This window comes from Ileibacterium valens (assembly GCF_001945525.1).
GTDB lineage: Bacteria > Bacillota_I > Bacilli_A > Erysipelotrichales > Erysipelotrichaceae > Ileibacterium > Ileibacterium valens.
This window is the reverse complement of the sequence record NZ_MPJW01000108.1, coordinates 1-41,332: the sequence shown is the minus strand read 5'-3', so window position 1 is coordinate 41,332 and position 41,332 is coordinate 1. Positions and strand designations below refer to the sequence as shown.

Here is a 41,332-nt window from a genome sequence, read left to right as displayed (position 1 = left end):
TTCATGATTGCGTTTGATTTTAGCCATGATTTCATTTCCTCTTTTCTTAATAAAAGCACAAATCGCAAAAAAAATCTGTGCAGGCCGAGCCGTACGCTCTCGACTTACACAGATAAAATTACACTCTCGTTATTTATGATTATGTTTAATTCTTTTATTTCGATGTCGAAGAATTTATCCGTCGATTTCTTATTCTAACCTTACAAGAAGCTGATTGTCACAACGTTTTTAGTCTTCTTCTTTAGGTGTGGTGCAGGTAAAACTTTTCGCTAAAGAAACGACCGTATCGATACATGCATCAATACCCAATCGTCCGGAATCCAGGCAGACATCATAATAAAAAGCACGTCCCCATTTTCTTCCGGTGTAATACTGATAATGCGCTTTACGTTTGCGGTCCTTATCTTTTAAACGCTTATCAATGGAGACTTCAGTTTCTCCGTATTCATGAATGATCCGCTGTTTCTTGGCTTCTCCTTCAGCATAAATAAAACAATTCAGAACATCCGTTCTCGTTCTTAGCAGATAGTCAGCACAGCGTCCAACAATGACGCAGCTTCCTTTTTCAGCCAGCTGCCAGATCACATTTCGCTGAGCTGCAAAAAGCTGATCGGACAGATCTCCACCAACATTCTGAGCTCTGAACAGCCATGGCAGTGCGCTGCTGGCATCTTCACAGTTTTCTTCTACAAATTCTGGAGCAAATCCGCTTTCCGCTGCAATTTTTGAAACCAGGTTCCAGTCGTAAAAATCATATCCAAGCGCTTCGGCCACTTTTTTACCGATCGTACGCCCCCCAGATCCAAATTCTCTTGTAATTGTAATAATCTTGGCACTCATATTCTTATTCTCTCAGGCAAAATCTGAAGGATCTTTTAAATCATTAATAACAATTCATCCTATTTTGCCCTTCTCCTTCTATAAGAATAAGTCAAAGCAGAATTTTTGTCATTTTCTTTCAGAGCGCTTTCAGAAACGTTTCCTGTAATTCAGGATTCAGACAAGAATCAGAATTACTGAATTTTCTTTTTAAGATTCATCAATTCAATCCAGCAGCTTGCTACCACGACAAAAACGATTCCAGTACATACCGTTGTGATCACCTTTGAATCCCATGAGTGACCAAAGACCCATGTGTATATGCATAAAAGTATCATGAAACCTAAAACGAAACTGACTGGAATCAGTCTGCTTTTCAGAATCCGCATGATCATTTCGTTTTTTGATTCAGGCGAAGAGAAGATCTCCAGATCTGAATTGGAAAAGTCTTTTGCCTGTTTGCAAAAGAGAACAAAGTCATTCATCTGAGTAATATATTTCCAGCCATAATCCTCAAACAGATTGATCGAATCATCCTGCTGTCTGACACAGGGCAGAAAATCAAATCGATATACAATGTCCTGCGGCTTCTCTTTCTGAAAGAAATAAAAGCATGGCAGAACACTCTTTTGAATAATCCATCCCTGAGCGGCCATTTCATGAAGCCATTGTTCTTCCTGTGGATATTGTCCTAAATTATAAAATCGAATTCTAAGCATCTTCATCGTCTCCTTTTTTAAAGACCTGCCCTTTGCTGTTGAGATACAGCCGGTGGATTCGGTCAATTTCACGCTGCAGTACTTCGTTTCCTAATGTTGTGTTCTGGTATATCTTTCGTTTTCCATCCTGTCTGACAAACTCGATCAATCCATCCTTCTCCATTTTCGATAAGGATCCATACATGGTTCCTGGTGAAATGCTGACCTGATTGTCACTGATTTTCGCAGTCTGCAAAGAGATGGAATAGCCATGGTCAGGATTCTGCAGAAAATAGAGAATGTAAAACGCCGTCTCCGTCATCGGGGAATAGGTTCTCATTATTCGATCATTCATCAAATTACCCCTCTTCTCGAATTTATATATCACCACTATATATAGCAGTTCGATGTATTTGACTACGATCTATTTATATCTCACTTCGATAGTTTATGCAAAGAAAAAAGAAATCTTTTCTCCGGATTCTGAAAAAAAGATTTCTTTTAGCCTTATTTATTCATTATGAAATAGTCAATTTTTATTTCTTTGCGCCATATTGCTCATAGTATTTGGCAATACGCCCTGCAAGCTCATCGTCGATGACATTCTTTTCTGTAAGATACTCAACCACTTCATCCATAGCGACAATTGCGGCTGTATCAAATCCGTAAAGATCTTTGATTTCATCCAGCGCACTCTGCTCTGACTTTCCTTTTTCCTGTCGGTTTAAGGACACCATTAATCCCTTAATTTCAACATCTGCCGCACCACGGACCTTAGGTACCGTTTCTTCCATTGATTTGCCAGAAGTCGTCACGTCTTCAATCATGATGACTCGATCACCATCCTGCAGCTTAGAGCCAAGGAAACTTCCCTTATCAGCACCATGATCCTTTTCTTCCTTTCGATCGGAACAATAGCGAACTTCTTTATTGTAAAGATCTGAATAGGCTGCCGCAGTCACTACGGCAATCGGAATTCCTTTATAAGCCGGACCGAAAAGCACGTCAAAGTCATCACCATATTTATCGTGAATTGCTCTGGCATAAAACTCTCCGAGCCTGCGCAGCTGACTTCCAGTCACGTAAGCACCAGCATTCATGAAAAATGGAGACTTCCGTCCTGATTTCAGAGTAAAATCTCCAAATTTTAAAGCCTGTGATTCAAGCATGAAATCCACAAATTCTTTTTTATAACTATCCATCATAAAATATATTCCTTCCTGATTCCGGATGATCCACTCAGTTTCCGGTTGTCAAATTCAGTCTATCAGACTTTCAGGAGTGAAAAACATCTTTTTTCCAACCAATCAAACCAAAAGAAAAAGGACTCGAAGATTTTTCCATGGTCAGGTTACTACCATTTGACCAGAGGAAATCGAATCCTTTTATGCCTCTGATTCTTAGCTTTGCATCACAGCTTCAATTTCATTGAAGATTTCAACAGGATTTTCTGCTTTGGTGATTGAACGTCCAACAACGATGTAGTCGCTTCCCCGCTCTTTTGCCAGTTCTGGTGTGGCTACCCGTTTCTGATCATCCACACTGTTGCTTGCTAAACGAATTCCAGGCGTTACACATAGAAACTCTGGCCCGCAGGCTTTCTTAATCGCTTCTACTTCATGAACTGAGCAGACAACCCCATCAAGACCCGCTTCTTTGGCATTTTTTGCATATCGGACAACCGAATCAATGACTTCACCAGGAATACCCTGTTCTTCATTCATGGCTTCCTTCGAAGTTGAGGTCAGCTGCGTAACCGCGATCAGGAGTGGTTTTTTATTGTCTGCAGCCCCTTCATCAAGACCCGTTTTAGCCGCTTTCATCATTTCAATACCACCAGCAGCATGACAGTTGAGAATCGAAGCCCCTAAAGATGCCAGGTTCTTCATTCCGCCCTTGACGGTATTTGGGATATCATGAAGTTTCAGATCCACAAACACCTCATGACCTGCCTCCACGATTTCGCGGATCATATCAAGGCCTTCGGCATAGGTGAGTTCCATCCCGATCTTGACGCTGACTGGTTCTTTAAACTGTCTGAGGAAATCCATGACTTCCTGACGGCTTGAGAAATCTAAAGCTATGATTGTTTTGCTCATGTCTATTTAAAACTCCTTCCAACTGCTTCCTGAACAGAATTATATCTATATTTTTCAAGAACAGATGGAAGTTCGTCAATGATTTTTTTGCAGATCCATGGATCATGGAAGTTTGCAGCCCCGATTTCTACGGCACTTGCTCCTGCATTTAAGAATTCAAGAACATCTTCTGCACTCATAATACCGCCCACTCCAATGATTGGAATGTTCACATTCTGAGCGACCTGATAAATCATGGCTAATGCTACTGGTTTAATGGCTGGTCCGGACAGTCCGCCAGTTCCATTGGCCAGTAAAGGTTTTCCGGTTTTCAGGTTAATCGAAAGACCTTTAAGCGTATTAATTAAAACCAGTCCATCGGCACCAGCCGCTTCGCAGGCCTGAGCGATGGCGACAATATCGGTTACATTTGGGGAAAGTTTTACGTAAACCGGTTTTTCAGCCACATCCTTACACATGCGGGTGATTTTACCAGCCAGTTCAGGTGTCGTGCCAAGTCCCATGCCGCCATGAGCCACATTCGGACAGGAAATATTCAGTTCATACGCCTTAATGACAGGAGAGTCATTCAGCTTACGAATAACTTCAAGATATTCATCTTCAGAAGCGCCAGCCACATTCGCAATGACTTCTGTATCGAATTTAGCCAGGAAAGGCAGCTCACGCTGTTTTACAAAATCTACACCTTTATTTTGCAGACCGATCGCATTGAGCATTCCGCATGGAGTTTCGGCAATGCGAGGAGTTGGATTTCCTAAACGTGGATCGTTTGTTACTGACTTAATGCATAATCCGCCAAGAATCGACAGATCATACAGACGGCTGAATTCACGTCCATAAGCAAAGCATCCGCTTGCTGGAATAATCGGGTTCTTCAGGTTAAGACCTGGAAGTTTTACTGAGAGATCCATCAGAGTACCACCTTTCCAATTGGGAATACAGGACCATTCTTGCATACGCGCAGCAGCTCTCCGCCGTTATCTGTTACAACACAGCCCATACATACGCCAATTCCACAGCCCATTCTCGATTCAAGAGAAATATAACCTTTTGAATAAGCATTCTGTACTGCACGCAGCATTGGGAGCGGTCCGCATGCCTGTACAAATTCAGTGTCAATATTGCATTCCTTAATGGCATCAAGCACTGTTCCCTTCGTGCCCATGCTTCCATCCATTGTTGCGATATGCGCATCAATTCCTAACTGAGCAAACAGATCCAGTCCGAATACGTCGTTTTTCGTATTGAAACCTAAAACGACATCCACCTTTTTGCCTTTTTCCAGCCAGGCCTTTGCGGTTTTCACCAGAGGTGGAGTTCCTACACCGCCTCCAATTAAAAGAACGGCATCAACCGATCCAACAACCGGAAATCCCTGTCCCAAAGGTCCAACCAGATTTAATGACTCTCCAGGCTTCAGGGTAGTCATCAGATCCGTTCCCTTACCCATAACCTTGTAGATCATAGTCAGAACGCCGTCATTTGTGTCACAGACGGAAATTGGTCGTCTTAAAAAATAACCAGGGAGCTCAACCATCACAAACTGTCCGGGTTTAACTTCAGCAGCCTGCGGTGTTTCCAGATCAATCTTCCAGATGTCTTTCGCGATCTCGACATTGGAGAGGATTTGCGCTTGGTTTTCTGTTTCCATTACGTGTTACCTTCTTCTTTCATTTTGATCAAAATACCTGTCCAACAAAGAACAGGTCATTAACGATTCTATTATCCCTGTTTTTTGTTCAGTTTGTTTTTTTTCTGCTTTCAAGATTTTTCGTTTTGAGACATTCCTGAAGCCGTCTAAATACAAACCTTCAAAAAGAATAATATCTTTTATAATATAAACAATCTAATTTGCGATAGTTTAAATCTATCGTGTGTTTTATCCGTTTTGTTTTAGATGATGAATTGAGCGTTTACAGTTATCGGGCCTGAGTACAGAGTGTTAGCTTGTAAAAACGTAAAATGAAAGTATGAACAGACAATCAATTAAAAAAAGCAATCGACGCTATCACAGAGCGCAGCGAATCAAGAAAATTCGCAAGCACCTAGAAGATGACGGCCGATTTCTTCAGCTGAAAAACTTTAACCATCATGGTGCCACCTCTGTTCATACGCATGTTGTGAACGTTGCCTGGTGGGCTCATCGATTAGCGGATCTTCTGCCAGCTAAAACTGACCGGGAATCCTTAGTCAGAGGGGCTTTGCTTCATGACTATTTTCTCTATGACTGGCATGATAATCATGGCCATTCTCCACATGGTTTTACCCATCCAAGAACCGCTTTAAATAATGCCAAAGATGATTTTGATCTGAATGAAAAAGAATCCGATATCATTCTTTCTCACATGTGGCCATTAACCATACGCCCTCCAAAATACAGGGAAAGCTGGCTCGTAACCATTGCGGATAAGATCGCAACCTTTGAAGAAACACTCGGAAAGCGTAAAAGCAAAAAGTATCGTCATCCAAAAACCTCTGGAAAATAAACATCCGACTTTCCTGCGTATACGTGAGCGCAAACCATAAAGATTAAAGTCATTGGACATATAAAAACAGGCTAAAAGTGAAAACAGGCAGAAATTCCGAATCGAATTTCTGCCTGTTTTTGGCATGTCTTTCCATCAGGAAATATTCAATTGATATCCATCTTCATAAGATCGAACTGAAGGACTCACAGCAATCTTCCTGGATGCTTTAAGCTGTACGCCATTCTTGATTTGCCGCTTCCTGCATTGGTCTGATCTGCTTTTTAATGACATGAATCAAAAAGAAGGTAATGACAACTCCGCTGACGATTTCAGCCATTGGAAAGGACAGCCAGACCAGATCAAGCTGGCCTAGTCTAGACAACAGCCAGGCAAAAGGGACCAGGGCTACAAGCTGACGGATCACTGAAGACCACATCGATAACATCCCATGACCCAGAGCCTGCAGCAGTGATCCGGTCTGAATACCATACCCGGCTAACAGGAAGGACCAGGAGATGATACGGAGGGCCGGAACGCCAATACACAGCATTTCTTCACTGGGTTTAAACAGTCCTAAAAGTTCAGCAGGAACAAACTGGAACAGTAAAAAGCCAACAAGCATAAACAACTCGGCTGTAATGACTCCCGCTTTAAATACGCCCATGATTCGATCCGGTTTATGAGCCCCATAGTTATAGGCTGCAATTGGAACCAGGCCATTGTTCAGACCAAAAACCGGCATGAAGATAAAACTTTGAAGCTTGAAGTAGATTCCAAAAACCGCAGTAGCTGTTGTGCTGAATCCGATCAGAATCAGGTTCATCGCGTAGGTCATGACCGAGCCAATCGACTGCATGATGATGGATGGCAAACCTACGGAGTATATGGCTTTTACAATTTTGTTATCCCATTTGAAATTTTTATACGAAATCTGAATTTCCGGATTGTACTGAAAATTCAAAAAAAGACCAAGCGCGGCTCCAACCCATTGTCCGATGACTGTAGCCACGGCGGCCCCGGTGACTCCCATTGCCGGAAAGCCAAATAGTCCAAAGATCATGATCGGATCAAGAATGATGTTGGTGATCGCACCAGCAGCCTGCACATACATAGTCAGAGTCGTTCTTCCTGTAGCTGATAAGAGTTTTTCACAGGTACAGGCAATAAAAACCCCAAAACAGAACATCGAAATGACGCTCATGTACTCATCGCCGTAAACGACAATTTCTTCAACACTCGTCTGCGACGAGAAGAACAGATGCGAACACATCGTTCCAACCACCGCGAAAACAATGGCTGATAAGAGCGCTAAAATCAGAGAATGATCTGCACAGCTTTTGACAAGCATGTTTTCTCCCGCTCCAAGCCACCTTGAAAGCATGGCGTTTACACCGACTCCGGTACCAACCGCAACGGCAATCATCAGGTTTTGCCAGGGGAAAGCCAACGAAACGGCAGTCAGTGCATTTTCACTGATCTGGGCAACAAACATTGAGTCGACAATGTTATAAAGCGCCTGGACGAGCATGCTGATCATCATTGGAATCGACATTTTAATCAGCAATGAAGTCACAGGTTGAGTTCCCATTTTATTTTCTGTCTGCATAATCAATCTTCCTTTCTTTTGCCTTCTGATATGAGTTTTGTTTTTGGCAAACTAAAAAAAACAAAACGAAAGAAAATGTTCAGGACGTTACCAAACTTAACAGAATCAAATTTTTCAGGCAATAACAGATCCAAAAACTTCTAACTAGGTCCAGGCTAATGCCAGTATCCATAGCATCCAAGCGAGTTGTTAATATTTTTGAATGGACTGGATGCACCTTTGAAGATGGATGAAACACTCAGATGAACAAAGATTCAGAACTGAATCAAATGCTCCTTCAGAACATTTTCTAATACCATTTTTTAGAATTTTCTGTGCTTTGATAGGGCTGTTTTCACATGAAAAACCAACTTTGGAAACATTTGATCCAATTGCCTGAAACCTCTTGTCAACCGAATTTACAACTTTTAGAATCACCTGAGAATTCCTTTTCTGATCGCATCTTCTGATCGTATCCCTCCTCGCTCTGAGTGGATTGGATCAAGCGATAAAGACGATTCTATGTACCCATAAGGATAAGATTAAAAATTGAAGAGACAAAAAAAACGAAACAAACCAGTGAAATGAAAGAATGAAAAACCAAAAACTATAGAAATCACTGAATTGGAGATATTACAAATATGACAAATGAACAGTTAAATCAGGCAGAATTTGAGCTGCAGACCAAAAACAGCTCCTGGCAGTTCAAACAGGATCCTTATCAGATTTTACAGCATGTCTGGTATGGTCCAAAAACCGGCATGGATATGAGCTACCTGCAGGAATGGCACGATACCGGCTTTTCCGGGCAGATCAGCGATGCCGGAAACGACAGAACCTATTCTCTGGATACAAGGATGCAGGAAATCCCGGTGGAAGGAACTGGAGACTACCGAATCAATTCATTGGCCATTCGCCAGGCCGATGGATCCATTGCCAGCGATCTTCGTTTCAAGAGTGCCGACCATCAGGCAAAACAGCCTTTAAAAGGACTTCCGCATTCATTTTCTGAAAGCGAAAACCTCAATATTACTCTGATGGATGAAACGAGCCAGCTCGAAGTCGTTTTACATTACAGCACTTTTGAAGAGTGCGATGTCATTGCCCGCTCGATGACGATCACAAACAAGGGGGATCAGCCGGTATTCATTGAAACGGCTGATTCGGCCAGTCTGGATTTTGGCCTGCAGGATCTTGAAATGATTCATTTCTACGGTCGGCATAACATGGAACGCGAATATCAATGTGTTCCAGTCACGAATGGCATCACAGAAATCTCAAGCAAGCGGACCTCGAGCTCTCACCAGCATAACCCGGCTGTGATTTTCAAAAATCCGACCACCACTGAAACAAGTGGGAATTGCTGGGGAATTATGCTGATGTATTCTGGCAGCTTTGCGATTCGTACTGAAAAGGACCAGCACAACCAGATCCGGGTAAGTGCAGGAATCAATCCGGATACCTTTGAATGGAAACTTGAACCTGGCCAGAGCTTTCAGACACCTGAAGCCATCTTCTCCTTTTCCAATCAGGGGTTAAGCCGCCTTTCTAAAAACTTTCATCAGTTTATCCGTGATCATGTCATGAGAAGTCCTCTGGCCAAGAAGAATAAGCCAGTCCTTCTGAATAACTGGGAAGCCACCTACTTTACCTTCACAAAGGAAAAACTGCTTGAAATCGCAAAATCAGCAGCCGAAATGGGCATTGATCTGTTCGTACTTGATGATGGCTGGTTTGGCAAGCGCGACAGTGATATGGAAGGTTTAGGCGACTGGGATGTCAACAAGGAAAAGATCGGTGATCTTGGTGAACTGATCGATGGAATTAAGAAACTTGGAATGCAGTTTGGATTGTGGATTGAACCGGAAATGGTCAGTGAAGATTCTGACCTTTACCGCAATCATCCAGATTGGGTCATTCAAATGCCAAACCGCAGCCCGATCCGCAACCGCTATCAGCTTGTTCTTGATTTTTCAAATCCAGAAGTTGTCGATTACATTTATGAAAAGATCTCAGCGATTTTACGAGCTCACGATATCTCCTATGTCAAATGGGATATGAACCGCTCGCTCTCAGATCTTTATACAAAAACGCTTCCAGCCGATCGTCAGAAGGAAATGGCCCACCGCTATGTACTTGGGGTTTATGATCTCGCAAACCGGCTTACTGAAGAATTCCCGGAAATCCTTTTTGAAGCCTGCTCCGGCGGCGGAGGACGCTTTGATGCGGGTATGCTCTACTATATGCCTCAGATCTGGACTTCCGATGATACGGATGCCAAGGAGCGCACCAAGATTCAGTTTGGAACCAGCTTCTTCTATCCTGTCTCTTCTATGGGCGCCCATGTCTCTGCTGTGCCAAACCATCAGACGGGACGCATCACCAGCCTTCAGACCAGAGCAACCGCAGCTATGGCTGGAACATTTGGTTATGAGCTCGATCCGACTTCTTTTGATCAGGAAGAAAAGGACTTAATCAAAGAACAGATCGCTCATTTCCATGACATTCAGAATACAATCCTGAATGGTGAATACGATCGTTTAAGCCATCCGTATAAGGATTCCTATTCGGCCTGGCAGTTTAATGATGGAAAGCGCGTCATCGTTCACGGCATTCGTTATGAAAAGAGGCCAAACTCCCTGCGTCAGCCTATCGAACTGCGCAATCTGAATGAAGATCAGATGTATAAAGAAACTAAATCCGGAATGGTTTTCTCTGGAAAAGCGTTAATGAACGGAGGAATTCTGCTGCCAGGAGAGCTTGGCGATAATTATCCATTCGAGTTTATCTTTGAAGCACTTCCTGAAAAAAACAATCAGAATTAGTCCGATCAGGATTTCTTCAGTCTTTTAATTTCTGCTTTAAATTCTAAATGAAATACTTCAGGTTGATTCATCCAGGGCAATGATCCGGCGATGAATCAGCCTTTTATTTTCCTATTTGTATCCTTGTTTGTATCCTTGAGATCTTCAGACCTGTTTATGCTGTGAAAAGTGCTCATGCCAATGTAAATCAGAGGGCAGACTGGATTTGTAAGTACATCCTCCTTAAATCAAAGAAGCAGGATAACCAGGAAACAACGCAAAAAAGCTTTCGGTTTATCGTCACTACGATTTGACCGGAAGCTTTTCAACTTTTTTGATTAATGATTAATTTGAGTGTCTTTATCTGAAAACGAAACGATTGGCTTATTTGCCCATTTCGTTCATCGAAATCATTGAAAACGAGAGGGATTCCAGAACTTTAAGTAAAGCATCCGCGGTATCCAAAGCAGTCATGCAGGAGATGTTGTTTTCCGCTGCGACTCTTCGAATGATAAAGCCATCGTCTTCGTTCTTTCTGTCATTTCTTGACATGGTATTGATAACGAAATTGACTTCTCCATTACGGATGATATCGACAACCGTTGCCGCATCGCTTTCTTCTTCGATCTTGGCTGCGTCGTGAACAAACAGACCATTCTCACGCAGGAATTTAGCTGTTCCACGGGTCGCATAAATACCATAACCGATTTCCGCAAAACGCTTAGCCATCGGCAGGATGTCTTCCTTATCCTGATCCGCGATCGTTAACAGGACGTTACCATGGACGCTGACTTTAATACCAGAAGCAGTTAATGCCTTATACAGCGCTTTTTCAAGATTGATGTCGCTTCCCATGGCTTCACCGGTCGATTTCATTTCTGGGCCAAGCACGGTATCTACCGAACGCAGTTTGGCAAAGGAGAATACAGGCGCCTTAACAAAGACTCGGTGTTCGTCTTCCTTGTGATAACCAGGCTCATATCCCTGTTCTCTTAGGGATTTTCCAAGCACAGCCTGAGTAGCAATGTAGGACATTGGCACTCCAGTTACCTTGGAAAGGAATGGAACGGTTCTCGAACTTCGTGGGTTAACTTCCAGAACATATACTTTATCGTTATGGTCCACGATGAACTGGATGTTATAAAGACCCACAAATTCAAATCCTTCTCCAATTCGTCTTGCATAATCGATGATTGTGTCCTTCACTTCCTGAGAAATCGTCTGGGCTGGATAAACCGAAATCGAGTCTCCGGAGTGAACTCCGGCTCTTTCGATGTGTTCCATCACACCAGGAATGTAAACTTCTCTGCCATCGGCAATCGCATCAATTTCAAGCTCCTTACCAACGACATACTTATCAACCAGAACTGGTGCGTCATGACTGATTTCCTTGACCGCACCAGCCATATAAGTCTTTAATTCTTCATCGTCATGAACGATCTGCATCGCTCTTCCGCCAAGGACATAGGAAGGGCGAACCAGAACCGGATAACCAATCTTATTGGCAATTACCAATGCTTCTTCAACAGTTACCGCAGTTTCCCCTGTAGGCTGAGGAATATCGAGTTTATGAAGCATCGCTTCAAATTCATGGCGGTCTTCCGCCTTATCGATTGAATCTAAAGAAGTACCAAGAATCTTAACACCGCGTTCAACCAGAGATTCAGCCAGGTTGATCGCAGTCTGACCACCAAACTGAACAATGGTGCCCAGCGGTTTTTCAAGATCAATGACTGCCATGACATCTTCAGTTGTCAGTGGTTCGAAATACAGTTTGTCAGAAATCGTAAAGTCAGTGGATACGGTTTCCGGGTTGTTATTGATGATAATGGCTTCATAGCCCATATCCCGAAGCGTTTCAACGCAATGCACCGTTGCATAGTCAAATTCAACACCCTGTCCGATACGGATAGGACCTGATCCTAATACGACGATTTTTTCTCTGTCGCTTGGAATGCTTTCGTTTTCCTGTTCATAGCTTGAATAGAAGTATGGAGTCGCACTGGTGAACTCTCCAGCACAGGTATCGACCATCTTATAAACCGGAATGATGCCGTTGGCTTTTCTGAATTCATACAACTCGGTTTCAGGAATATTCCAGCTGCGGGCAATGTAGGAATCCGAGAATCCATTTTTCTTGAGTTCACGAAGAACAGAAGCATCCATCGGATTTTTCATCATTTCATCTTCGAGATCGATGATGTGCTGAATATGCCACAGGAAGAAAGGATCCATTTTTGTTCTCTGAGCGATGGTTTCCACTTCCCCACCATTGCGAAAATATTGAGCAATCGCAAAAATTCGTACATCGTCCTGCCGGTCAATGATTTCAAGCAGTTCTTCCTGAGACAGGCCATCGAGATCCTTCATGTACAGATGGTCCACTTTCATTTCCAGAGAGCGGATGCCCTTGAGCATGGATTCTTCCAGAGTCCGGCCAATTGACATGACTTCTCCAGTCGCCTTCATCTGTGTTCCTAAATGACGGTCTGCCTTAGGGAACTTATCAAATGGGAAACGGGCGAATTTGCTGACGACATAGTCGATGGATGGTTCAAAGCAGGCATAGCTTGTCTTCGTAATCGGGTTGAGAATTTCATCGAGAGTCAGTCCGACCGCCAGTTTGGCCGAAATACGGGCAATTGGATAACCCGTCGCCTTACTGGCCAGAGCTGAAGAGCGGGAAACACGTGGATTGACTTCAATGACATAATACTTAAAGCTTTTTGGATCAAGAGCAAGCTGTACGTTGCATCCGCCGCAGATTTCCAGAGCCCGGATAATCTTTAAGCTGGCTGTGCGCAGCATCTGGTTTTCATGGTCGGTCAGAGTCTGAACCGGAGCTACGACAATCGAATCTCCAGTATGAATTCCAACAGGATCGACGTTTTCCATGTTGCATACGACAATCGCATTGTTATTGGAATCGCGCATTACTTCATACTCGATTTCCTTAAAGCCTGCAATGGAGCGCTCGATCAGGCATTGATGCACTGGAGATATTTTTAATCCGGCTTCACAGATGGAGCGAAGTTCTGTTTCATTATCGGCAAAGCCGCCACCCGTTCCGCCAAGCGTATAGGCCGGTCTTACAACAACCGGATAACCCAGGCCGCTTGCAAATTCAACGGCTTCTTCAACGGTATGAACGATAGTGCTTTCTGGAACGGGTTCATTGATTTCATTCATCAGGGAACGAAACAGTTCCCTGTCTTCTGCCTTGTTGATAGCATGCAGATCCGTTCCAAGCACTTCAACGCCGTATTCATCAAGAATGCCATCTTCAGCCAGTTCAACAACCAGATTCAATCCGGTCTGTCCGCCCAGCGATCCCAAAATGGCATCCGGTCTTTCCTTGTAAATGACGCGTTTTGCAAAATCTAGAGAGATTGGTTCGATATAAACACGGTCTGCAACGACTGAATCCGTCATGATCGTTGCCGGGTTGGAGTTGATCAGAATGACTTCATAGCCTTCTTCCCGTAAAGATTGGCAGGCCTGGGTTCCGGCATAGTCAAATTCCGCTGCCTGACCGATCACGATCGGACCGCTTCCGATCACAAGAATTTTTTTAATATCCTCGCGTTTAGGCATATGCATTCTCCTTCTTATTTTTTTCTTCTTCCATCATTGAAATGAACTGGTCAAACAGATCTTTTGAATCTTCAGGTCCGGCATTGGCTTCCGGATGGAACTGAACGCTGAATACCGGATATTTAGTATGGCGAACACCTTCGCATGATTTATCGTTTAAGGCCTGATGCGTCATAACCAGATCCGTATCCTTTAAGGAATCGGCATCCACGGCGTATCCATGGTTCTGTGAGGTAATTTCAACATGACCATCATCGAGGAAAACGACAGGATGGTTTCCACCGCGATGACCAAATTTGAGTTTATATGTCTTTGCATCGTTGGCTAAGGCAATCAGCTGATGACCCAGGCAGATTCCAAAGACAACGGTTTTGCCCATCAGCTGCCGGATGGTTTCAATGGCTTCCGGAACATCTTCCGGATTTCCTGGTCCATTGGTTAACATGACTCCATCCGGTCTGAAGTTCATGATGGTTTCATAAGGAGTGTCATAAGGAACAACGACAATATCACAGCCTCTTGAAGAAAGTTCGCGAACAATTCCGAGCTTGGCTCCGAAGTCCATTAATACGACTTTAAGTCCACGGCTTGGTACGGAATAAAGCTTGTGAGTCGATACGCGTTCTACCTGATCATGAATAACTGGAGTTTCATTGATTTCCTTTACGATTTCTTCAACATTTGCATCGGCATCCGCCAGTTTCGCCCGCATGGTCCCTTTATCACGGATTTTACGAGTTAAAGCGCGGGTATCGACATCGTAAATGCCGGGGATGTTTTCTTTTGCCAGAAATTCATCCAGGCTTTCCTGACTTCTCCAGTTGGAGGGATGTTCGCAGTAATCCTTAATGACAAAGCCAAATACTGCCGGTTCAATGCTTTCAGAATCATCCCGGTTAATTCCATAGTTTCCAATCAGAGGATAGGTCATCATAACGATCTGTCCGCAATAGGAGTTATCGGTTAGAATTTCCTGATATCCGGTCATCGATGTATTGAAAACGAGTTCTCCAACCTGGAAGTTGTCCGAACCGATGGCCTTTCCGGGATAAACACTCCCATCTTCAAGAACTAAAATTCTTTCTTTATTCATGTTTGGCTTTCCTTTCTTTGGATTGATACACAGTTTTTCCATTGCAGAGTGTTTCTTCAATCACGCAATCCGTAATCCATCCGCCAAAGGGCGTATTTTTGCCTTTCGATAAAAACTGATCCGGATCAATGACTTCCTGCTTATCAAAATTGACCAGAACAAAATCCGGTCTATATCCTTCCTTGATTTCTCCCGTCCTTTCAAGCCCAAAGCGCCTGGCCGGAGCGGCTGACATCCAGTTGACCAGCTGTCCTAAACTCCATCTTTTCTGACGGGATACAAATTCGGTATATAACAAAGGAAAAGCGGTTTCTAAAGCGACAATTCCAAAAGGCGCTTTTTCCATTCCTCTTTCCTTTTCTTCTTTGGCATGAGGCGCATGGTCGTTGGCAATAAAATCCAGATCTCCATTTTCAAGGCCTTCAATCAGAGCCATGCGGTCTTCATGAGAGCGCAAAGGCGGATTCATTTTCCAGTTTGGACCTCTGACATCGTGATCTTCGAGCAGCAGGTGATGAACAGTGACTTCGGCTGAAACATCAGCCCCTTCCTGTTTGGCCTGATGCAATGCTTCAACGCTTTCCTTAGCCGATATATGATCTGCATGATATTTCAGACCAATTTCCCTAGCCAGCTTCAGATCCCGAATGAGCTGCTCACTTTCAGTCTGTGATGGAATTCCGATCCATCCATTCTGATCAGCCCACTTTGAGGTATGAACCGAGGCGGCAGGTCTGCGAAAGTTCATATCTTCGGTATGACAGCTGAACATCACATCTGCAGCCTTCGCCTGCTTCATCGCTTCTTCCATGACATCACTGCTCGCTACACCAACTCCATCATCTGAAAACCAGGAAATCCCCAGTTCCTTAATCGCTGCATAATCCGTTGGCTTCTGCCCCGCTTCATTGACAGTAATCGTCGCAAAAGGAATCACACGTACCAAAGCTTCCTGATCCACGCGCTCAAGCATTGTTTTTACAGCCTCTGGTGTGGAAGGAAATGGCTTAGTATTTGGCATGGCAAAGATCGTAGTAAAGCCGCCATGAGCTGCTGCCGCACTGCCTGTAGCCAGCGTTTCCTTATGGGTATATCCAGGATCACGCAAATGAACATGGGTATCGACAAGTCCTGGCAGAATGCCAAGTCCACTTGCGTCAATCACTTTTGTATTTTCATCTTCAGCTATGATGTTTTCGTCAATTTTCAGGATCTGTTCTTCATCAAAAAGAATATCCGCTTTCTGTAAAGTGTCATTTTGCAGGATTTTTCCATTTTTAAGAATTGCTTTCAATGAAAGTCCTCCTTTCCTTGCTCTGTATTACTCCTGTTTCCTAACTTCTGATTTTAAAGCTGATTCGTTATTTTGGTTTGCTATTTATTCTGACCATCTGCTTTTTTCTGATTAAATCTGGATCATGGTCAGATCATTTCAATCTGCTGAATCTAATAAACTGAATCAGAAAGCATTGCAAATCCCTTTATTTCGTTTTATTTTGATTGTCTATTTCTTTAAGCAGGAAGCTGTTTTTGAATTGTCATCACAGGGTTTTGACTTTCTTGCCTGCCTTTTCTTTTTCCGCTTCCAGTTCTTGTTCTTGTTCTAGTTTATGCAGCTTATCAAGCTCATCCTTGAGATCGAGTTTTTCAAACGGTTCCTGAGAAGTCAGCTTTTCGAATGGCTTCAACCCAAAAGCCCGTTTTAAAACCGCTTTGCGCACTAAAACGCCATTGCTCATCTGTTCAAAAATTCGGCTTTTCTCTGATTCAACCAGATCGGAGTCGATTTCAACTCCACGGTTTACCGGAGCCGGATGCATGATGATCGCATGATCCTGCATTCGGTTATAGCGTTCCTTATTCAGACCATACTGGTTCAGATAGTCTTCTTCCCCCTCTGAAAGGGTCGCTCCGCGTTCACGCTGAATTCTTAAAAGCATGACAACATCCGCCCAGCCGATATTTTCATCCATATCGACAAATGGATACCCTTCGCGCTCCCATTCTTTTGGTCCGGCAAAGCGAACCGTTGCGCCCAGGCGCTCAAGCGCTTCCCGGTTGCTGGCAGCTACGCGCGAATGGGCCACGTCGCCGCAGATCAGAACCTTGATTCCGTCAAATTTTCCAAACTCATTGTAAATGGTCAGCAGGTCAAGCAGACACTGCGTCGGGTGGTTTCCTTTTCCATCTCCGGCATTAATAATCGGGATCTGTATATCTTCAAGCTCTGTAAAATATTCATCCTGTGGATGGCGAATGACCACCGCATCATAACCAATGGCTTCAAAGGTCTTTACGGTGTCATAAAGCGATTCGCCTTTGGTAATGCTTGACTGATCGGCTGTGAAATCTACAGGCTGGGCTCCTAATTGATATTCTGCGGACTCAAAAGAATAGTGAGTCCGGGTCGAGGGCTCAAAAAAAAGATTAGCAACCAACGCCTTACGCATTGGTAATTGCCAATCTTTAGTGGAAATATAAAAAGCTCTCGCATCATTGAGAATGTTCAGAATATCGTCTACGGATAAATCCTTCATGGTTAAAAGAGAATTCTTGTTCATCAAAATCCCTCCAATGATCGATTGCGTCTGTTTTGATATCTGCATTATTGTATCATTGTCCAATTGCATTTCAAGATCCATTTTCAAAATGTCAAATTCCATGAACGGGTCATTTTAATCCGGTCTTTTAAGTCATCAATACAGATAAGTTTTTATCCTTTTTATGTTTTCAGAAGATTTTCTTTTTTCTTCCATTTATTCAGGATTCAGGCATTCCATTCATTTTCCGCTTTTTACCGGTTCTTGTGCAGAATTTTGTTTTGAAGGATTTGATCATGACCAGCAGACCGCCTTTCTAAACGATTACAAAACAATCCCGATAGGTTAATCGCTTTCATAGTTTAGAATTCTTAATATATTCTTAACCATTTCCCATAATGATATGACAAATTAAAGCCGTTTATTGCGTATACTGAAGTCAGTCAGGGGATAAAGAAATGATTAATGACAACGTTTTTTTCTTTCTAAAATTTAAGAATGATGTCCGCTTTTTCTATGATAGCCTCCCTTTATCACAGGCGCTAAAGCTGATGAAAAAGCATGGGTATTCTGCAGTTCCTGTAGTCAGCCGTTCCGGTGTTTATTTAGGCAGCGTTTCTGAAGGGGATTTTCTCTGGTTTTTGCTCGAACATGGAAACGATGAAAAAGCATTGGAAAACCACACCATCTCTGAATTAATTCGAGAAGGTTTTATGCCTGCTGCTCCCAATACAATCAGTTTTGAAGATCTGCTTGCCATCTCTCTGAACCAGAACTATGTTCCTATTGTCGATGACCGCAATATTTTTATTGGAATTGTGACCCGACAGGCGATTCTGAATTATTTTCTGGAATCAAGACGATCGCTTTCTCTTTCTCCAAAGATGATTGAGCTCGAACGCTATGAAAAATCACTTGCTGCCAAATCACTGCATGTTTGAACCATTCAGAACTCAAAACGCCGCCTTCTGGCGTTTTGAGTTCTTTTATTCTTTTTGATCTCTTCAATGCAGTGGAATCCTTAATATACTGATTGCTGTAGTTCTGCAGCTGCCAGTTTTTCGCTTCGCAGGTCTGCCAGTGATCTTTGACTTTCGTGTGCCTTACCAACGGCAACAGTCAATGACGTATAATTGAATTGAAATACTTTAAAATAAGCTAAAAAAATAAAATAAACTTTGCTTTAAGGAGAACAACTCATGGATTCTGTTTCATCAATCTGTATTGCCCTGATCTTTTTAGGTCTTGAGTTTCTGGCTGCAGCGGCCTACACCGACCAAAGTGATGGAATGCTGCATCTAAAACGTCGAAGAAATCTGCTGTTCTGGATGTCTCTTGGCGGATTTTTTGGAATCGGATTCTTCCTGTTATTTCTTGATTCATTAAAACTGTCTTTTATGGCTTCATCCCTTTATCTGTTTTTATGCGTTTTCGCTTTGCTTATTCTCAACAGCTTTGCGGTATTTTTGATCATGTCCAAAGCGAGCAACAGCGCCAATAAAAAAGACTGGCTGACTTCCTGCTCAATCACCTTCATGAAGATTTCTGGATGGTTGTTTAGCTGGATTCCGCTTCGCATTGAAGATGTGAAAAATGAACGTCAGGAGGAGTTATCAGAAGCGTTAAAGGAAGAAGAAAATACGATCGATGTGGCTGAAAATGCGCTTGATCTGTATGAAAAAACTCTGGATGAAATCTGCACCCACCGTTCCGATGTAATCAGCATTGATGTCAATGAAGATCCTGAACAGTGGCGCAAGACAATCATGGAAAACCGTCATACCTTCTATCCAGTCTATAACGAAGGCGAAGAAGATATCGTCGGTATTCTTGATACCCGCGATTACTTCAGACTCAAGGATGGCCATTCAAAAAAGAGCATTCTGGATCACACTCTTGATCAGCCTTTCTTCGTGGCCGAAAATACAACCGCCGATGAACTGCTTCATCAGATGAAAAAGAAAAAAACCTATTTTGCGGTTGTGCTCGATGAATATGGAGGGATGACTGGAATTGTCACCCTGCATGATATCCTTGAAGAATTACTCGGAGAAATTACAGAAGCCGAAGATGCGATACGGCCAGCCGATATCGTTAAGCTGCCCAGGGGAATGTGGCGCATTTCGGGTTCAGCCGATCTTGAAGAAGTCTCTTCTGCATTGGGTGAAAAACTTGAACTGGATGATTTCGAAACGTTCTCAGGATATATCCTTGGTACCCTGGGCTATATTCCTGAAGATGGGACACAGCTCGAAGCTGAAATCGGTAATTTACTGATTCAGATCACCAATATCAAAAATCATCGAATTCGTCAGACCCTTGTCCGTAAAAAGGATGATGGCATATCTAAAGATTCAGGTGAAAAAACATCAAAAGCAGCCAGGAATTCGGATCACAAAAAAAGCTGAAGCACCAGAAGTTAAAAAATCAAAAGCAAGCCAAATAAAGAAACAGGGATCCATGAATATTGATCATGGATCCCTGTTTTTGAATGCTTTTTTTCGAAACTGCCATTTCAGGGATGCCCTTTGTTTTTCGATAAGTCTTCCTGGATTTAGCCGCATCTTTTCGCCTTATTTATTGCGTATATGGCTGCGTATTTTTTGTTATGAGTAAAACAAATATGAAAATTGACTTATCGTTTATTACTTGCGAACCTGCGAATTTCTTTTTCCTTTTCAATGAGGTTGCTTTTCCATAAACTGAATAATAGATTTTGATTCTGATTTTGGATTTAGAATGAAAGAAAGGAATACCTATCATGTTTAAAAAATGGACAGCTCTTTTGCTTGCCCTGGCTATGGCTGGATGCAGCAGTGCTCCAACCAGCCATACCACAGATTCTGGTCATGCTGCGCAAAAAGGAGAAGATCAGGTCGAACAGACCAATCAGTCTTCCGAAGATACGGCCTTTGATGAATATCTTGATGAATATTTCAAGGAATACTGCTCCCGCAGCTATCTGCTGGCTCATCGCTACTTCACCGATTACCAGAAAGAAGGCATTACCCTGAAAGAGGATGCTTATTCACTCGGAAATTTTGTTCCGACTCAGGAAGACCGCGATTTTACCAACGCCGTATTAGAAAAGCTCAAAGGCTTTGATCGTGAAAAACTGACTGGCACCTATCAGGCGATCTATGATCAGATGACCTGGTCCTATGAATTCTCCAAAGAGAGTGATCAGGAAAAATATCTCTATCTGGGTTCGATCTGGAGCGAAAACTTCGGAACCCAGAGTGAGGTTTATACTTACTTTGCAGAATTTGAACTGTACAACGAAAATGATGTCGATGCTCTGGTGAAAGTGATCGACAATGTTCCTCAGTACTTTGAAGAAGCCATTTCCTTTTCAAAGGAACAGGCAAAACGTGATCTGCTTGCCTTTAATTTAGACTCCGTTCTTACCTATTGTCAGGATACCCTCGACAATCAGGCCAGCTCTCCGGTCTTTGAAGAACTGGATCTTGAGGTCGATACTTTGATGCTTGATGAAGCGAAAGCCAACGAATACAAGCAGCAGATTCATGATGCACTCAACCGCTCCTTCTTCCCATCCTATCAGTATCTGATCGATGAACTCAGTTCCATGAAGGATGAAATCGGGGAAGTCGTAGGTCTGGCACAGTATGAAAATGGCCGGGAGTATTATGAAAAAGTTCTTCAGAGTGCTACAGGTACGGACAGCTCTCTTGATGAAATCAATCAGGAAGTCTCCAGCGCATTAATGCAGCTGTCAATCCAGGGACAGCAGCTGATTGAAAGCGGCTTTGACATGAACTCGATTATGTCGATCGACACCGGGCTGAAATCTCCTGAAGAAATTTTAGGTTATCTTGAAGAAAACTATGCCAAGTCCTTCCCAGTTGTCAATGAGATGGAATATGAAATTAAGGCTTTGCCTGATGAGCAGTCTCAGTCTGGTGTTACTGCCTATTTTGTCAATCCTCCGATTGATTCAACCAGACCTTATCAGATGCGCTACAATGCCCGTGATTTTGGGCAGGATTTCTCAAGTCTGAGCTTCTTTGACACGATGGCGCATGAAGGCATTCCAGGTCATATGTATCAGGCTCAGTTCAACAAAGAACACTTCGTTTCAAATGCTCAGTACTCCATGTCCGATATGGCTATGCAGGAAGGATACGCCACCTATGCTGGTGAAGTCGCACAGAGTTGGCTTGGTCTAGATGAGCAGGTTCTTGAAGGCTACAAGCTCAATACCTGGTTAAACAACTACTCCATTCTGCAGGCGGATCTGTTAATCAATGGAGCTGGCGTATCCAAAGATGAATTCGTCCAGATTTATGGCGAGCAGGTTGCAGACATCTATGATCGTCTGGCTCAGGAACCAGGAGTCTTCTTCTCCTATTACTTTGGCTATTATCTGATTACGCAAAAACGTGCCGAAGCCCAGGAAGAACTCAAGGACAAATTCAATGAAGTTGAATTCAATCAGGCTCTGCTAAAAGATGGAAATCTTCGGTTCTCCATTGTTGAAGAAAACATCGATGAGTATATCGAAAAAGCCAAAACTTCCTGATCAGCGACATCAACATTCAGAATCCCAAAGTGATTGCAGAACTTTCTGCGATCACTTTTTTTATGAAATCTTGTAAAAATCGTTAATCATTTATTTATGACTCGAAGTTTTACTGCCTCTGCTTACCTTAGAAAATAATCTGAATTCAATAGAAAACAGCCTGAATCGTCCTTTCAAGCAAGGATAAATCAGGCTGTTGTATTTTTAAACCCTATATACAGAAATAATCTTTTAAACGAAGTCCCTGATCATTGAGTTCAAGCACCCACACTGAACCGTTTGGAATCGGACCTGTCAGCTCCAGGCCCATCTTTTCAAGCATTCCGGCGATCACTCCCGAATGAGAAACCGCAAGAATCTGATCATCCGGATCATTGATTGCTAAAGATACCAAAGCTTCAATCATTCGATCGACTGCGCCATCAAAACTTTCCGCATGATAATCCGCATAAACTTCTTCCCAGTCCTGATCCGATGGAAACTGAGTTTTCAACTGACCATCCAGGTCGCCAAAGCTGACTTCCCGAAGTCCCGGAACCGTATATTTTTTGACCGAATCATCGGTAATTCTTTTGAGCGTTTCCACTGCCCGGCCTAAATCACTCGTATAGGCCTGATTGAAACGAAGTCCCTTTTCTTTAAGCATCTCCTTCAGCTTTTCTGTCTGTCTTAACCCTTCTGGGGTAAGTTCTGAATCCGCCTGCCCCTGCAGTCTGCCTTCCAGGTTAAATCTTGTCTGTCCATGACGGACAAGATAAATTGTTTTATTCATTCTGTCTCCTTGATATACCGCTCTATTCGATCGTCTGCCTGTTTATTAATCGTTGTTTACAGCAGAATCAGACATTTTTTATCGAAATTTATATCGGTGTTAATACATTTCAGTACCTTTATTCTCTCATGTTTTTTATTTTTCTCTGAAACGATCTCCAATTCAAAAAAACCTCAGCTGTTCTGGCTGAAGTTTTTTTCGGTAATATTCATTCAAATCTGGATTTTGAGATTACATTTTTAATAAAGCTTCAATTTCTGCAGCGGATTCATCTTCCCCATCATTGACAGGCGGAAGATCTACACGAATCGCTGGCTCACCATTATCATCAAAGATCCGGCAGGGAAAAACTCCGCCTTCAAAATCAAATTCCTGGGTTCCTGAATCAGCAGGAACGCAAAATGAAAGATGCAAAGGCTGATCATCCAGATTAATGATTCGACGTCCTACCCCTGCAGGAATATGGTGCAGGCTGCCTTCTTCCATTTCTTCACACCAGCAATTGCCATCCTTATCAAGATACATTAAAAAGCCATATCCGCCCATGCACAGTATATATTCTTCAGTATGATCATTGACATGATAGTGACCGCGTGTCATGAAATATTCATCATTAATCTTTCCGGGATTTAATATAATGTGACCCCAATGAAGATGTCCGGTTTCAGGAGAACTTTCCTTCAATGTAACTTCATAAATGATCTGCTCGGGATCTAAATTGGGATCTGTCGTATCAAAATAATCTGCATCCTTGATCCGGACAATTTTATTTGTGAGATTATCTCCCTCCATACGCTGCTGCCAATGTTGATGCAGCTGCGCCTTGGTTACTGGAATTTTATGCTCTGCCTGCTTCATATTTTTCCATCCTTCCTGCTTTGATTTCGGTTCTTGTCTTTTTTATTCCAATTCAATTGAACGTGCAACAGTGATAATCAGAAAATCGAATGAAGCCTTCAAAAACAGGCAAATCTTTGTTGAAAGCAAACATTTACTGCAATTTGCCTTTTTTCTCAGAAAAATGGTTCTGCTCTATTTTGAATCATTTTGAAGAATCAATGTTAGCAGAAATCATGGCCTAAGCGGTGTTGTTATGACCCGTTGGGATTGCTTAAAGTATCAAGAAGACTGGAATGTCTTTTCTCGAGCAATAGCAGACTTGGAGAATCGTGATCCGGACGACTCACTTCCATCATTTCACAACCCAGAATATCTTCCTTGGCAGCTTTTAATAACTCCTCTGTAATTCTCTCTTTTTCGATTTTTCCTTCTTCATGCGGATAGAAAACCACGGCCATCCGTCCTTTGAGCCGAAGCATCGAAACGGCTTTAATCACAGCCGTTAATGAAGATTCAGACTCCGTCATAATTCCTTCTTTTTTTGCAGGATCATAACCAAAGTTAAAGAGGATCGCTGAAACGTTTTGCCGATTCCGGCTTAAATCGTTCACCTGATCGAGATATTCATGAGAAATTGGACAGAGAATTAACCTCGGATCATCAATCGTCTCTTTTGCCTTTTTAATCAGATCCTGTTGAATATCAAAGGCAAAGACTCTTGCTACCGGATATTCCAGCAAAAAACGGGTATCGCTTCCCTGCCCAAGGGTGGCATCAATGCAAACTGCACCTTTTTTCAGAACAGGCTTTAGAAAGTCATGAGCGATCTCTGTCATCCTTTTCATAATCAAACCTCTTGCTTTCTTTTGAGTGATCAATTGATTCTTATCGTTTTATTTTTATCTGTATCATGAGCCAGAACCGTCCTGCTTTAATCCGGTATCTGGCCGGCTTGAAGCAAACAGCTGTTCCAGGCTTTCTCTGAAATTTTTTTCTTCATCCAAAAATGGTGACTGTAAAGCAAGGATGGATTGACAAGGATTATCAAAACGCCTTATTCCCTGCAAATTCAAATCATTTCCGGATGGATCACCTTTATCCTCAGCCAGATTGCTTCTTTTGTTACTCGAAGCTGAAGATTCAGATGGCTTTACAGGATTGCTCATCTGCTTTGACCTTTGGGTATTTTTCGTCTGATTCGATGGATCGTCTTTTGGTGAAAAAGGAAGTCCAGAAATCAGCAAATCCTTAAGTCCTTCGTTTTCATCAAGTTCTTCTTTTTCATCTTTCTTTTTTGAACTTTGCGAAGCCATAGCCGTCATTCTTAGATGTTTTCGAATTCCTGCAATACCTTTCAGTCTTGGTGATCCGGTCCTGAGTTCCTTTTTGTAGAGCATGTAGGATGCTTCATCCCGAAGTACAAACCAGACATCGATGGCTTCAGCTTCTGGATACTTCGAAAACAGCTCCTTAATCGTTCGGATGGCGATCTGACAGGCTTCTTCTCTGGGAAAGCCATAAGCGCCTGTAGAGATTTCAGGAAAGGCAATATTTAATCTTGGCTTGCTTTGATGACGGAGCACTTCATAGGCAATGGCCATTGTATTCCAGTAACACGCAGCCAGGATTTCCTGTTCATCCTCTTCATGAAAGCTGTATAACGGACAGGCGGTATGAATGACTTGTTTGCAGGGCAGATCATAGCTGTCCGTTATGACCGCCTTTCCTTCTTCAAGCGGAGCATATTCAATCAGTTCATTGAGCAGTCTTCTGCCGGCTTTTTGATGAATCTCCTGGTTGACTCCAGTACCCGGCAGAAGGTTGGGCCTGGTCGGATCTACGATCAGATCAAAATCAAGACCGGTAATGTCCCCTTTCATTACATAAATCATGAAAGGTCTCCCGCTGATTCAAGCTGACTTAACACTTCAGAAATCTGATGACACCCCTGTTCAATGGCTTCAACCTGTGAACTGACCAGGGCTGCATTTCGGCTTGCTTTAGTTACCTTATCTTCCAGTCTGCCCATCTGAGAACGCAGCAAAATCAGTTCCTTTTCAATACGTGAGGCATTCTTTGAGCGATAGTAATCCTTCATTGCCGAAACCAGAATAAACACGATTCCAGATAAAGTTGTTGGTGAACAAAGCAGAACATGTTTCGATAAAGCCAGTTCAAAAAGATCCTGCTGCTCGGCTAAAATGTATTGATAGATCGCTTCAGAAGGAATAAAAAGAATGGCTTCGTTGAGTGTCTGATCATTGATGTATTTGGATGCGACATCTTCAATATGCTTTTTGATGTTCTTTCGCAGTTCTCTGGCGTAGTATGCTTCATCTTCCGGTTCCTGAACCATGTTCAGATAGTTTTCCATAGGAAACTTGGAGTCAATGCATAAGACTTTATCGCTTTGAGGCAGATGAAAAGCTCCATCCGCAATCTTGCCATTGTCAAGGCGAAACTGAGCTTCATACAAAGAAGGGGTCTGACCGGCATAGACCCGGATCAGAGTTTCCATCTGATATTCTCCCCAACTGCCGCGCCTTTTGGCATTGCTCATCACGGAATTGATATCCTTCATTGAATTTTGCAGCCCATATAACAAAGAGTGTTCAGAGCCAAGCTGCGCGTACATTCTCGAAAGATGCGAACTGATCTCTTCAAACATCGCTTTGGAGTTTTGCGACTGATTCTGAGTCATCGTCTCAAGCGAAGTCTTCTGATCCTGCATTTCCAGCCGCATCCGGTTCATTGAGTTGGACATTCGAAATACAACTAGAGCAAGAAACAGACAACCCACCAGTAACAATAAAATTACGATCAAAAGCAGAGTATTCATCGCACTGCTCATCGAATATCATCCTTTCGCAGTTTTGTGCCATCTTCCAGGATCTGCTTTTCAATGGCCGGAAGTTTTTTAAGCAGATCCTCCTTATGATTGAATTCAGGATGATAGAACGCATAGATTAACAATTCATGCAGCGCCCTGCCAATCTGTTCTGCCTTCAGGCTGGTATGTTCCTTAATACCATTGCCATTGATTTCAAGCTGTGAAACTTTTAATGGCCGCTTATTTTTTTCCTGATCATAGAATTCTATGAAGGTATTCAGGATTTCCATTCTTTCTGTGGTTGTATGAGCCAGAATATCTCCTTTCTGGACTTCAAAAAGCTGATGAAGCTGTTCATCACTCCAGCCTAATGTAATTCTCAGTTTCACGATATTCTTTAAATTCGGCGCATAAAAAGCATCATGACGAAGGACCAAAGCCGGGATTACCTGCATCCATTTCTTTGGCGCATGCAGTTTTCTCAAAACTCTTTGTGCGATTTTTTGTGAAACAGCTGGATGCTTTTTAAAATGGTCTCCTGTTTCATCACTCGTTTTACAGGCTGGCTTTCCAGTATCATGCAAAAGCAAAGCCCAAGCGACCATTGGATCTTTTGTTCCGGAATATTTAAGGGCATCCAGGGTATGATGAAGAACATCGGTATAATGATGAACATTATTCTGCTTTGTTTCGATCATGATCTTCAGCTCTGGAATCCATGGCTCCATCAGCAATGTCATATTGGCGATCACTTCAGGATGATCAGACAAAAGAATTTTGGTAAATTCTTCCATGACTCTTTCTGCAGAAATCGTAGCTGCCTGTGCAATATTTTCTTTTCGATCGAGCGCTTTTCTTGTTTCGGGTTCAATATCAAACCCATATGTTGAAGCAAAACGCCATGCTCTTAACATTCGCAGCGCATCTTCCTGAAAACGCTGATCCGGATCTCCTACTGCCCGAATCAATTTCTTTTCTAAATCATTTCTTCCGCCATATGGATCAATCAGTCCCTGATCCGGATGATAAGCCATCGCATTGATCGTGAAATCCCGGCGGCCTAAATCTTCTTCGATACGATCTACAAAAATGACCTCGTCTGGATGCCGTCCATCCGTATATTTTCCTTCCTTACGAAAGGTTGTGATTTCAACAGGCATTCCCTGTTCGACGACCAGGATTGTTCCATGTTTCATACCAAACCCTGAATGATGCTCAAACAGTTTTAAAATCTCTTCAGGTCTGGCATCAGTCGCTAAATCATAATCATGAGGCGTTTTTTGCATGAGCAGATCTCGAACACAGCCGCCCACCAGATAGACCTGATAGCCGGCCTGTTCGAGAGTTTTCATGACCTTGATGATTGGTTCTGGAATCCTGAATTCTGGTTTTTGAAACTCTTTCATCCAATTCCTCCTTTCCTGTCCATCTTATTCACGAATCATATTTCAATATTTTCTTTGGTTACAAGCTGTTTTCTTATACCTCTTTACCATTTGGGATATATTTTTTACTTATATTTTCAAAATAATTCTTTCATATCACTTCAGCCTGCACCATCTGTTTTCCTTAACAGGAATGAGCGGGAATGACTTGGTCATCCTCTTATCCTATTCTACCTTTTTTGAATTCTGATTTTAGCAACGAATCCATCCTTGTTCTTTGTGAATTCAATCCATACAAAAGCTTGCTGGGCTAAACAAAACCTGTAAACATCAGATATCCAGGCAGTCCAGTCAAGTCAAAAGATATATTTTGATTTCAAATAGGCAGAATAAGGTATCCGAAAAGGAAAAAGGGATTTTACTTTCATCCTTAAAAGTAAAATCCCTGAATATTCCATTTCTGTATTCCAGTCCTATATTTCAGTTCTTTAATTCCCTCAACTGACAAAGAGTAATCAGGCACCGAAATAAGCTGCAAATCCAAAATCAGTTTATGGTCTTGTATAAATTGCTGTTGACGTAGAAGCGATGTCATGACCAAGTTTTTGATCGGCAAACATGAATTCCATGTCCTTGCCATTGGCTGCTGGTCGGCAGGTCTGACCAATCCGATTGAAGATACCCGTATCCAGGCGATCAGAATCGACGACAATAAACCAGTGACTTTTTTCTGGATGCATCGGATCATCCACACGTTCCTTTAAATAGATCGCACGAATAGCCGGTTCATGAAATCCGGTCGAAATTAATGCCGCTTCAAGATTCTGAGCTTCTTTTCCAACGTTTTTCAGATGAATCTTCTGACCTTTGTGGATTGTGTTCTGATCCAGCCGCTGTTTATTCGCCTTTCTGATTCCTTCAAGGAAATCTGTTTTGAAAGGCATATTGATTCCTTTTGGATCGATCACAATTCCTGTCATGGTATCTTTTGCCGAAGTTAAGAATGGCAGATACTGATCCAAAGACAGAATCAGGCAGGTGACCTGATTGTCTTTATAGAACTTCTTGACTTCTTCCATTTCAGTAAAAGCTGGGAAAAAGCGCATTCCATTATCGGAAGAGATCACCATCAGAGAAATTTTTGTATCCGGTGCAAAGTTAAGCTGCCCGTTTTCATCTGTCTGTGGTTCCTTATCCCAGCGCGCTGGAATCATGACTTTCGTATTCAGTAAGGCTTCCGCTGCCGCAAGCATATTTTCCTGAGTCTGTTCTTCACGAAGAAGACTCATTGCCTGCTGCATTGAAGTATTTTTAAATTCATTATTCATAAGCAACATCTCCTCTATGTTCATGGATCAGGTACAAAAAAGCAGATCAAAAGCAGATCCATGTCATGAAAATCGATATTAAATTCAAATCCAATTTAAACCAGAAACAGCATATGATAATTCTCATATTTTCACTGATCCGATTCTGAAATCCATTGAAGCTGCTTTAATCCAGGGAATTTGGATCAGGTCAACGGCATTCGATTTTTGATTGGAATCTGAATTTCATTTTATTTATGTCCCCTATCTGGTTGATGGGGTATTTTCTTTTGTCCTGTACTGTCCGATCCTTATTCTTCACTGCCTGCAATTGCAGCAGAGCCAAACAGAATCGAAGGACAAACGACCATCTTATACGACCAATCCAGATCGTTTCCAACGGCAACGACGTCATTCATCAGTTCAAAGAAATTGCCTGCAACGGTGATCAGAGTCAGAGGGCGAACCTTCTTTCCATTCACCACCAGATAGCCCCTGGCCTGCAGTGAGAAGTTTCCACTGACAAATTCTACTCCAGCATGCATTCCTGCAAGTTCTGTAATCACAACTCCGTCCTGCATCTCTTCTTCAAGTTTTTTTAGAGATTTCTCACCAGGAACAATGTAAAGATTCATCGCTGAAACATCCGTCGAACCGCCAGCGGATTTAAAACCGTTTCCTGTGCTTGTCGAATTCATTTTCAAAGCAGATCTTGAGTTATGAAGAATCATTTCAAACACGCCATGATCAACCACAACCTTGGTGAAGGTTGGATGACCTTCATCATCATAATTCGAAAGATATAAAGCATCCTGATTTCTTGGGTCATCAATCACCGTAATTTGATCAGAGAAGATTTTTTCTCCAAGCTTTCCAGTTAAAGGAGAAATGCCCTTGGCGATCGAAGAACCATAGAATGCACCCTGAAAGCATGAAAACAGAGTCGTCATAGCGTCTTTTTCAAAAATAACCGGGCAGGTTTTGCTTTTCATTGAACGGGCATTTAAGGTTCCAGCCACCTGTTCAATCAGATCTTTTACATACGCATCCTGATCAAAGGTTTCAATATTTTCTACAATTGCTCCCTTATAACCATCACGAAGATCGTCCCCTTCTTTCATGGTCACCTGGGCAAAAACCAGCTGAGATTTGGACCGATCACCAACATTGACACCCAGTGTATTGCGAAGTGAACTTTCCGATTCAGTATCGCTCCATTCAACTGCATTCACCTGAATCACTCTTGGATCCGCATTTGCAAGCTTTTTTTCAAGAGAAGAAAGCAGGTCCCGAACCTGAGTCATGTTGGGCTTTACCCATTGACGGCCGGACGCTTCTTCTGATGTTTCAATAACTGGAATCAGTTCATCTTTTTCAGAATCCGATACAAGCTCAGCCTGCATTTTCATGGAGGATAAAACTTCTTCGGCCTTTTCATCGTCTGCTTTCTCAAGAGAAATTGAAACGATCTTTCCGTTTACAAGGCCACGCATGGAGACTCCAAGCATTCGACTGGTGGTAAAAGCGTCCATTTTCGACTCAAACCAGGCCATTTCACGGCTTGAACGAACAGACTCAGTGATTTCAAATCCTTCAAAGCCAAGTTCCTTGGCCTGATCAAACCAGAGTTTTCTATTCATTGGCAGTACCTCCTACAGTAATGCTGGATACTCGAATCGTAGGCTGACCGACATCAGTTGGAATGGATCCGGAAATCGATCCGCACATTCCCTGGGCTCTTTCAAGATTATCAGCCACCATATCAATTTTCTGGAGAATTTCAGCTCCGCTTCCAATCAGCATGGCTCCTTCAACTGGATCCGTGATCTTACCATCTTCAATCAGATAGCCTTCCAAAACACCAAAGTTGAACTCACCGGTATTTGGATTGACGCTTCCTCCGCCCATTCGTTTGGCATAAAGACCTCTTTTAATATCCTTGAACATATCTTCCTTTTTATCCTTACCAGGTAAAATGAAAGTATTGCTCATACGGCTGGTTGGCTCATATTTATAGGACTGACGCCGTCCCGATCCGCTTGAAGCTTCCTTCATACGGCGTCCATTAAGCTGGTCAACCATATATTCATTTAATATTCCATCTTTAATCAGAACACGTAATCTTTGCGGATTTCCCTCATCATCGACATTCTGACTTCCCCAGGCGTTGGCAATTGTTCCATCGTCTACCGCCGAGACTTTTTCGTTGGCGATCTTCTGGCCTTTTTTCCCTGCGAAAACAGACTGGTTTTTAGCAACTCCTGTTGCCTCTAAAGAATGGCCACACGCTTCATGGAAAATGACTCCTCCAAAACCATTATCGATAATGACTGGCATGCTTCCACTTGGTGCAGGCTTGGCATCAAGTAAAACCAAAGCGAGTCGAGCGGCTTCTTTACCGATACTTTCGGGAGTGCGCTCTTTCATAAAGTATTCAAGACCTTTGGAAGCGCCCGGAGAATCCTGACCGTTTTTCATGCGGGTTCCATCACTGGCAAACGCATGTAAAACCAGACGGCTGCGGCGTCTAACATCCCTGACAAGACGTCCATTCGAATTGGCAATCTGAACATACTGTCTGGTACTTGCGAGCGAACCCTGGGTCTTAACGATTTTCTCATCCACTTCTTTTGCGGATTTTGAAGCCCGGACAATCAGATCGACCTTTTCTTCAAGAGGAGTTGAAAATGGATCAATTTCGATTGGATGAGCATTTTCAATCACAACTTCCTCAAGATGAACAGCTGGTCCATCTGATTTAGCGCCCAGTGCTTCTCTTAAATCATCAATAAGAGCATATAGTGAGTCTTCACTTAAATCGTTTGTATAGGCGTAGACAGATTCCTGGTTTTTGTATAAACGAATTCCCGCTCCTGCAACAACAGAACGGTTAATATCTTCTGCATCTTCATTCAGCATGGAAATTCCTTCATGATCGGTATCTTCTTCAAAGATTTCTGCAAAATCAGCTTCTGATTTCATAGCATATGAAAGAAGGTTTTCCAGTTGGTTTTTCTTCAGCATTATTTCACCTCAATATCTTTCAGTATAGCACTTACAACGACATCAAAATCCGAGATTGTGTGTGATGCCAAGGCCAGTAACTATGCAATGAGTTCTAAAACGCAAAAAAACCTCACAGTCATCGACTGTAAGGGTTATTTGTAAAGTGGTGGTCTCTGTCGGAATCGAACCAACGACACAAGGATTTTCAGTCCTTTGCTCTACCAACTGAGCTAAGAGACCACAATGGTTGCGGGAGAAGGATTTGAACCAACGACCTCCGGGTTATGAGCCCGACGAGCTAACCAGACTGCTCTATCCCGCGATATAAAATAAATAAAAATGGTTGCGGAGGAAGGATTTGAACCAACGACCTCCGGGTTATGAGCCCGACGAGCTAACCAGACTGCTCTACTCCGCGATATTTATAGGTTTAACTGAACACTCAGAATCACCATAAAATTGGTGGACCCTGTAGGGCTCGAACCTACGACCCGCCGGTTATGAGCCGGATGCTCTGACCAACTGAGCTAAGGGTCCAATATAAATGGTGGCTAGGGTGAGACTCGAACTCACGACCTTCCGGGTATGAACCGGATGCTCTAGCCAACTAAGCTACCTAGCCAAAAAATAATGGTCGGGACGACAGGATTTGAACCTGCGACCCCTTGATCCCAAATCAAGTACACTACCAAGCTGTGCTACGTCCCGACAAAAATATATAAATTTTAATAAATAATGGCGCGCCATGCAGGAGTCGAACCCACAACCTTCTGATCCGTAGTCAGACGCTCTATCCAGTTGAGCTAATGGCGCATCTCATTGCTCAATGAATATACCATGTTACAAAGCCGATCTGCAAGTCTTTTATTCATTTTTTTTAAATATTTCTTGAAAATTTTTCGACTCGTCAAAACCCAATCTTTGAAGTCCTGGAATTCATTTCGACAAGACTTATTCTAACCTTCAGTTGATATTCATTATTAAAATTTGCCTGTTTTTTTATTTCTGAATTCAGGCTATTCAGTAGAATGCAGCCTGTCAAAAATAGACGTTGAAGGTTATGGACTTAAAGATCATTTTAAAAAGACAGATTTGAGAAGACAAATAGAAGCATCTCCAACTCATTTCTCAAAAGTTCGATTCACTTTTTTGAACGTCTGAATAATTCCATTAAGATTCAGTTTCATCATTAAGTATAGGTTCAATTAATTCCTTATTACTCTTTTCCTTATTTCCTCCCACAATTCGACCAATCAGGTCAGTTTGCTCTTTCCTGTCTTTCATCCAACTCTTTCTTCCGGCTTTCCAGGTTTTGAAATAATTCTATGTTTTGCGGTTCACAACCATTTCACATTTCAGATACTTTAAGAATATCCTGAAATTCTTATCCGCTCTTTTGATCTAATAAATCTTCTCAGCAGCTTCCTGTTGTTTACAATTTCTAATCCAACTAAACCGCAGCCAGTATCGAACATATATCGATATCTACAGATTCTTAAACTCGCTCTTTGATCGTTTTCACAATCTCCAAAGAGAACTATAACGTTTTACACAAAGATACAACTAATAAGTTTTATGTAAGCGATTGTTACTTACATTTTCTGAAATTGTATCGAATTTGTTACCACTATTTAATTTTAAAAGTCATTCCTATACCAAATTTTGAACATATTTCATACAAAAACGAAATTTACCAAAGTAATTTAGCGTTAGCATCAAAAATATATTGAATATGTCAAATAGGTAGTGATATCTTGATCACAACAGCACGGAATAATTTTAATGAATAGTATTCACACTCTTCTCTTATATAGATTGCGAATCCAGGTGCATTAAAATTTCCGAATTTGATTCATCATCTGGATCACGAACCATCAGATGAATCGAATAGAATTCGATAAACACAGTATCTTACAGAAAACAAAGAATAATGCATTTTCATCAGGAAGCAATAACCACTTGAAATTGAAATTCTCTATCTGCTGCTTAGACTTCCCAGTCAAAAAAATAAATACTGATTTTTTCGAATTCATGCGAAAGGAGAGGATACTCACTAAACCTTAAAAACAAAAAAGTCTGCATTAGGAATCAAAGACATATCATTCAATCCATTCTACTTTTGGCCGAGAAGAAAAACTGAACGATATAAACTTTGAATCCTGTTCCTATGAAAGGAATGCAGACAACGTCGTAACGATCTTCTTCAAGTTTTTATTTCAAATTGAACAGATGAATTCTTGAAGCTGATCGGCAGCTTAAACACTGCTTTTTACATCATAGCAGTGTTCAAGCAAGAAAGAATCTAATTGTTGATACTTATTTGATTTTTGATACAAAAAGTCACTATTAAGGTAAAAAATCAAAACTTATCAGCAAATAGATCACCTATTTTTTTCTATCTTCAAAATTATTGATATTTCTAGAGAGGAAAATTTATGAAATTATCAAATAAGTTCACTGCTGTGCTTTTTGCCGGTGCGATGATTATGAGCAATGTTGGCAGCAGCGCTTTAGCCGCTTCCTACACCGTTCACAAACGAACTCCAAACCAGATCTATTTATTCCCAAATAACAATTATACGGATTTTGAATCCCCACAAAACAAACTATACAACACGGGCAATCCAGTGAAAAAAAGCGGAAATCCAATTTCCGTAAAGGTTGGGGAGTCCGGCAGTTACCGAACAATGCCTGTTGTTACCAACGTCGGACAGGAATGTCAACATACTATCGAAAAGATAAACGCTCAAACTTATACAAATGTTAGAGCAACCTTCTCTAATCCGAATGTAATTGAAAGCCTAGAACCTACTGTAGGGACATGGACAGAAAGTGGAGAATATAAGGATGCAGGATGCCTGGAATATAATTTTAGTGCTGTCGGAAGTGGCACAACCACTGTTACCTTAGACTATGAAATTTCTTATTACGCTGATGGAGGATCCGTAAATTGTCCAACTTGTGGACGGACATCAACAATACCTGATATGCAGGGCTTTTATCATTACCAAGATACATTCAACGTCACAGTAGAAGAAGAAGCTAAAACTTACACCGTTACTTATACAGACGGAGTAACTGGAAAAACCATCTTCCCCGATGAAACTTCTGAAGGTCTTAAAGCAGGAGAAAGGACCCCAGACTTTGAAGGTTCAACTGATCGAGATGGCTATACATTCATGGGATGGTATCCTGCTAAAAACACAACAGTTAGTGCAGATGATGCTAATGAAAACGGAGAAATTATCTACACTGCAACTTGGCAAAAAAACCCAGAAAATTTCACCGTTACCTATACTGACGGCGTAGCCGATGAAGGAATTTTTGAAGACAAGACTTTCACAGTTTCTGAAAACGACCAGACTCCATCGTTTGGAGAAGCTCCAGTTCGTGAAGGTTATACCTTTGCTGGTTGGGATCCAGAAGTTGCCGACAGAGTAACCAAAGACGTCACTTATACTGCAACATGGACAAAAAACGATCCAGTTGTAGATCCAGAACAACCTGAAGATCCTAAGCCAGGTGAAAAAACGAACCACCCAACCATCGAAAAGAAAATTGATGGCAATGTTCAATCCGTAAATCCAGGCGAAACGATTAACTACACCCTAACTTCAAACGTTCCTGACTATCTTGGAAAGCACCTTCCTGTTAAAGATAAAGAAGATAACGTTCTTAGACCAGCCGGAGAATTTAAACTGGTTATTCATGATGATATCGATAACGGATTAACGGTTAATCATGATTCAGTAAAAGTTACAATCAAGAACAACGACGTTCCAAACCAGTATTACACCATTGAACAGAATGTAGAATGCAAAGACGAAAAGATATGCGATTTCCATATTTCAATGGATTTAGTAAAACTATATGAAGCTGGAATTATCGACCTGGAAGATATTAGAAATGCTGAAAAAATTGTTGTAACTTATTCTGCAACTGTAAGCGAAGAAATCAAACCTGGCAGCTATCACAATACTGCATGGGTAACTTATACCGGTGACGGAACTTCTGAACCAGATGATCCAGATGTAGACGTTTATGGCATTTACCTGAAGAAGGTTGACCAGGATAATCCTGATAAAGTGTTAGCTGGTGCAGAATTCGAGTTATATGCCGCTGACAAGATTACTAAACTAGGAAGCGCTGTTTCGGGTGAAAACGGAATCGCTAAGTTTGACGTATCTCTTAAAGCTGGTACGTACTATGTTAAAGAAACAAAGTCTCCTGAAGGCTATGTAGCTTCTTCTGACTTTATTAAAATTGAAATTACCGAAAATGATTTGACAGTTGAAACTGATGAAAAATCAGAACTTTATTTCTACAAGGGAACCGAAGTACCTAACGTAAGCGTTCCTGAAACCGGTGGAACCGGTACTGATACTCTGTACATGACAGGTGCAGGCGTGATTGCTGCTGCTGGACTTATTTACTTCATCAGCCGCAGAAGACGGACTGAATAGTCTGTTTGATGGAAGACAGGCAAAAGCTTGTCTTCCATTTTTGATTTGATCTAGGTAAACCGATGAAAAAGAAGAAAACGAAAAAGAACCTTCTATCGAATATAATTATCGCTTCTCTGCTGATCACAGGTTTAGGAATCATGCTCTATCCTACAATTAGCGATCTCTGGATTCGTCATCAATTAGAGGGAAAGGTAAAGGATTATACAGCTCTGGCTGCCGAGCAGGAGGATCTCAGCGCCTACTGGAAAGCCGCCGAAGCTTATAATGACTATCTACGGACCAAGGATTCACAATTCAAAGTTGATGATGAAGAAAAAGAGTGGATCAAGAGTCTTCTTTCTCCCAAAGGGACCGACATGATGGGTTCAGTTGAAATCGATAAGATCAACGTAAATATCCCTATTTATAAAGGAACCGAAGAAACACAGCTGCAGTCCGGGGCAGGATGGTGGTATGGCAGCAGTCTTCCAACTGGAACTCCTGGTTCTCATGCAATCATCACCGCTCATTCCGGTCTGGTTAAAGCCAAACTTTTTACCGATCTGGAAAAACTGGAAGTTGGAGATAAGTTCACAATCAGAGTTCTTGATAAGGAATTTGAATATACTGTAGTCTCTGTAAAAGTGACTCTTCCTGAAGAGAATGAAGATCTCTTTATTGTTGATGATAAGGATTACGTCACTCTTTATACCTGCACTCCTATAGGCGTCAACGATCATCGGCTCCTTGTCCGGGGTGAAAGAAACCATAATCTTCCAAAAAAGTCCGAAAGCTCAAAAACTGGTTTATCCAGTGAATCCGGGACATTTCTAATTCTTTTATCCGGTTCTGCCTGTATTGCACTGCTCGGTCTGACAAAGATCCGGAAGGATAAAGAAATCGAAGAAGGATGATCTCAATATTTTGAACATTCAAACGCTTAAAGAAGCCATTATGGCTTCTATTTCATTTCCCTTTGTTTTGGTACAATTATTTAGGATATTCAAAAGGCAGTCTCTGATCAAATTAGTTCAGAGACTGCCTTTCTTACTACTTAAAATTCATCATTTGAGTCGGTTCGAAACTGGAGTCGATAGTAATTGGCATACAAGCCATTATTTTTCATCAACTCTTCATGAGTTCCTCTTTCCTGAATACCATTTTCAGAAACAACTGCGATCTCATCCGCATTTTTGATTGTTGAAAGACGATGCGCAATGCTGATGCAGGTCCTGCCTTTTGATAATTCATCCAGGGATTCCTGAACAATCCGTTCACTTTCATTATCAAGAGCAGAAGTTGCTTCATCCAGAATCAGAATTCTTGGATCTTTCAGGAAGATTCTGGCGATTGAAATCCGCTGCTTTTGTCCGCCTGAAAGTCTGGCTCCCCTTTCACCAATTTCGGTGTAAATTCCATCAGGAAGACTTTCAATGAATTCCAGAAGATTTGCTTTCCTGCAGGCTTCCAGTATTTCCTCTTCAGTGGCTTCCGGTCTTCCATAGCGAATGTTGTCTGCAATGGTTCCATCGAACAGATAGACATCCTGTTGAACAATGCCGACATTCTTTCTTAAGGAGCGAAGAGTAAGATCTTTGACGTTCTTGCCATCGATCAGAATTTTTCCCTGATCCGGATCATAGAACCTTGGAATTAAAGAACATAATGTTGTTTTGCCTCCACCTGAAGGTCCCACTAAAGCGAGTGACTGGCCAGCAGGAATTTTAAAGGAAACATTCTGCAGAACGTTCTGATCATTTTCTCCGTATGAAAATGACACATTCTCGAATTCAACATCACCTTTAACATTCTCAATATCTTTAGCATCTGGTTCATCCTTGATCTCTACACTCTGCTCCATGATGGCTTCAAAACGCCTGAATCCAGAGAACCCTTTCTGGAACATTTCAGTGAATTCAATCAGGATTTCTAGCGGCGAAACATACACATTGACATATAAAGCAAATGTAGCGAGGACAGCCGGCTCAATTTCGCCTTTTACTGCCAGATATCCACCCGCCAGCAAAATCGCAGCATAAAGCATTCCCTGAAAGAAATGGTTCCCAGTATAGTATGCAGCCATCGCATGATAGTTGTTCTTTTTTGAACGCAGATAAGCCTGGTTGGAAGAATCAAATTTTCTGGCTTCAAGATCTTCATTAGCAAATGACTGAACGACTCGAATTCCGCCTAAAGAATTTTGCAGCGAAGCGTTAATGCCAGCAATCTTCTTTCGGTTATCTGTAAAGGTTTCTTCCATTCTTGCATTCTGCTTCCATGAAAACAGAAGCATGATAATCGTTATAAGAAGCAGAACAAGGCCCAGCTTCCAGTTGATTACCATCATGATCGAAAAGGATCCGATAATCTTGATCAGGGAGATGAATAGATTTTCAGGACCATGATGGGCCAGTTCGGATATATCAAAGAGATCTGACACCATCCTGCTCATCAGCTCTCCCGTGTTATGAGTATCAAACCAGGAAAAGGAAAGCTGTTGAAACTTGTCAAAAAGATCCTGCCGCATATCACTTTCCATTAACGCGCCCATGATATGTCCCTGCCCAGTCACATACCATCGACAGGCTGAACGAATAATATAGAGAAGAATCATTCCTGCCGAAATCAGCAGCACTTTTTGCATCGTATCCGGCTGCAGCGTAACCAGAAGTCCGCTTACACAAAAGTTAAATATCAGGGGATAGGCTATATCAACCAGAGAGATAATCGAAGCACAGAACAGATCCATAAAGAACATGCTTCGATATGGCCGATAGTAGCTGATAAAATATTTCAAAGTTTTCATAAAACACAAAATAGCTACCTGTGGCATGAATGTCAATGATTTTGTCTGAACCATTTGAACCAGATTGATTGCAGAGACTGATTTCTGAAAAGACAAAAAAACCATCAGAATCATCCGATGGTCTCTTCATTATGAATAGTTTGTTATGAAATTTAGATAAAAGCTCAAATATGAAGTCTGTCGTCTGGATGATTCTGCACTTCAGGATCATTCAGAATATCCTTTACATATTCAAAAACTTCATCTTCATCAGGAACGGAAAATGAGATATTCCTTGATTCAAATATTTTCATCATCTCTTCAGGATTTTGCGCTTTTAGCATCAGTTTACGAATTTCCGGATTATCCAGAAACTGGTCAATCAGAAAGCGATCAGGGATTTTCTTGGACATGTTATACACCTCAATAATTTCACAATATCAAAGGAACAACAACGGTCTTAGAAATTTGCCTGATATTCCCTAATTACAACATCAGCTAACAAGTCAGCCGGTTCAGCACAATCCCGCTCCATCCAATGGGTAAGAATGGCAGTGAATCCACTTTTGAAGAACAGCTCATGATAACTTCTGTCTGTCTCTTCGTAGTATTTGCATTTTGGCAGCAGACAACCGTTTTTCGATATCCAGATTTCTTCGATAACCGGGATCAAAAACAGCTGGGGACAACGATTACAGAGATATGGTCTGTAAAACGCCTTGTGTTTTTCAAACAGTTCAAACAACCGGGAAAGCATGGTTTTAAGATCTGTCACTTCCTGGGCAAAAAGCTGTTCCTGGATCCATTGTCCTTTTATTGATTCAATTTTTATCAGAACAGATTCAACATCCGGATAGTGAAGATAAAAACTCTTCCGATTAATACCAGCCTGACGACAGATCTCTGAAACACTAGTATTGGGAACCCCAAGAGTCGCAACCAGTTTTTCAGTTACGTTGAGAATTCGGTTTTCTGTCTCTATAAATCGCTGATTGTATTTTGTATTCATTGCTGTCACCAAATCTTTCATGTCTAAAAGAAAGTTCGATCACCTGTCTCTTACTTTCTGCTGTTCTTAGTTTACTATGTCTAAATCAAATTTAGCACTTTTGAAAGCAAGCTACAAAATTTAAAGAGTATTTTACAGGTTCGAAATCATTTTTAACCGTTTGATTTGTCTCTGTATTTCCCAGAAACTTGTTTATCAAATTACATGAAACAAAATCAGCTTTTTTTTCGGAATGGACAAAGTAAAAAAAACACCTGCTTAGCAGGTGGATTGTTCAAAGTGGTGGTCTCTGTCGGAATCGAACCAACGACACAAGGATTTTCAGTCCTTTGCTCTACCAACTGAGCTAAGAGACCACATGGTTGCGGAGGAAGGATTTGAACCAACGACCTCCGGGTTATGAGCCCGACGAGCTAACCAGACTGCTCTACTCCGCGATGTGTTTACTTGATGGATCAGGCAAACATGATTATGGCCGATCCAGCTTCGAATGTCAACCTTGAAAAATAGATTTTACAAAGAGAATGATCAAATCGGTTTTCTGTTTATATTTACGATTTGAGTACAAAGATTAATAAAGAAACCAATGTCATTAAGTTAAGCAGATAGAAGCGCGAATTGCTCCGCACTTCATCGTGGTGTTCAGAATCTACCAGAAATTTTTATCTGGAATCAGCCATTTTTCGGCTTCAAGCCTCACGAATACGATA

31 protein-coding genes and 9 tRNA genes are annotated in these 41,332 nt (G+C 41.8%); 7 read left to right on the top strand and 33 right to left on the bottom strand.

Translation table 11 applies throughout. The annotated features are described in order from the left end of the window. Positions 1–228: 228 nt before the first annotated feature. The 7 genes from BO222_RS05265 to BO222_RS05235 all read right to left on the bottom strand — a co-directional run bounded on the left by BO222_RS05265 (position 229) and on the right by BO222_RS05235 (position 5,267). On the bottom strand, positions 229–840 hold the full coding sequence (locus tag BO222_RS05265; RefSeq protein ID WP_075819014.1) for a cytidylate kinase-like family protein: 612 nt from the start codon (positions 838–840) through the stop codon (positions 229–231). A 173-nt stretch (positions 841–1,013) separates the two neighbouring features. Further along, positions 1,014–1,544, bottom strand: a complete 531-nt coding sequence (locus tag BO222_RS05260) for a DUF2812 domain-containing protein (RefSeq protein WP_075819011.1) — start codon at positions 1,542–1,544, stop codon at positions 1,014–1,016. After that, positions 1,531–1,872: a PadR family transcriptional regulator gene (locus BO222_RS05255; RefSeq protein WP_075819008.1), complete on the bottom strand. Its 342-nt coding sequence runs from the start codon at positions 1,870–1,872 to the stop codon at positions 1,531–1,533. The genes BO222_RS05260 and BO222_RS05255 overlap by 14 nt, the downstream gene beginning before the upstream one ends. A 181-nt stretch (positions 1,873–2,053) precedes the next feature. Further along, positions 2,054–2,722, bottom strand: coding sequence for an orotate phosphoribosyltransferase (gene pyrE, locus BO222_RS05250; RefSeq protein ID WP_233131211.1), 669 nt, complete (start codon positions 2,720–2,722; stop codon positions 2,054–2,056). Positions 2,723–2,917: 195 nt separating this feature from the next. Further along, complete coding sequence (gene pyrF, locus BO222_RS05245; protein WP_075819006.1) at positions 2,918–3,616, bottom strand: orotidine-5'-phosphate decarboxylase; 699 nt, start codon at positions 3,614–3,616, stop codon at positions 2,918–2,920. A 2-nt stretch (positions 3,617–3,618) separates the two neighbouring features. Next, on the bottom strand, positions 3,619–4,527 hold the full coding sequence (locus BO222_RS05240; protein ID WP_075819004.1) for a dihydroorotate dehydrogenase: 909 nt from the start codon (positions 4,525–4,527) through the stop codon (positions 3,619–3,621). Beyond that, positions 4,527–5,267, bottom strand: coding sequence for a dihydroorotate dehydrogenase electron transfer subunit (locus BO222_RS05235; RefSeq protein WP_075819002.1), 741 nt, complete (start codon positions 5,265–5,267; stop codon positions 4,527–4,529). The genes BO222_RS05240 and BO222_RS05235 overlap by 1 nt, the downstream gene beginning before the upstream one ends. Positions 5,268–5,586: 319 nt before the next feature. Between BO222_RS05235 and BO222_RS05230 the strand changes: the two genes are divergently transcribed. Beyond that, positions 5,587–6,102: an HD domain-containing protein gene (locus BO222_RS05230; RefSeq protein ID WP_075819000.1), complete on the top strand. Its 516-nt coding sequence runs from the start codon at positions 5,587–5,589 to the stop codon at positions 6,100–6,102. 208 nt (positions 6,103–6,310) lie between these two features. On the opposite strand, the gene BO222_RS05225 is transcribed toward BO222_RS05230, so the two are convergent. Continuing rightward, on the bottom strand, positions 6,311–7,690 hold the full coding sequence (locus BO222_RS05225) for an MATE family efflux transporter (RefSeq protein WP_075818998.1): 1,380 nt from the start codon (positions 7,688–7,690) through the stop codon (positions 6,311–6,313). A gap of 620 nt (positions 7,691–8,310) precedes the next feature. Here BO222_RS05225 and BO222_RS05215 point away from each other — a divergent pair. Continuing rightward, entirely contained in the window at positions 8,311–10,494 is a 2,184-nt protein-coding gene (locus BO222_RS05215; protein WP_075818994.1) for an alpha-galactosidase, read from the top strand. Positions 10,495–10,857: 363 nt separating this feature from the next. Here the strand turns inward: BO222_RS05215 and carB are convergent, their stop codons facing one another. The 4 genes from carB to BO222_RS05195 all read right to left on the bottom strand — a co-directional run bounded on the left by carB (position 10,858) and on the right by BO222_RS05195 (position 17,721). Beyond that, the gene (gene carB / locus BO222_RS05210) at positions 10,858–14,067 is read right to left on the bottom strand and encodes a carbamoyl-phosphate synthase large subunit (protein WP_075818992.1); all 3,210 of its coding nucleotides are present in this window, start codon (positions 14,065–14,067) and stop codon (positions 10,858–10,860) included. Beyond that, the gene (carA, locus tag BO222_RS05205) at positions 14,060–15,160 is read right to left on the bottom strand and encodes a glutamine-hydrolyzing carbamoyl-phosphate synthase small subunit (protein WP_075819020.1); all 1,101 of its coding nucleotides are present in this window, start codon (positions 15,158–15,160) and stop codon (positions 14,060–14,062) included. The genes carB and carA overlap by 8 nt, the downstream gene beginning before the upstream one ends. Further along, positions 15,153–16,454, bottom strand: a complete 1,302-nt coding sequence (locus tag BO222_RS05200) for a dihydroorotase (protein ID WP_075818990.1) — start codon at positions 16,452–16,454, stop codon at positions 15,153–15,155. Before BO222_RS05200 ends, carA begins: the two co-directional genes overlap by 8 nt. Positions 16,455–16,701: 247 nt before the next feature. Then, positions 16,702–17,721 (bottom strand): aspartate carbamoyltransferase catalytic subunit, encoded by a 1,020-nt coding sequence (locus BO222_RS05195; RefSeq protein WP_083647685.1) that lies wholly within the window; start codon positions 17,719–17,721, stop codon positions 16,702–16,704. A gap of 437 nt (positions 17,722–18,158) precedes the next feature. Here BO222_RS05195 and BO222_RS05190 point away from each other — a divergent pair, with 437 nt between their 5' ends. The 3 genes from BO222_RS05190 to BO222_RS05180 all read left to right on the top strand — a co-directional run bounded on the left by BO222_RS05190 (position 18,159) and on the right by BO222_RS05180 (position 22,243). Further along, positions 18,159–18,641 carry a CBS domain-containing protein gene (locus tag BO222_RS05190; RefSeq protein ID WP_269843618.1) on the top strand — a complete coding sequence of 161 codons (483 nt, stop codon included), beginning with the start codon at positions 18,159–18,161 and terminating at the stop codon, positions 18,639–18,641. Between the two features lie 258 nt (positions 18,642–18,899). Then, positions 18,900–20,108 carry a hemolysin family protein gene (locus BO222_RS05185; RefSeq protein ID WP_075818988.1) on the top strand — a complete coding sequence of 403 codons (1,209 nt, stop codon included), beginning with the start codon at positions 18,900–18,902 and terminating at the stop codon, positions 20,106–20,108. Positions 20,109–20,461: 353 nt separating this feature from the next. After that, positions 20,462–22,243: a DUF885 family protein gene (locus BO222_RS05180; protein ID WP_075818986.1), complete on the top strand. Its 1,782-nt coding sequence runs from the start codon at positions 20,462–20,464 to the stop codon at positions 22,241–22,243. A 211-nt stretch (positions 22,244–22,454) separates the two neighbouring features. On the opposite strand, the gene BO222_RS05175 is transcribed toward BO222_RS05180, so the two are convergent. The 16 genes from BO222_RS05175 to BO222_RS05100 all read right to left on the bottom strand — a co-directional run bounded on the left by BO222_RS05175 (position 22,455) and on the right by BO222_RS05100 (position 33,196). Then, a complete protein-coding gene (locus BO222_RS05175) occupies positions 22,455–23,015 on the bottom strand; it encodes a histidine phosphatase family protein (protein WP_075818984.1) in 561 nt (186 codons plus the stop codon). 231 nt (positions 23,016–23,246) lie between these two features. Then, complete coding sequence (locus tag BO222_RS05170) at positions 23,247–23,873, bottom strand: glucose-6-phosphate isomerase family protein (RefSeq protein ID WP_075818983.1); 627 nt, start codon at positions 23,871–23,873, stop codon at positions 23,247–23,249. Positions 23,874–24,106: 233 nt separating this feature from the next. Then, positions 24,107–24,700 (bottom strand): class I SAM-dependent methyltransferase, encoded by a 594-nt coding sequence (locus tag BO222_RS05165; protein WP_075818981.1) that lies wholly within the window; start codon positions 24,698–24,700, stop codon positions 24,107–24,109. 63 nt (positions 24,701–24,763) lie between these two features. Then, positions 24,764–25,747 (bottom strand): macro domain-containing protein, encoded by a 984-nt coding sequence (locus tag BO222_RS05160; protein ID WP_075818979.1) that lies wholly within the window; start codon positions 25,745–25,747, stop codon positions 24,764–24,766. Then, positions 25,744–26,706: a DNA recombination protein RmuC gene (rmuC, locus tag BO222_RS05155; RefSeq protein WP_075818977.1), complete on the bottom strand. Its 963-nt coding sequence runs from the start codon at positions 26,704–26,706 to the stop codon at positions 25,744–25,746. The genes BO222_RS05160 and rmuC overlap by 4 nt, the downstream gene beginning before the upstream one ends. After that, on the bottom strand, positions 26,703–28,091 hold the full coding sequence (locus BO222_RS05150) for a CCA tRNA nucleotidyltransferase (protein ID WP_075818975.1): 1,389 nt from the start codon (positions 28,089–28,091) through the stop codon (positions 26,703–26,705). The genes rmuC and BO222_RS05150 overlap by 4 nt, the downstream gene beginning before the upstream one ends. A 530-nt stretch (positions 28,092–28,621) precedes the next feature. Next, on the bottom strand, positions 28,622–29,398 hold the full coding sequence (locus BO222_RS05145) for an enhanced serine sensitivity protein SseB C-terminal domain-containing protein (RefSeq protein ID WP_075818973.1): 777 nt from the start codon (positions 29,396–29,398) through the stop codon (positions 28,622–28,624). Positions 29,399–29,688: 290 nt separating this feature from the next. After that, entirely contained in the window at positions 29,689–31,017 is a 1,329-nt protein-coding gene (locus BO222_RS05140; RefSeq protein ID WP_075818971.1) for a TldD/PmbA family protein, read from the bottom strand. Then, entirely contained in the window at positions 31,010–32,401 is a 1,392-nt protein-coding gene (locus BO222_RS05135; RefSeq protein WP_075818969.1) for a TldD/PmbA family protein, read from the bottom strand. Before BO222_RS05135 ends, BO222_RS05140 begins: the two co-directional genes overlap by 8 nt. A 146-nt stretch (positions 32,402–32,547) precedes the next feature. Next, a tRNA-Phe gene (locus BO222_RS05130) sits at positions 32,548–32,623 on the bottom strand. Positions 32,624–32,627: 4 nt separating this feature from the next. After that, positions 32,628–32,705, bottom strand: a tRNA-Met gene (locus tag BO222_RS05125). An 18-nt stretch (positions 32,706–32,723) separates the two neighbouring features. Further along, positions 32,724–32,801: transfer RNA gene (locus tag BO222_RS05120), tRNA-Met, on the bottom strand. Between the two features lie 42 nt (positions 32,802–32,843). Further along, positions 32,844–32,920, bottom strand: a tRNA-Ile gene (locus tag BO222_RS05115). An 8-nt stretch (positions 32,921–32,928) separates the two neighbouring features. Further along, positions 32,929–33,005: transfer RNA gene (locus tag BO222_RS05110), tRNA-Met, on the bottom strand. A 9-nt stretch (positions 33,006–33,014) separates the two neighbouring features. Further along, positions 33,015–33,091, bottom strand: a tRNA-Pro gene (locus BO222_RS05105). 28 nt (positions 33,092–33,119) lie between these two features. Continuing rightward, positions 33,120–33,196 (bottom strand) — tRNA-Arg (locus BO222_RS05100). 1,622 nt (positions 33,197–34,818) lie between these two features. On the opposite strand from BO222_RS05100, the gene BO222_RS05095 reads away from it, so the two are divergent. After that, the gene (locus tag BO222_RS05095) at positions 34,819–36,846 is read left to right on the top strand and encodes a SpaA isopeptide-forming pilin-related protein (protein ID WP_075818967.1); all 2,028 of its coding nucleotides are present in this window, start codon (positions 34,819–34,821) and stop codon (positions 36,844–36,846) included. A gap of 62 nt (positions 36,847–36,908) precedes the next feature. Then, the gene (locus tag BO222_RS05090) at positions 36,909–37,742 is read left to right on the top strand and encodes a class C sortase (protein ID WP_075818965.1); all 834 of its coding nucleotides are present in this window, start codon (positions 36,909–36,911) and stop codon (positions 37,740–37,742) included. 140 nt (positions 37,743–37,882) lie between these two features. Here the strand turns inward: BO222_RS05090 and BO222_RS05085 are convergent, their stop codons facing one another. The 5 genes from BO222_RS05085 to BO222_RS05065 all read right to left on the bottom strand — a co-directional run bounded on the left by BO222_RS05085 (position 37,883) and on the right by BO222_RS05065 (position 41,059). Beyond that, positions 37,883–39,748, bottom strand: a complete 1,866-nt coding sequence (locus tag BO222_RS05085) for an ABC transporter ATP-binding protein (protein WP_430623969.1) — start codon at positions 39,746–39,748, stop codon at positions 37,883–37,885. A gap of 50 nt (positions 39,749–39,798) precedes the next feature. Continuing rightward, positions 39,799–40,026 (bottom strand): hypothetical protein, encoded by a 228-nt coding sequence (locus BO222_RS05080; protein WP_075818963.1) that lies wholly within the window; start codon positions 40,024–40,026, stop codon positions 39,799–39,801. A 47-nt stretch (positions 40,027–40,073) separates the two neighbouring features. Next, complete coding sequence (locus BO222_RS05075) at positions 40,074–40,622, bottom strand: TetR/AcrR family transcriptional regulator (RefSeq protein ID WP_158024561.1); 549 nt, start codon at positions 40,620–40,622, stop codon at positions 40,074–40,076. Positions 40,623–40,902: 280 nt separating this feature from the next. Further along, positions 40,903–40,978: transfer RNA gene (locus tag BO222_RS05070), tRNA-Phe, on the bottom strand. Between the two features lie 3 nt (positions 40,979–40,981). After that, positions 40,982–41,059: transfer RNA gene (locus tag BO222_RS05065), tRNA-Met, on the bottom strand. Positions 41,060–41,332 lie beyond the last annotated feature (273 nt).

Excerpts from the sequence above, each read along its gene's own strand:
- carB (WP_075818992.1), bottom strand. The coding sequence starts at position 14,067 with ATGCCTAAACGCGAGGATATTAAAAAAATTCTTGTGATCGGAAGCGGT.
- BO222_RS05165 (WP_075818981.1), bottom strand. The coding sequence starts at position 24,700 with ATGAAAAGGATGACAGAGATCGCTCATGACTTTCTAAAGCCTGTTCTG.
- carA (WP_075819020.1), bottom strand. The coding sequence starts at position 15,160 with ATGAATAAAGAAAGAATTTTAGTTCTTGAAGATGGGAGTGTTTATCCC.
- BO222_RS05185 (WP_075818988.1), top strand. The coding sequence starts at position 18,900 with ATGGATTCTGTTTCATCAATCTGTATTGCCCTGATCTTTTTAGGTCTT.
- BO222_RS05225 (WP_075818998.1), bottom strand. The coding sequence starts at position 7,690 with ATGCAGACAGAAAATAAAATGGGAACTCAACCTGTGACTTCATTGCTG.
- BO222_RS05170 (WP_075818983.1), bottom strand. The coding sequence starts at position 23,873 with ATGAAGCAGGCAGAGCATAAAATTCCAGTAACCAAGGCGCAGCTGCAT.
- BO222_RS05075 (WP_158024561.1), bottom strand. The coding sequence starts at position 40,622 with ATGAATACAAAATACAATCAGCGATTTATAGAGACAGAAAACCGAATT.
- BO222_RS05150 (WP_075818975.1), bottom strand. The coding sequence starts at position 28,091 with ATGAAAGAGTTTCAAAAACCAGAATTCAGGATTCCAGAACCAATCATC.
- BO222_RS05195 (WP_083647685.1), bottom strand. The coding sequence starts at position 17,721 with ATGAACAAGAATTCTCTTTTAACCATGAAGGATTTATCCGTAGACGAT.
- BO222_RS05190 (WP_269843618.1), top strand. The coding sequence starts at position 18,159 with ATGATTAATGACAACGTTTTTTTCTTTCTAAAATTTAAGAATGATGTC.
- BO222_RS05140 (WP_075818971.1), bottom strand. The coding sequence starts at position 31,017 with ATGAATAGAAAACTCTGGTTTGATCAGGCCAAGGAACTTGGCTTTGAA.
- BO222_RS05095 (WP_075818967.1), top strand. The coding sequence starts at position 34,819 with ATGAAATTATCAAATAAGTTCACTGCTGTGCTTTTTGCCGGTGCGATG.
- BO222_RS05175 (WP_075818984.1), bottom strand. The coding sequence starts at position 23,015 with ATGAATAAAACAATTTATCTTGTCCGTCATGGACAGACAAGATTTAAC.
- BO222_RS05180 (WP_075818986.1), top strand. The coding sequence starts at position 20,462 with ATGTTTAAAAAATGGACAGCTCTTTTGCTTGCCCTGGCTATGGCTGGA.
- BO222_RS05145 (WP_075818973.1), bottom strand. The coding sequence starts at position 29,398 with ATGAATAATGAATTTAAAAATACTTCAATGCAGCAGGCAATGAGTCTT.
- BO222_RS05160 (WP_075818979.1), bottom strand. The coding sequence starts at position 25,747 with ATGATTTATGTAATGAAAGGGGACATTACCGGTCTTGATTTTGATCTG.
- BO222_RS05085 (WP_430623969.1), bottom strand. The coding sequence starts at position 39,748 with ATGATTCTGATGGTTTTTTTGTCTTTTCAGAAATCAGTCTCTGCAATC.
- rmuC (WP_075818977.1), bottom strand. The coding sequence starts at position 26,706 with ATGAGCAGTGCGATGAATACTCTGCTTTTGATCGTAATTTTATTGTTA.
- BO222_RS05240 (WP_075819004.1), bottom strand. The coding sequence starts at position 4,527 with ATGGATCTCTCAGTAAAACTTCCAGGTCTTAACCTGAAGAACCCGATT.
- BO222_RS05090 (WP_075818965.1), top strand. The coding sequence starts at position 36,909 with ATGAAAAAGAAGAAAACGAAAAAGAACCTTCTATCGAATATAATTATC.
- pyrF (WP_075819006.1), bottom strand. The coding sequence starts at position 3,616 with ATGAGCAAAACAATCATAGCTTTAGATTTCTCAAGCCGTCAGGAAGTC.
- pyrE (WP_233131211.1), bottom strand. The coding sequence starts at position 2,722 with ATGATGGATAGTTATAAAAAAGAATTTGTGGATTTCATGCTTGAATCA.
- BO222_RS05235 (WP_075819002.1), bottom strand. The coding sequence starts at position 5,267 with ATGGAAACAGAAAACCAAGCGCAAATCCTCTCCAATGTCGAGATCGCG.
- BO222_RS05230 (WP_075819000.1), top strand. The coding sequence starts at position 5,587 with ATGAACAGACAATCAATTAAAAAAAGCAATCGACGCTATCACAGAGCG.
- BO222_RS05260 (WP_075819011.1), bottom strand. The coding sequence starts at position 1,544 with ATGAAGATGCTTAGAATTCGATTTTATAATTTAGGACAATATCCACAG.
- BO222_RS05265 (WP_075819014.1), bottom strand. The coding sequence starts at position 840 with ATGAGTGCCAAGATTATTACAATTACAAGAGAATTTGGATCTGGGGGG.
- BO222_RS05215 (WP_075818994.1), top strand. The coding sequence starts at position 8,311 with ATGACAAATGAACAGTTAAATCAGGCAGAATTTGAGCTGCAGACCAAA.
- BO222_RS05135 (WP_075818969.1), bottom strand. The coding sequence starts at position 32,401 with ATGCTGAAGAAAAACCAACTGGAAAACCTTCTTTCATATGCTATGAAA.
- BO222_RS05080 (WP_075818963.1), bottom strand. The coding sequence starts at position 40,026 with ATGTCCAAGAAAATCCCTGATCGCTTTCTGATTGACCAGTTTCTGGAT.
- BO222_RS05255 (WP_075819008.1), bottom strand. The coding sequence starts at position 1,872 with ATGAATGATCGAATAATGAGAACCTATTCCCCGATGACGGAGACGGCG.